Origin of the sequence: Niastella caeni, assembly GCF_004834005.1 — a bacterium.
GTDB lineage: Bacteria > Bacteroidota > Bacteroidia > Chitinophagales > Chitinophagaceae > Niastella > Niastella caeni.
Genome location: NZ_STFF01000011.1, coordinates 1 through 57,671 on the forward strand (window position 1 = coordinate 1; position 57,671 = coordinate 57,671).

48 protein-coding genes (1 of these 48 running past the window's edge) are annotated in these 57,671 nt (G+C 44.6%); 30 read left to right on the top strand and 18 right to left on the bottom strand.

The annotated features are described in order from the left end of the window. The 4 genes from FAM09_RS26745 to FAM09_RS26760 form a co-directional block, all read left to right on the top strand. On the top strand, positions 1 to 494 hold a 494-nt coding region (locus FAM09_RS26745; RefSeq protein WP_153825479.1), incomplete at its 5' end, for a tyrosine-type recombinase/integrase. After that, positions 487 to 1,365 carry a tyrosine-type recombinase/integrase gene (locus FAM09_RS26750; protein ID WP_136580239.1) on the top strand — a complete coding sequence of 293 codons (879 nt, stop codon included), beginning with the start codon at positions 487 to 489 and terminating at the stop codon, positions 1,363 to 1,365. The genes FAM09_RS26745 and FAM09_RS26750, both read left to right, overlap by 8 nt. 210 nt (positions 1,366 to 1,575) lie before the next feature. Beyond that, positions 1,576 to 2,619 carry a type II toxin-antitoxin system death-on-curing family toxin gene (locus FAM09_RS26755; RefSeq protein WP_262711686.1) on the top strand — a complete coding sequence of 348 codons (1,044 nt, stop codon included), beginning with the start codon at positions 1,576 to 1,578 and terminating at the stop codon, positions 2,617 to 2,619. A gap of 10 nt (positions 2,620 to 2,629) precedes the next feature. Beyond that, complete coding sequence (locus FAM09_RS26760) at positions 2,630 to 2,872, top strand: hypothetical protein (RefSeq protein ID WP_136580241.1); 243 nt, start codon at positions 2,630 to 2,632, stop codon at positions 2,870 to 2,872. A 128-nt stretch (positions 2,873 to 3,000) separates the two neighbouring features. Here the strand turns inward: FAM09_RS26760 and FAM09_RS26765 are convergent, their stop codons facing one another. Then, on the bottom strand, positions 3,001 to 3,225 hold the full coding sequence (locus FAM09_RS26765; RefSeq protein ID WP_136580242.1) for a hypothetical protein: 225 nt from the start codon (positions 3,223 to 3,225) through the stop codon (positions 3,001 to 3,003). Between the two features lie 102 nt (positions 3,226 to 3,327). Here FAM09_RS26765 and FAM09_RS26770 point away from each other — a divergent pair, with 102 nt between their 5' ends. Further along, positions 3,328 to 4,104, top strand: a complete 777-nt coding sequence (locus FAM09_RS26770) for a hypothetical protein (RefSeq protein ID WP_136580243.1) — start codon at positions 3,328 to 3,330, stop codon at positions 4,102 to 4,104. A 1,203-nt stretch (positions 4,105 to 5,307) separates the two neighbouring features. Here FAM09_RS26770 and FAM09_RS26775 read toward each other — a convergent pair. From FAM09_RS26775 to FAM09_RS26785, 3 genes are read right to left on the bottom strand one after another with little or no spacing between them, the layout of a single operon-like run. Further along, positions 5,308 to 5,730 (bottom strand): PH domain-containing protein, encoded by a 423-nt coding sequence (locus tag FAM09_RS26775; protein WP_136580244.1) that lies wholly within the window; start codon positions 5,728 to 5,730, stop codon positions 5,308 to 5,310. Between the two features lie 33 nt (positions 5,731 to 5,763). Next, complete coding sequence (locus tag FAM09_RS26780; protein WP_136580245.1) at positions 5,764 to 7,107, bottom strand: glycosyltransferase 87 family protein; 1,344 nt, start codon at positions 7,105 to 7,107, stop codon at positions 5,764 to 5,766. Between the two features lie 54 nt (positions 7,108 to 7,161). Further along, positions 7,162 to 8,607, bottom strand: coding sequence for an NAD(P)/FAD-dependent oxidoreductase (locus tag FAM09_RS26785; protein ID WP_136580246.1), 1,446 nt, complete (start codon positions 8,605 to 8,607; stop codon positions 7,162 to 7,164). Between the two features lie 206 nt (positions 8,608 to 8,813). On the opposite strand from FAM09_RS26785, the gene FAM09_RS26790 reads away from it, so the two are divergent. The 9 genes from FAM09_RS26790 to FAM09_RS26825 all read left to right on the top strand — a co-directional run bounded on the left by FAM09_RS26790 (position 8,814) and on the right by FAM09_RS26825 (position 22,846). Further along, entirely contained in the window at positions 8,814 to 10,097 is a 1,284-nt protein-coding gene (locus FAM09_RS26790; protein WP_136580247.1) for an OmpA family protein, read from the top strand. A gap of 246 nt (positions 10,098 to 10,343) precedes the next feature. Continuing rightward, complete coding sequence (locus FAM09_RS26795; RefSeq protein ID WP_136580248.1) at positions 10,344 to 14,444, top strand: hybrid sensor histidine kinase/response regulator transcription factor; 4,101 nt, start codon at positions 10,344 to 10,346, stop codon at positions 14,442 to 14,444. Positions 14,445 to 14,730: 286 nt separating this feature from the next. After that, complete coding sequence (locus FAM09_RS26800; RefSeq protein WP_136580249.1) at positions 14,731 to 15,627, top strand: glycoside hydrolase family 16 protein; 897 nt, start codon at positions 14,731 to 14,733, stop codon at positions 15,625 to 15,627. 286 nt (positions 15,628 to 15,913) lie between these two features. Beyond that, positions 15,914 to 16,198 (top strand): hypothetical protein, encoded by a 285-nt coding sequence (locus tag FAM09_RS26805; protein ID WP_136580250.1) that lies wholly within the window; start codon positions 15,914 to 15,916, stop codon positions 16,196 to 16,198. 268 nt (positions 16,199 to 16,466) lie between these two features. After that, a complete protein-coding gene (locus FAM09_RS30825; protein WP_153825480.1) occupies positions 16,467 to 16,604 on the top strand; it encodes a hypothetical protein in 138 nt (45 codons plus the stop codon). Between the two features lie 861 nt (positions 16,605 to 17,465). Continuing rightward, positions 17,466 to 20,069, top strand: a complete 2,604-nt coding sequence (locus FAM09_RS31160) for a S8 family serine peptidase (protein WP_208025663.1) — start codon at positions 17,466 to 17,468, stop codon at positions 20,067 to 20,069. A 181-nt stretch (positions 20,070 to 20,250) separates the two neighbouring features. Next, positions 20,251 to 21,144 carry an aldo/keto reductase gene (locus tag FAM09_RS26815; protein WP_136580251.1) on the top strand — a complete coding sequence of 298 codons (894 nt, stop codon included), beginning with the start codon at positions 20,251 to 20,253 and terminating at the stop codon, positions 21,142 to 21,144. 119 nt (positions 21,145 to 21,263) lie between these two features. Further along, positions 21,264 to 21,920, top strand: a complete 657-nt coding sequence (locus tag FAM09_RS26820; protein WP_136580252.1) for a protein-L-isoaspartate(D-aspartate) O-methyltransferase — start codon at positions 21,264 to 21,266, stop codon at positions 21,918 to 21,920. A 161-nt stretch (positions 21,921 to 22,081) separates the two neighbouring features. After that, complete coding sequence (locus tag FAM09_RS26825) at positions 22,082 to 22,846, top strand: Rossmann-like and DUF2520 domain-containing protein (protein WP_136580253.1); 765 nt, start codon at positions 22,082 to 22,084, stop codon at positions 22,844 to 22,846. Between the two features lie 179 nt (positions 22,847 to 23,025). Here the strand turns inward: FAM09_RS26825 and FAM09_RS26830 are convergent, their stop codons facing one another. From FAM09_RS26830 to FAM09_RS26855, 6 genes are all read right to left on the bottom strand, one after another. Next, positions 23,026 to 23,595, bottom strand: coding sequence for a DinB family protein (locus FAM09_RS26830; RefSeq protein ID WP_136580254.1), 570 nt, complete (start codon positions 23,593 to 23,595; stop codon positions 23,026 to 23,028). A 243-nt stretch (positions 23,596 to 23,838) separates the two neighbouring features. After that, positions 23,839 to 25,548, bottom strand: a complete 1,710-nt coding sequence (locus FAM09_RS26835) for a S8 family peptidase (RefSeq protein WP_136580255.1) — start codon at positions 25,546 to 25,548, stop codon at positions 23,839 to 23,841. Positions 25,549 to 25,906: 358 nt separating this feature from the next. Continuing rightward, a complete protein-coding gene (locus FAM09_RS26840; RefSeq protein WP_136580256.1) occupies positions 25,907 to 27,415 on the bottom strand; it encodes an OmpA family protein in 1,509 nt (502 codons plus the stop codon). A gap of 216 nt (positions 27,416 to 27,631) precedes the next feature. After that, positions 27,632 to 29,155, bottom strand: a complete 1,524-nt coding sequence (gene amaB / locus FAM09_RS26845; RefSeq protein ID WP_136580257.1) for an L-piperidine-6-carboxylate dehydrogenase — start codon at positions 29,153 to 29,155, stop codon at positions 27,632 to 27,634. A gap of 168 nt (positions 29,156 to 29,323) precedes the next feature. After that, positions 29,324 to 29,878: a hypothetical protein gene (locus tag FAM09_RS26850; protein WP_136580258.1), complete on the bottom strand. Its 555-nt coding sequence runs from the start codon at positions 29,876 to 29,878 to the stop codon at positions 29,324 to 29,326. 6 nt (positions 29,879 to 29,884) lie between these two features. Continuing rightward, positions 29,885 to 30,931: an agmatinase family protein gene (locus FAM09_RS26855; RefSeq protein ID WP_136580259.1), complete on the bottom strand. Its 1,047-nt coding sequence runs from the start codon at positions 30,929 to 30,931 to the stop codon at positions 29,885 to 29,887. Between the two features lie 444 nt (positions 30,932 to 31,375). Here FAM09_RS26855 and FAM09_RS26860 point away from each other — a divergent pair, with 444 nt between their 5' ends. The 3 genes from FAM09_RS26860 to FAM09_RS26870 all read left to right on the top strand — a co-directional run bounded on the left by FAM09_RS26860 (position 31,376) and on the right by FAM09_RS26870 (position 35,293). Then, on the top strand, positions 31,376 to 31,795 hold the full coding sequence (locus FAM09_RS26860; protein WP_136580260.1) for a cytochrome c maturation protein CcmE domain-containing protein: 420 nt from the start codon (positions 31,376 to 31,378) through the stop codon (positions 31,793 to 31,795). 9 nt (positions 31,796 to 31,804) lie between these two features. Beyond that, complete coding sequence (gene ccsA / locus FAM09_RS26865; RefSeq protein ID WP_136580261.1) at positions 31,805 to 34,225, top strand: cytochrome c biogenesis protein CcsA; 2,421 nt, start codon at positions 31,805 to 31,807, stop codon at positions 34,223 to 34,225. 468 nt (positions 34,226 to 34,693) lie between these two features. After that, entirely contained in the window at positions 34,694 to 35,293 is a 600-nt protein-coding gene (locus FAM09_RS26870) for a DUF4294 domain-containing protein (protein WP_243751791.1), read from the top strand. 90 nt (positions 35,294 to 35,383) lie between these two features. Here FAM09_RS26870 and rfaE2 read toward each other — a convergent pair whose 3' ends face one another. From rfaE2 to panC, 4 genes are all read right to left on the bottom strand, one after another. Further along, positions 35,384 to 35,872, bottom strand: coding sequence for a D-glycero-beta-D-manno-heptose 1-phosphate adenylyltransferase (gene rfaE2 / locus FAM09_RS26875; protein ID WP_136580263.1), 489 nt, complete (start codon positions 35,870 to 35,872; stop codon positions 35,384 to 35,386). Next, positions 35,859 to 36,881, bottom strand: a complete 1,023-nt coding sequence (locus tag FAM09_RS26880) for a lysylphosphatidylglycerol synthase transmembrane domain-containing protein (protein ID WP_136580264.1) — start codon at positions 36,879 to 36,881, stop codon at positions 35,859 to 35,861. The genes rfaE2 and FAM09_RS26880 overlap by 14 nt, the downstream gene beginning before the upstream one ends. 128 nt (positions 36,882 to 37,009) lie before the next feature. Next, entirely contained in the window at positions 37,010 to 37,354 is a 345-nt protein-coding gene (gene panD, locus FAM09_RS26885; protein WP_136580265.1) for an aspartate 1-decarboxylase, read from the bottom strand. Between the two features lie 166 nt (positions 37,355 to 37,520). Further along, on the bottom strand, positions 37,521 to 38,375 hold the full coding sequence (panC, locus tag FAM09_RS26890; RefSeq protein ID WP_136580266.1) for a pantoate--beta-alanine ligase: 855 nt from the start codon (positions 38,373 to 38,375) through the stop codon (positions 37,521 to 37,523). A 193-nt stretch (positions 38,376 to 38,568) separates the two neighbouring features. Here panC and FAM09_RS26895 point away from each other — a divergent pair, with 193 nt between their 5' ends. The 7 genes from FAM09_RS26895 to FAM09_RS26925 all read left to right on the top strand — a co-directional run bounded on the left by FAM09_RS26895 (position 38,569) and on the right by FAM09_RS26925 (position 44,726). Then, a complete protein-coding gene (locus tag FAM09_RS26895) occupies positions 38,569 to 39,381 on the top strand; it encodes a glycogen/starch synthase (RefSeq protein ID WP_136580267.1) in 813 nt (270 codons plus the stop codon). 170 nt (positions 39,382 to 39,551) lie between these two features. Continuing rightward, positions 39,552 to 40,805 (top strand): methionine adenosyltransferase, encoded by a 1,254-nt coding sequence (gene metK / locus FAM09_RS26900; RefSeq protein ID WP_136580268.1) that lies wholly within the window; start codon positions 39,552 to 39,554, stop codon positions 40,803 to 40,805. Between the two features lie 99 nt (positions 40,806 to 40,904). Then, positions 40,905 to 41,204, top strand: a complete 300-nt coding sequence (locus FAM09_RS26905) for a hypothetical protein (RefSeq protein ID WP_136580269.1) — start codon at positions 40,905 to 40,907, stop codon at positions 41,202 to 41,204. An 81-nt stretch (positions 41,205 to 41,285) separates the two neighbouring features. After that, positions 41,286 to 41,846 carry an NUDIX domain-containing protein gene (locus FAM09_RS26910; RefSeq protein WP_136580270.1) on the top strand — a complete coding sequence of 187 codons (561 nt, stop codon included), beginning with the start codon at positions 41,286 to 41,288 and terminating at the stop codon, positions 41,844 to 41,846. Further along, positions 41,830 to 42,600, top strand: a complete 771-nt coding sequence (gene rlmB / locus FAM09_RS26915; RefSeq protein ID WP_136580271.1) for a 23S rRNA (guanosine(2251)-2'-O)-methyltransferase RlmB — start codon at positions 41,830 to 41,832, stop codon at positions 42,598 to 42,600. The genes FAM09_RS26910 and rlmB overlap by 17 nt, the downstream gene beginning before the upstream one ends. Positions 42,601 to 42,729: 129 nt before the next feature. Next, entirely contained in the window at positions 42,730 to 43,608 is an 879-nt protein-coding gene (locus FAM09_RS26920) for a hydroxymethylglutaryl-CoA lyase (RefSeq protein WP_136580272.1), read from the top strand. Positions 43,609 to 43,721: 113 nt separating this feature from the next. After that, on the top strand, positions 43,722 to 44,726 hold the full coding sequence (locus FAM09_RS26925) for a GSCFA domain-containing protein (protein WP_136580273.1): 1,005 nt from the start codon (positions 43,722 to 43,724) through the stop codon (positions 44,724 to 44,726). A 77-nt stretch (positions 44,727 to 44,803) separates the two neighbouring features. Here the strand turns inward: FAM09_RS26925 and FAM09_RS26930 are convergent, their stop codons facing one another. Next, the gene (locus tag FAM09_RS26930) at positions 44,804 to 46,156 is read right to left on the bottom strand and encodes a Gfo/Idh/MocA family protein (protein ID WP_136580274.1); all 1,353 of its coding nucleotides are present in this window, start codon (positions 46,154 to 46,156) and stop codon (positions 44,804 to 44,806) included. Positions 46,157 to 46,209: 53 nt separating this feature from the next. On the opposite strand from FAM09_RS26930, the gene FAM09_RS26935 reads away from it, so the two are divergent. Then, on the top strand, positions 46,210 to 46,908 hold the full coding sequence (locus FAM09_RS26935; protein ID WP_136580275.1) for a uracil-DNA glycosylase family protein: 699 nt from the start codon (positions 46,210 to 46,212) through the stop codon (positions 46,906 to 46,908). A 98-nt stretch (positions 46,909 to 47,006) separates the two neighbouring features. On the opposite strand, the gene miaE is transcribed toward FAM09_RS26935, so the two are convergent. Continuing rightward, positions 47,007 to 47,615: a tRNA-(ms[2]io[6]A)-hydroxylase gene (gene miaE, locus FAM09_RS26940; protein ID WP_136580276.1), complete on the bottom strand. Its 609-nt coding sequence runs from the start codon at positions 47,613 to 47,615 to the stop codon at positions 47,007 to 47,009. Positions 47,616 to 47,763: 148 nt separating this feature from the next. Here miaE and FAM09_RS26945 point away from each other — a divergent pair, with 148 nt between their 5' ends. Beyond that, complete coding sequence (locus FAM09_RS26945; RefSeq protein WP_136580277.1) at positions 47,764 to 48,861, top strand: aminotransferase class I/II-fold pyridoxal phosphate-dependent enzyme; 1,098 nt, start codon at positions 47,764 to 47,766, stop codon at positions 48,859 to 48,861. Positions 48,862 to 48,963: 102 nt separating this feature from the next. Here the strand turns inward: FAM09_RS26945 and FAM09_RS26950 are convergent, their stop codons facing one another. Further along, positions 48,964 to 49,446: a cupin domain-containing protein gene (locus tag FAM09_RS26950; protein ID WP_136580278.1), complete on the bottom strand. Its 483-nt coding sequence runs from the start codon at positions 49,444 to 49,446 to the stop codon at positions 48,964 to 48,966. Positions 49,447 to 50,174: 728 nt separating this feature from the next. Here FAM09_RS26950 and FAM09_RS26955 point away from each other — a divergent pair. From FAM09_RS26955 to trhO, 4 genes are all read left to right on the top strand, one after another. Next, complete coding sequence (locus tag FAM09_RS26955; RefSeq protein WP_136580279.1) at positions 50,175 to 52,616, top strand: penicillin acylase family protein; 2,442 nt, start codon at positions 50,175 to 50,177, stop codon at positions 52,614 to 52,616. Positions 52,617 to 52,780: 164 nt separating this feature from the next. Next, positions 52,781 to 53,152, top strand: a complete 372-nt coding sequence (locus tag FAM09_RS26960; protein ID WP_136580280.1) for a hypothetical protein — start codon at positions 52,781 to 52,783, stop codon at positions 53,150 to 53,152. Between the two features lie 83 nt (positions 53,153 to 53,235). Further along, positions 53,236 to 55,701 (top strand): DUF5686 and carboxypeptidase regulatory-like domain-containing protein, encoded by a 2,466-nt coding sequence (locus tag FAM09_RS26965; protein ID WP_136580281.1) that lies wholly within the window; start codon positions 53,236 to 53,238, stop codon positions 55,699 to 55,701. A 111-nt stretch (positions 55,702 to 55,812) separates the two neighbouring features. After that, the gene (gene trhO / locus FAM09_RS26970) at positions 55,813 to 56,847 is read left to right on the top strand and encodes an oxygen-dependent tRNA uridine(34) hydroxylase TrhO (protein ID WP_136580282.1); all 1,035 of its coding nucleotides are present in this window, start codon (positions 55,813 to 55,815) and stop codon (positions 56,845 to 56,847) included. A gap of 40 nt (positions 56,848 to 56,887) precedes the next feature. Here trhO and FAM09_RS26975 read toward each other — a convergent pair whose 3' ends face one another. Then, positions 56,888 to 57,671, bottom strand: partial view of a lactonase family protein gene (locus tag FAM09_RS26975; RefSeq protein ID WP_136580283.1) — the 3' portion only. It continues 326 nt past the right edge of the window; 784 of the gene's 1,110 nt are visible here — the last part of the coding sequence; its start codon lies beyond the right edge, outside the window — the gene reads right to left on this strand; the stop codon is at positions 56,888 to 56,890.

A 57,671-nucleotide genomic window follows, 5' to 3' on the forward strand; every position in this document is an offset into this window, starting at 1 on the left:
ATGGCTGTGGGTTAAGAAAGATGGAAGGAACACAATTAAACCTGAATGATATTGACCTGAACAAAAAGCTACTATTTGTCAGGAAAGGTAAAGGAGGGAAACAACGGTATGTACCTATTGCCAGTAAACACGCAGAAGATATACGAAGTTATATAACAGAAGGGCGGGAGTGGTTCTTACATGAACATTATGCCAGGGATTACACCCGCAAACATGCAAAAAGAAAGCAGGCTTCAGGTGATGGAGCCTTTTTTATTTCACAAACAGGAAACAGGTTAACTGAATTCTATCCCCGGCTTACTTACCTGAAAGAAAAAGCAGGTATTGAAAAACAGTTCGGTTTGCACAGTCTCAGGCACAGCATTGCTACCCATCTTTTACAAAGCGGAATGCCTATTGAAGAAATAGCCAAATTCCTGGGCCACAGTTCTCTTGATAGCACACAAATTTATACTCATTTAACTATCACCATAAACCATACCCCTGATGGATAACTTTGAACAGTATTTGCTGGCATCAAAACTAAGTGCCAGCACTATTGAAAGCCATTATTACAATGTAAAGCTGTTTATGCAGTGGCTTAAGAAGGAAAAACACCTTGATGCAGCCAGTGTAGGCTACAATGACCTGCTGGCATACATTCAGCACCAGAAACAGAATAATGTAAGCCCTGCCACAATCAATTTACGCCTGAACAGCATTACCCACTATTTCGATTACCTGAAAAAGATTGATGAAGTAAGGAAGAACCCAGCCCGAACACTACGGGTAAAGGGAGTTATTAAACGGGTAGTTGAAACCCCTTTAAGCCCTGAAGAACTACAGTCCATGTACAACGATTACAGCCAGTTAAGGAAGATTTCACAGCAACAGGCTAATACAAACCTTGCCCATCAGAGAAACACGGTTCTACTGGGTTTAATGGTGTTTCAGGGTGTTCACAGTGGTGAACTGCAAAAGATGGAAGTGAGCCATATATCCCTGGGGGCAGGAACAGTTTACATACCATCCACCAGCAGGGGCAATAGTAGAACCCTGCAATTACTACCGGTACAGATTTTACCCATCCATGAGTACCTGGAGCAAACCAGGCCACAGTTAAAACCGAAAGCTGAAGAGCTTTTTCCTGGTAACCTACATAATACAATTTATTTACTGGTCCAGGAGCTACAGGGCATCAACCCTTCAATAACTAATGCCCTGCATATTCGGGGTTCAGTGATCATTAACTGGCTAAAGCTCCATAACAAGCGACAGGTACAATATATGGCCGGTCATAAGTATATCAGCAGCACAGAAGCTTATGCCATACAGGATATGGACACCTTACAGGATGAATTGTCAAAACATCATCCATTTGGATAACAGGACAGGATCAACAGTATGTTTTAGCACGTATCCAGGATGGTGATTTTTATTTTTAGCTCTTTTCATCTGTCCCTTCCCCAAGGGATCAGTGAAAAAAATGATGAATAGGCAAACCATTTAGGCAACGTACTGGCCACTATCAGCGATCGAAAATTTGGCGTACCTTCCGGCAGCAGTTCTTTGATAGATCACTACGAGCCACATATAGTGACTGCGCAGGATTATTATCCGTTTGGAATGCTTTCGAGAATAGCGCTTCCTAATAGTAATGTACCTTATAAGTTTGGGTTTAACGGCAAGATGAATGATGATGAGGTGAAGGGATTGGGTAATCAGCAGGATTATGGGATGAGGATATATGATGCGAGGATTGGGAAGTTTTTGTCGGTTGACCCTTTAACTCAGGATTATCCTTGGTATACGCCGTATCAGTTTGCGGGGAACACTCCGATACAAGCAGTTGATTTGGATGGTTTAGAACCCGCCGCAGCAGGAAAACAAGCTGGAGATATAGTTCATGAGAAGACGGGGCAATCATGGAAATGGGATGGGAAAACTTGGGTTGATAATAGCAAGTTGCAGGAAGTTGTTGTGACTGCAAAAAGACCTTTGTCAAGAAACTTTACTGAATGGTACTCCCATAATAGTAAGAAATATGATACTCAAATTGCGGCATATGAGGCATGGCAGTCTTATCCAGGATATCATAATGGAGAAGGGAAATGGGATAGGATGTTTAGGCTAATGGGGCATGGAAGTAAGGAAGCTCGTAAAGAGTATGCGTCGGGAGGTTATGATATGTTTGGAGGCTCTGGAGTACGGGCTGTTGCAAAAACCACTACTGCTATTGTAGAAAATACAACTGCAGTAGAAAAAAGTACAATAGCAGTTGAAGAGGCCGCTACAGAATTAGCATTTGACGCTGAAGCATTTTCAGATAAGATAGTTGCAATAAATAAAACTACAGAAGGTGGAGGAAGGATACTAAGCACAAGCCCTTCGTCAGTAATAAATTCAGCTATGTATTACCCGACTATAGCGGAGCAAGGAAGTGCAATCTTTAGGTCAATCATTAAAAACCATATGTTTATTGATGGCAATAAAAGAACTGCAGTGATGGCTTTTGAAGCTTATGCTAAGTTACATGGACTAAAAACTGTAAGTCGGCAAGAAATTTTGAATGTTGCAACTAAAGTAGCAACAAATCAAGTAACAGAGGTTTCTGAGATTTCAAAATTGTTAATAAAGTAAATTGTAAAAAATGAGAATAAAGGATTTTTCAATTAAAGATACTTTGACTGCGACCGATATTTTAGATATAATTAAATTAGTGGGTAAGAATAAAGATCTGATAATCGTTAAGAACGATGGCATTAGAGAAAATGATCAGTACTCTGTTATAATTATTAGTTCTAACAATCCCGAAAAAAGTTTTAGATGTGATAATGATTCCTTGCAAGAGGCAATGAAAAACGTTTTGAAGGAATATGTCATGAATATTTAAGGGGTAATGTATCAAAGTAGTTGGTGACTTGCAACCTCCACGATCTTTACACAATAAAGCGTTCGGATAACCGATAGATAATTAACAGAAAACATAACACAAAGCCAGGCTTAACCGCTTGGCTTTTTTTATTTTCTTTTTCTTGGTGTTGATCTTTTTCTACCTATTGATCTGTCATAAGGATTGTATTTTCTTTTTTCAGCCCGTTCAAATGCTTTTAGCTTTTTCTCAGTCCAAGCCTCTAGTTTGGCCTTTAGTTCGGGGTTATTATCCAGATTGCTCCAATCGACCTTTGAGAGATCAATAGCCGCATTTCCTATAACCAACGTGGGCTTAATTTTTACATAACTCATAATACAGTTTTAATTAGGCTTAATCTCTGCTAAAGCGAATATACAAAGTATCAAGGCAGGAACACCCTGGCTTTTATATTTCACCCCATTTAACACAATTACATGACTACAGCACTCAATACAGAAAACAGGGAATACATCGCCTGGCAATATGAACAACTCAATTTTTGGCTTCTGGGTGGCCTTAAAATAGAAGGACTGGAAAGAATGCGTGTAACCCTGAAAGTGGAATACAAACAGGTAGCAGTACGCCATAATATTGACCTGTACAACAATGACAGCCTGGATAAACTGGTACGCCGGTGTGCTGAAAGGTTTACCCTGGGTACTGCTTACATGGCTACTGCTTTTTCCATTCTGATAAACTTGTTGGAAGAATACCGGTTGGAACAACTAAAGCTCCTGGCAAAAGAAAAAGAACCGGTAAAGCAGCTAACTGAATCTGAAAGGAAGGAAGCTGAACAGTTTCTATGCCAGCCTGATTTATTACATCGAACCAATGAACTGATTGGGCAAAGTGGGGTAATAGGTGAAGAGAATAACAGGCTACTGATGTACCTGGTGTTTACCAGCAGGAAAAGGGAAGAACCATTGCATGTGATCAGCCTGGGTAGCAGTGGTACAGGTAAAACACATTTACAGTCAGGAGTAGGTGAACTTATGCCACCTGAAGATGTAATTCAGATCACCAGCCTGTCGGAAAATGCTTTTTATTATTTCGGTAAACAGGAACTGAAACACAAACTGATCCTGATTGGCAGAGCTATTCATAAAGAACAATTGGCGAAGTGGGCTGAAGAAGGTTTTGATTCGGAAGTTACCTTAAATTTGGCCGGCAAGCGGGTGTGGTGTGGAACAATTAAGGCGGTAAGGCGGTAGATCCTGAGCAGGTAATTCTGTTTGGCAGCCATGCTACTAAGTTTCAAATAAGCAGAAAATAGGGAAGTTGTAAAAAGCGGAGTGTTTTGCTGGTTTTGAACACCTCAATGACACCTTGATGATACCTCATTAGGTCCTCTTTGGGTCCTCTTTGCCTCCTCGGATTCCGAGGAGGCAAAGAGGTGGAACAGAGAAGGAGCCGAGGAGGCAAAGAGGAGGCTGTGTTTTTCATCACACGTTTTGAACTGTTCGTCACACCATTTATCGAACACCGTCCCAAAAAAAAGATGTTTTCGAGGAGAAAATGCTATTCATCACACCATTTTCCGAAGACCGTCACATCTAAAATAAAACACCATCACATTTTTGAAAAAACGGCGTGGTGGCTGGTATACATTTGTGTTATCAGTCACTGCCAGTGGTCTTTTCGCTCAGAGCTATCGGGAAGATTAAAAAATAGATCAAAGCTCTTTGACATATTAAGTTGATTAGAATTACCGAACGTACAAGAGTGCGACGCAACAGTAGCAAAATAGTAGTGCAAAAGTTGAGGACTAAATAATTTTTCCCCTTTAACGGCTGGGGTATTACCAATACGGTGTATGACCTGCCATATACCGGCTTTGTAGGTTTAGCGGATCAACGGTTGGTGATAAGCCAAAAAACCTGCGCAACCGGGTGAGCTATATCAGGATTAGATTCTGAATGTATGTTTCAAACTTGCCTATGTATAGCTTCTTCAGGACTATCTGCCGCTTGTGTATAGTTGCTTCAGGATTTATTCTTCACCTGTATAGTTATGTTAGGACGAGACAATATGCCGCATTTATGACTAACTATGCCGCATCTATAACTAACATTGGAGCAATCTGACTAAACACCGGAGCAATCTTTAAACATTGGAGTAACCTGACTAAACATTGGAGCAACCTTATAAAACTTTGGAGCAACCCTATACAACATTGGCCAATAAGTGCATAACTTTCGTGTAAAGTTCAGTACTTACATGCCCAAGTTACATACTTATGTTGAATAGTTATGAACTGATGCTCCATAGTTAGTTATAGATGATCTAATTAGAATAATCGATACAAAATAATACGTAATTGATCTATGTTAATGAACGAGGACTATTTCATAGTTAGTAAGGATGATTGTATAAAAACGTATTGGAAGTAAGCATTCGGTGACAAATTAAATCAATCAAAGACTTTTCTTAAGATTTATTTCAATACCTGGGTTTAGCGACTTGAGCTCATTAATAAATTCCATTTTTTGCTTCGGGGAAATTAAAACCGTACGGTATTTTCCATAGGAAATTTCAAGTCTGTCTATTGAAGTGGCGGGGGAGCTTATGGTACTATTTGTCTCCTTTATTTTCCTGATATGCTGAATATCAATTGTGGTCTTGTATAAGAAGCCGCATTTGATGATGAGCAGATTGTTATCGATCGTGTAGTAGGTTGTAATAAATGTATGGGTTATAAAAATAATGATTGGTAGCAAAATAGCCGGTCCCACCCAATGCGGTTCATTCATCGTTGTCAGGAACAATACTACCCCCAGTATCAGGGATATGGGAATAATCAATTCAAGCCCAGGTTTCGATCTGTATATTTTTTTCATCTTCTTGCAGAATAAATTGCCATTTACAATTTATCATTTTTTAGTTGTCTGGCCAAAAGCCTGCCCTGCAACCTCCAATCTTCTCGTCATACTCAACCCCAGTAACACCACTAAGATCAGGTATTCTCCCAGGGTATGCTCCATTTTTATATAATCGGTATTTACTACGTTTAACAACAGGCCGGTCAGCAGCCCGGCATAAAACCATTTGTTTGCCGGCTTATAAACAGTTGCGGCAATCAGTAACGGAAATAACCATTGGGTGCCATAATACTGGTGCCGCCAGATAGGGGAGAACAGGTCGGTGACCATATACAGGCAATAGCCAAACAGCGCTATGTTGGGTAACGTTATTATGTCGAATTTTTTGCGCGCCAACAGGTATAGGGCCAACAAGATAACGACCGATAACCCGGAGAGCAACCCCATCATGTTTATCGATAACCGTTTTTTAAAAACGTAATCGAACAGTACAAATACATTCCCGTTTTCTGAATACATCACAAGATTCGTTTCTTTCTCATGTTTCATGATCTCATCTACATCCCAGCCTTCCACTTTTTTTAATCTGGCGGTATCACCATTAACCGGCAACGCCCATCCTCCTAATGGCGCGATTTGATGCACTTTCGCCGACGCCTGAATGGCTGATAGGTAATCCTTCCAATAGGTCCTGTTATTGTCAAATGAAAAATAAATGGCTGGTAGTAATATAACCGGAATGAATAAAGTAGCCAGGTATTGGCGGGAGTAATTTTTTACCAAAAAAAGAAACGGGAAAAAGAATACAACCATGTTAGGCCGTATCAGCATTAATACAATAGCCGCAAGCCCTGCAATGAAGGCGGCCATTAGCTTGTTGGTCCTGGTAAGGCAATAATATACTGTTATAGCCAGCAATGAATATACGATATATACCTGGCCGGTGAGTACATGTGTCTTCCAGGCTTCTGTTAATAAGAACAGGGTGAAAAATGTAATAACAATTATTTTCTGCGTATTATTTTTTGTTAACCGGTAGGCTATGAAACCTGTGATGAGAATAAATAAATATTCCAGTGCCAGCCAGATGCGGGCAATATTGCGCTGCTGAAATTCAAGCAATGGATACAGTAAGGTATGAAAGAAAGGGGAGGCGGTAATATTTGAAACACCGCTATGGCCAATATTCGCACCATCATAATAACGAACAGGATCGCCTGGTTTCCATCTGTAGAAATAAGGCGATACATCATCTTTTTGCAATCGGCCGCCTACGATCCGGTTGCGCAGGTCGGGGGCGCCGGATCTTTCCCACGATAAACTCTTGTAGCAAACTAAGCATAAGGCTATTAAAAAGCAACAGACGGTGATCAGTAACGCTTTATTGGAAGTCATAAGTCAGTTTAGCAGGAGAAACCAAAATGTGCATCTCCGTGAAGATAAATGAATTTAAAGACTGGCAGGCGATAATCTTCCCCCGTCTTGCTGCTGCTCTTCTTCAATATATTCTGCATCCTGGTTCACTTTCCAGGGATCATATTTTATTTCTCCTGCCAGAATATTTTTTACCGCATACATAGCCGTCATAATACTATGGTCCTGGTTGTTGTATTTATGCATTCCGTTCCGCCCCACCAGGTGAAGGTTTTCATATTTTTTTAATTCCTCCCTGATCACATGGATCTTTTCTTTATAAGCATGGTCATAAACCGGGTAGGCTTTTGCCTGGCGAACTACATACCCGTCTTCCACCTGTTCTTTTTTAACCAACTTAAGCGATAGTAACTCTTTGGTAGCAAGCGCAATCAGTTTGTCGTCTTCCATATTCCACATACCATCCCCCTCAAAACAAAAATATTCCAGGCCATAACAGTCCATCGTTTGGTCGGGCACCATTTGCTTACTCCAGGTCTTGAAGTTTTGTATACGTCCTACCTTTACCGAAGGTTCGTGTATATAGATCCAGTTTTCAGTAAATGTAGTGGCGTTCTTCAATATTAGTACAACGGTAATGAAATCGCGGTAATGCAAGCTCTTTGCGGCCTCCAATGCTGTTGGTTGAACGCGCGGGTAAATGCCGGGAATAAGGTCGTAAATGGGGGCGGAAGAAATAATATGATGGAACCCATTTTGTGTAGTATCGTCGGCAAAGGAAACAGACCATGAGCTGTTTGCTTCGTGATAGTGCAAACTTCGTACGGTTGTATTCATGCAAACCCGGGCGCCCATGGCAATGGATCTCTGCGCGCATACTTCCCACATCATGCCCGGCCCAAAGCGCGGATAATGAAAAGAATCAATGAGGGTCTTAATGATCTTGTCATTATCTTTTTTAACCGCATTGCGTATAATGGTCCTGATGGAAAGCCCTTTTATTCGTTGTGCGGCCCAGTCGGCGGAGATCTTGCTGGTAGGTATGCCCCACACTTTTTCTGTATAGGACTTGAAGAATATTTCAAAAAGCAATCGCCCGAAATTATTCACTACCCAATCTTCAAAGCTTACCGGGTTTTTCACCGGGAATAATTTTGCTTTTATATAACTCACAAAGCAACGAAGGGACGTAATTACGCCCAGCTTCCTGATCACTTCCGACAATACAAGGGGGTAACTAAAGAACGTTCGATTGTAATAGATGCTGGAGCTTCGTTTGCATTCCAGCAGATCGGGGCCCAACAGCTCTTGCCAGAATGCGTTTACTTCGGTCGATTTGGAGAAAAACCGGTGCCCGCCAATATCAAATAAGAAACCTTTATATTTTTCAGTTCTTGAAATACCGCCCACATACCGGGGATCGGCTTCAAATACAACTACCTCATTTCCGTTCTTCGCCAAAAGATAAGCCGCCGTTAAACCCGCCGGACCAGCCCCGATAATACCAATTCTTTTTTTCATATTAGAACGAAACTCCTGATTATCAGGAGTTGATCGATGCAGTTTTAATCATAAGCGTTATACAGCCGGCTCAAATATAGCGTTTTGTTTAATAGGTTTTTACGCTTGTTTTTCACCTCATGTGGATCATGTATACGCGATAGTTTTATAATCAAAAATAATTATCTGTACTTTTGTTCAGTCATTTCTAATAACCCTTAATCTCATTGCTTTTAGTATTGGTGGCTATCAAAAATCTTCCCGCGCAAAGGTTGTTTATTATCAGGCGAATTATAACCAGCAGCTTTATTCTATTGGGGGTAACCGTTGCTGCAGTAAGCCAGCCGGTACGTTTTACCAAAACACCGGCCATGGGCGTACACCTGGCTTATTTTGATTTTAAGGGCGCCGGTAAGCTGTCGTCCTTTGGCCGCTCTATGAAACCCGGTATTGCCATCCATTTCCAGAATAGCTTCTCCAAACAATTTGATTATAGCATAACCCTGGCCGGTTCTTTCCTGGAATTCCCCGACGGCAAAGGCGGCAGCCTGGGCAATGGTAAACAATTGCTGCTCGAAAACGACTTTTCCGTCAGGGCGCGCCTGGTAAGATCGCCTGCTTTGTTTAATCCTTATGTGCAGGCGGGTTTGGGCTGGTCGCAATACAACAGCCATTATGGAATGTATTCGCCCGTTGGCCTCGGTCTCCAGGTGAATGTTACGCCCGATATCTTTTTATTGGTCAATACGCAATACCGTATTAAGCTAACAGCGGAGCAACACCCCCATTTTTTTCACAGCATAGGAATTGCCGGCGCCATTACCCGCAAAAAGATCGTACAGGCCAAACCGGTTTCATTACCGCCGCCCGTTGTTAAACAGGCAGCTCATATAGATTCCGATGGAGATGGGATTATCGACAGCCTCGATGCCTGTGCGCAAGTACCAGGTGTAGTTCGTTATCAGGGCTGCCCGGCTCCCGACAGGGATGGGGATGGTATTTTGGATTCAGCAGACCAATGTGCCGATGTAAAAGGAGTGGCTGCGTACAAAGGTTGCCCCATGCCCGATCAAGATCTGGATGGCATTGCCGATGCAGAAGATAAATGTCCCGGAATGGCGGGGAGCGCGGTTAATGGCGGTTGCCCCGAAATTGAAACACTTAAAACAATGATCAATTGGGCTGCGCAACATATTTTCTTTGAAACGGGTAGTTACCGTTTATTGCCGCGCTCATTTCCTTCGCTGGATTCTGTAGCAACTGTTTTAAAGAAGATCCCGGTGTTGCTGCTAACCATCGAAGGGCATACAGATAACGTTGGCGGTGTACCCTATAATCGAACCTTGAGTGAGAAACGCGCCGGCGCCGTGATGCAGTATTTAATAAATGCCGGTATTGCCGCTAACCGCCTGCAGGCTGCAGGTTACGGTCAGCAAAACCCGGTTGCCGATAATACTACGTCCAGCGGGCGTTCTGTCAATAGAAGAGTAGTGCTTCGATTACGGTACTAACAATCGGCCCAAATCTCAAAATCCCGAAATCTCAAAATCCCAAAATAGCTTACTTCCTACTTCTACATCTGCCTTATTTATTAGATATAAGTTGGTTTATATGTGTAAGGTAGTGAACAACCTGCCCCTCAAATATTTTTTATTGTCATGTCCCAAAAGTGTTAGATTTACACTTCATGTATTTTGTACACTCCTGGTGACCGTATTCAGGAATGTCAGTAATGACTGCTACGCCAACTAACGCTTATGAATATATCTTGCAGATATAGCTTTGTTGCTATACTTCAGTTATTCTTTTCCTGTGCGGCCTGGGCCTATACAGGACCTGCCATCTCTCATTTAGGAATTCAGCAAGGTTTATCCAATAATTCAGTACAATGCATTTACCAGGACCATAACGGACTGATGTGGTTTGGTACGTACGATGGGCTCAATAGTTACGATGGTTATGGCTTCAGGGTATTCCGTAACAAGATCAACGATACCGGTTCCATTCCCCATAATTATATCTATACCATTCATGAAGATAAATTCAATAACCTGTGGGTAGGCACCGGGCAGGGCGTAGCGGTATATGATCGCATCTTCGATCGCTTTTTACCGGTATACTTTCATCCTACCTATGCCAAAACGCAAAAAGATAAGGTCAACTGCAGCATCAATACTATTAGATCGGATGCTACAGGGAATGTTTTTATTGGCGCCAATGGCTGGGGATTGTTCCTGAAAAAGCCAGGTTCGGAGGTGGCTGTACAAATACCGGTCAAAATGTCGAACAACAAGGAATCGCATTATTATAACGTACAGGCTATATTCGTTGACAAGCAGGAAAAAGTATGGCTTTTTATTGAAACGGTAGGCTTGTGCCTGTTTGATCAAAACACCCTGAAGATCCGCCTGGTAAATAACACGTTCAAGTCAGTTATCTCCATGGAGGTAGATGGCGGACACATCTGGATGGGCACAGATAACGGATTGTATCAATACGCCATCGCATCGAACCAGTTCATCAACCACTTTACCGAAAAGAAAGACCAGCTTAGTGCGAACATGGTAGTGAGCCTGTGCAGTGATGCGAATAATAATTTATGGGTAGGTACGGTAGGCGGTGGCGTTAATATGTTGAATAAAATAACCGGCGCCTTCCAATACCTGCTGCCGGGTGAAAGCAAGGATCAACTGTCGAGTGAGTCGGTGTATTCTATTTTTGTTGATAAAGAATCACGGGTATGGATGGGAACGCTGAAAGGCGGCATAGATATCCTGGATGTACATAAAAGCAGGTTCCAGACAATTACGCATAATCCGTTCGACGCTAACAGCCTCGTCAATAATTTCGTGTCGTCTTTTTATGAAGATAAGAACGGCGACCTGTTTATTGGCACCGATGGCGGCGGATTCAGCATCTGGGACCGGCAGCGGAATACGTTCACCAATTTTTATCACGAGGTAGCTAATAACCGTTCCTTAAGTAACAATGCCATCAGTTGTATAAAAAAAGACCACCAGGGTTCTGTCTGGATTGCCACATTTGGCGGCGGCATCAATAAGTTCAATCGCGCCACCGGAACGTTTGAACATTACAAATGTATAAATGAAAACACCGGGGAAGAAAATAAGTATGTATGGCAATTGTATGAAGACCGCGAGCAGAACTTTTGGGCTACCACATTTGGCAATGGAAAGCTGTACAAATTAAACCGCTCGCAAAACAGGTTCGAGCTGTTCGATTCAAAACTCAATGACCTTCTTTCCATTGCAGAAGATCATACCGGCGCTTTATGGGTAGGGAATGCGCGGCAGTTGATTTGCCTAGATAAACAAAAAAAAGAACATGTTTATTATTCAACCGGCAAACCGGTACGCGCCATTTTCGAAGATAGCCATCATAACCTGTGGGTGGGCACCGAGGGTGGCGGACTGATCCTGTTCAACAGAAAGAAAGGCAACGTGGCTAAGCGTTATTCCACAGCAGATGGATTATCGAATAATGCGGTACTAAATATTCTCGAAGATACCAATGGGAATTTATGGATCAGCACCTTTAACGGGTTGTCGAAGTTTGACCCTGTCAAAAAAACATTCCAGAACTTTTATCAAAGCGATGGCTTGCAAAGCAACCAGTTCTCCTACAATGCAGCGCTCCGGCTGCAGTCGGGCGCGTTGGCTTTTGGTGGTATCAATGGCATGAACCTGTTTTATCCGCAACAGGTAAATACGCGCACGTTTATGCCTGCCTTGCTGTTTTCTGAAATATGGGTGAATAATAAACCGTTGGCCGAAGTGCCCCGCTGTATTGTGCGTGCCGGTAATGGCCACATCAGGGAATTACGGATCCCGTATAATGAAGCGATCCTTTCTTTTCATTTTACCGCACTGGAATACTCATCGCCCGAAAAAGTGAACTATGCTTATTTTTTGCAGGGGTGGGATAAAGACTGGAACTATACCGGCAACGTTCGTACTATTAATTATAATAACATCAGCGAAGGAAGTTATTTTTTGCGCATAAAATCAACCAATGCAGAAGGCATCTGGAATACCCGGGAAGCTACCATTAAAATAATTATCCTGCCGCCCTGGTACCGCACCTGGTGGGCGTACCTGTTATATATTGCTGTTGCGTCGGCCATCATCTATATATATTATAAATACAAGGCCCGGCAGCGGAAGCTGGAATATGAGATCAGGCTGGCCCATATTAATGCGGAAAAAGAAAAAGAGATCAACGATAAAAGACATTCTTTCTTTACCAATATTTCGCATGAGTTCCGTACCCCGTTAACATTAATCATCAATCCTATAAAAGATATGCTGCGCAGGGCAGGTGACCCCGCCATTGAAAAAGACCTTACCATTGTACATCGCAATGCCAAACGCCTGTTGAGTTTGGTTGATCAGTTACTGATCTTTAGAAAAGCAGATGTGGAAGCCGATAAAATGACCTTCGCAAAACATAACTTTTACAACCTGTGTAATGAAGTGTATTTATGTTTTGTGCACCAGGCCAGGACCAATCACCTTACGTATACTTTTGACTGTAATAATCCCAACCTGGAATTGTATGTAGATAGGGAAAAAATGGAGATCATTCTGTACAACCTTATTTCGAACGCCATAAAGTTTACGCCACCCGGCGGCGCCATTGCTTTTAAAGTGCAGGAGACAGACAATACGGTAGAACTATCGGTTCAGGATACGGGTTGTGGCATTCCTGCAGCAGCAACAGGCCGGTTATTTGAAAAATTTTACCAGGCGCCTTCCGGCAAAACGCCGCTTAAACCCGGTTTTGGCATCGGGCTGTACCTGGTGCGGCATTTTATTGAGGAGCATAAGGGCGCCGTATTTTTTCAAACAACGGAAGGGGTGGGCTCCACTTTCTTTATCACTTTGCAAAAAGGGAAAGCGCACCTGGCCAATGAGATCATATTGAATGAAGCGCAGAAAGAACCGGTTATCCTGGAAGAATTGCTGGAAGAACCGGTAGAAGAACAACCGGTAATTGACCATCAGGAAAGCAAACCCGGGATCGTGGTAACCGACCGTCCCTGTGTGTTGATCGCTGACGACGACAACGCCATCAGGCAATATTTAGTGCAAATACTGCAGGATAAGTATGAGGTGATGGAAGCGGAAAACGGCCAGGAAGCATTGGCGATGGTGCAAAAGAAATTTCCCGACCTGGTGATCAGCGACATAAGGATGGATGTAATGGACGGAATTGAATTATGTAAAAAGATAAAAAAGGATGCGGCGTTGAACCATATCCCGGTGGTGCTGCTGACCGGGTCGCAGGGCACCGACACCGAATTGCAAAGCATCGAGGAAGGCGCCGACCTGTATATTACCAAACCGTTCGATAAAGACCTGTTGCTGGCGAAGGTGGAGAACATCTTTAAAACGCGGAACGAGTTGCGGAATTATTTCTTTAACGAGATCACGTTAAAGCAAAACAGTTTGAAAGTTTCTGTGGAATACAAGGAGTTCCTGGAAAATTGCATTGCGATCGTTGAGCGTCACCTCACCGATGATAATTTTACCATTAAAGTGCTCGTAAAGGAGATCGGAATGAGCCATTCGAATCTGTATAAAAAGATCCGGCTGTTGTCGGGGCAGTCCATTACCAATTTCATCCGGTACATCCGGCTGCGGAAAGCGGCGGAACTGATGCTTAAAAACGAATGTAATGTGAACCAGGCGGCATTTGAAGTAGGCATCAGTGATATCAAATACTTCAGGACCCAGTTTAATAAGTTGTTCGGCATGAACCCGTCGGATTACATCAAAAAGTACCGCAATTCGTTTAATAATTCCTATCATGTTAAAGGTAAGACTGGTGGTGAGTAGCTATGGCGGGGAAGAGAAATGAAAAATGAAGAATTAAAAATGAGGAATGAGAAAGGAGAATACAGAATGCTAATGGCATCAGTGGTTAATCGTGAAACCCAGGCCTTGAACGGTCTTTAACTTTTTCATTTTTCATTTAACATTTCTCATTTTTAATTCTATTCCCTTTCTCACCTCATTTCTCTTTTTTTACGAATTACACCCCTGTATAATGCAAATTCCCCCCTGTACCGCCCCGTGAAAGGTGGATATTTTAGTGGGTATTTACAGACGAAAATAAATAGCCATGTTTAAGAAAGACGAATACTGCGCGCTCGCGGTAAAGACCGGATTTAATTTATTCCTGTTTATTGTATCAGCGTTGCCAGGTTTTGCACAACAAAGTGTGCACGGGATCAAAAGCAATCCGTATGAGAGCGAAGGATACCAACTGGTATGGGCAGATGAATTTAACCACGAGGGCAGGCCCGATTCAACGCGGTGGAGGTATGAAGCAGGATTTGTTCGGAATGAAGAATACCAATGGTACCAACCGGAGAATGCCATTTGTAAGAACGGCCAGTTGACCATTGAAGCCCGTAAGGAGCAAAGAGCCAATCCAAATTATAAAGCCGGGGATAAAGACTGGCGAAAAAATCGCCCGGGGATCGATTATACATCTTCGTGCCTGCTAACGGAAGGCAAGGCAAGCTGGTTGTATGGCCGGTTTGAACTGCGGGCGCGTATTGATGTGCGTAATGGCATCTGGCCTGCCTGGTGGACGCTGGGCATTGATAAACCCTGGCCCGGCAACGGTGAAATTGATATCATGGAATTTTACCGCGGAAAGTTATTAGCCAATATTGCCTGCCTGGGCCCCAATCACAAGCCGGAATGGTTTAGCAATACCTTTTCCGTTGATTCATTAGGCGGTTCAGCCTGGGCCAGTAAATTTCATATCTGGCGCATGGACTGGACTGAAAATTATATTGCCTTGTTTGTTGATGATGTTCTGTTGAATAAAGTGTTGTTAGATGTATTAGCGAACAAAGACGGCAGTGGGTTCAACCCGTTTAAGCAACCGCACTACATGTTGTTGAATATGGCTATTGGCGGGCAGAATGGTGGCAGCCCTGCCAAAACAACTTTTCCGGCCCTGTTTGAAGTGGATTATGTACGGGTGTACCAGAAAAATGAGCATTAAAATTGGGCTGACTAAAAAGTGTAACCTCAAAATTCCCGGATGGCTTGATGGTTGAACCTGCCTGGCGGCGTAAGTACAGCCATCTGGCAATAAAACCATCCAGCCATAAAAAAAAGTGAGGGCGCCTTTGGGCTCAGCCCTATTTCCTATATGCATTTCAGCCTTAATAAATTATAGTGTCCTGAGAAAGGACGGAATCAATACAAAAAAATACGGTGTATAACTTTCTTGGTACGTATTGTCCCAATCTGCTTTAGATTGAAACAATATTATTTTCTTTGACGACATGATCAAAGATACTCGCTATAATATTGCCCGTATGTTTATAGAGAACGGAGAGATCAAAACGATTGCCCAGATCTTCGATTATATACCCAAGTCAGTAGTTAGTCATGAAATAAGGACCAACAATAACCGGTTTACCAGGCTTATCAATGAGCCGCTTGAATTCAAGTTAATTGAACTGTCGAAGATAGCGAAAGCCATAGGCATTGAAACAAAGGTGCTTGTTAATATGGCATTGCAGGATGAGAACCGCCGGCCCAGAGCGGGTAAAAGAGCGGGCAAATAGCATGTTATATCAGGGTTACCAATTCAATTGAAACAAAAAAAGTACAAAATGTATAAATGAGTGTTCTGATGGAACAAAAAAACTACGGACCGTTGTTTTTTGAGAATTAATCACTAATTCTTTTTTTCTTTATGTAATGAGTATGGATAAGCGATATGAAAGTATAAAGTTCATGATCGAAACAGGACATATAACCGAATTCCAACAGATTTTTGATTACATCCCGAAAAGCTTGCTAGGCAAACACCTTCATACCAATAATCCACGAATGACCCGCCTTGTGTCGAATGTAAATGATCTTACGGTGCATGAGATATTCAGTATCAGTTCACTCTTCAATGTTGACCATAACAAAGTAACGCACATTGTATATACGCAATACCTTAAAGACAAAAAGAACAAATGATTCTGCCATTTGAGCAACGCCTTGCGTTATAACGTTTCTGCTTCATCCCATGGGCTTCCCGTTTCAATGGGCAATAGACAATGAGCAATAAGCAATAGGCAATGCTTAAAATGTGGGAACTCCTGCCAATTGCCGGTTGCCAATTGATCTCCAATTGCCCAATACCCGGAGGGGAGTATGAGCCATCCTGTTCAATCAGCGATGGCTCTATTCTTTTACTGGTTGCCGGTTACCAGTTACCGGTTACCGGTTTCCGGTTCTCCAGTTACAAGTTACAAGTTACAAGTTTCAGGTTTAAGGGCCCTTGCTTTGAGTTTTGAAGTTTAATCCCTGGAACTTGTAACCTGGAACATGTAACATACGGCTTTTCACGTTGCCGTTTCACGATTCACTCACCATTCACCATGTTAATTCTAGGTTATGTAAGCCAGTAAGAAAATTTTCTATTGTTGATAAATAATTAATTACTTACATTCGTCAGGTTATTTAAAACAAGCCCGGGAAATTTATTAAGCCTCTTATTAGTACTCACATTTGAACTGGCCTGATTACTAGCAGCAGCTACTGGATAAATATAATCTTTAACATACTGTTTAACAGGTGATCGTAAAGCCTGTACGAAAAGGAATTGCACGTAGCCGTAATACTTCCTTATTCCCTGATAATTGCTGGCAATTATCAGGAAAGCGTATTCCTTCAGAAAGCCATCCCACCTATATAAACTAAGGCGATACCCCTTTGCTGCCCGCGCCGGCATGCAAAGACTGATCGTTGTTAATAAAACTGGCAACGGTAAAGGTTATGGAAATGATTTGCAGCACCAGCTCTTATTCCATTTCAGAATCTTTTAAATTCCTTTTTATGAGAAAAGAGAAACATCAAATGCCCGTAGGCAACATGTCGCAGGAAGATGCCGGCACAGGTAAAATGCCTGGCGAAGCCATTGAAAAACAAAGCACACAAAGCACTGGTGGTATGATCGCATCGAGTATGGACACAAATTCCCCGTCGGGTGGAGGCGAGGGCGCCGTAGCCAATTCCATGCCCATGATGGAAATGGCCGCAGCAGGAAGTAACGGCGAGTCGGAGATGCGAAATGTAATTGTAGAGATCAGGGTCCCTTCTGCAAAAACAGCTTCTTTCGGCCTGCAGATGGGCGCCGGGTTAACGGCCTACGGCTTTCAGTTAGATTATAATTACGAGCCGGTACCGGTGGGCAGTAGTCCTAACGCTCAAAGCGGATTAACGGAATCCGAAGAAGGCCAGGTTGTATTGGTTCGTGGTACCGTGCCTGCCGGGCGGATCACCGAGCTGGAACAACAGCCCAACGTAATAAAAGTATGGAACGATACCAGGATCGAGCACTTTGAATATGAGGCGGATATTCTGGTGGAAGAAGAGCAGAAAGTGAAGATAACGCCCATGGAAGGACTGGGAACCTGCCCCATAGGCACCTGCGACTGTGCGCCGGGAACGCCAAAAGGAACTATTGCCGATGTGGCCAATTACCTGGGTGTTAACCAGATCTGGGCATCCGGGTTCAAGGGCGATGGCATTGTGGTAGGCGTGGTGGATGGCGGTATAACCGCACAGGGCCGCAGTATCAGTACAGATGATACCAACAACCCAAGCTGGCCTAATAAGTTAATTCCGCGGGTTATTGGCGGTTATCCTACTGCCAACTGGGGTACAACAGGCGCTGGCTGGGGCTGGCATGGCAACATGTGTTCAACCGACGTGCTGGGCATGGCTCCCAACGCGCAGATCTATGATATCCGCATTGCGGCGCCTAATATTCCCGCAACCATTTCTAACGCTATTGCAGGTTTTCAATGGGCTATCGATCAACATAAAGCCAATGGAACCCCGCAGATCTTAACCAATAGCTGGGGGATCTTCCAGGATAACTGGGACCCTGTTTATGCAACCGATCCCAACCATCCTTTTACCCGTAAGGTAGTGGATGCGTTGAACGAAGGCATTATTGTATTATTTGCTGCCGGTAATTGTGGCGGTTCTTGTCCCGATGGCCGGTGCGGTACGGATAACGGTCCGGGTAAAAGCATCTGGGGCGCTAACGGCCATCCACGGGTGATGACGGTAGGCGCCGTGAATAAAAACGAGCAGTTTGTAGGGTACAGCAGCCAGGGACCGGCCGCGCTCGATCCGCAAAAACCCGATTTCTGTTCAATTACCCACTTTACCGGGTTCTTCACCAGCGATAGCGGTACTTCTGCCGCTACCCCTGTTGCAGCCGGTTGTATAGCCCTGTTGAAACAGGCAAAGCCCTCATTAACGCAAGACCAGGTAAAAACTGTTTTAAAGAATACCGCTAAAGATATTGGCCCCGCAGGTTTTGACCAACACTCAGGCGCAGGCATTATAAGACCTAAGCAAGCCCTGGAATCCATTGCTGCCGCTCCGTCAGCATCCGGTCCGGTGGTATCCTGGGGGCCAAACCGCCTGGATGTATTTGTAATAGGCACCGATTCGGCGCTGTATCATAAATGGTGGAACGGTTCGGCATGGGGACCTTCGCTCACCGGTTACGAAAACATGGGCGGTACTATCATCAGTGCGCCTGAAGTTGTATCATGGGGCCCGAACCGGCTCGATGTATTTGTGGTGGGCGCCAATTCGGCATTGTACCACAAATGGTGGAACGGCGCATCGTGGGGGCCATCGCTCACCGGGTATGAAAATATGGGTGGCATCATTCAGGGACAACCGAAAGTAGTATCGTGGGGCCCGAACCGCCTCGACGTGTTTGTGGTTGGCACCGATCGTTCGCTGTATCATAAATGGTGGAACGGCTCTGCCTGGGGACCATCGCTTACCGGCTACGAAAACCTGGGTGGAAAGATCATCGGCAATCCTGAAGTGGTTTGCTGGGGCCCGAACCGGATCGACATCTTTGTAGTTGGAACCGACAGTTCGTTGTATCATAAATGGTGGAACGGTTCTGCCTGGGGACCATCGCTTACCGGTTGGGAAAACCTCGGTGGAACTATTCTTGGCCAGCCGAAAGCAGTATCATGGGGCCCGAACCGGCTCGATGTATTTGTGGTAGGCACCAATTCAGCTTTATACCATAAGTGGTGGAACGGCTCAGCATGGGGCCCTTCCATTACCGGTTATGAAAATATGGGCGGAACCATCATCGGCTCACCCGAAGCAGTATCGTGGGGCCCGAACCGGTTAGACGTATTTGTGACAGGCACCAATTCAGCGCTTTACCATAAGTGGTGGAACGGGTCGGCCTGGGGACCATCATTGACCGGTTATGAAAATATGGGCGGAACCATCATTGGTCAGCCGCGGGTAGCCTCCTGGGGTTCGAACCGGTTAGATGTATTTGTGGTGGGCACCAACTCGGCGCTGTTCCATAAATGGTGGAATGGTGCTTCGTGGGGGCCATCGCTCACCGGATATGAGAACATGGGCGGTATCATTACCAGGTTTTAGTGAATAGTAAATAGAGGTTCAAATAAAGCGTGGCTCGGTTTAAAACCGGGTCACGTTTTTTTACAGGTTACCACTCACCATTCACCACTCACCATTGCCCCCGGCTTCAAACTCTCACTCTATAAATTTTGTATTGTATTATTTAATCCCGATAATTGTGTTCAAGAAAACAATTATCTGAATGCAAAAGATTTATCTCAGTGATTCCGGCCCCAAAGTATCACCAGCTATTTATGGATTTTACAGATGGAATGAAGTAACAGGCGATGCTGCCCAAACCATGGAAAAGGTCGTAAACCTTTGTCTGGAATTAGGCATCAATACGTTTGATCATGCAGATATTTATGGTGACTACCAGGTAGAAGAACTGTTTGGTAAACTGATCAGCCGCAAGTCGTTCAAGCGGGAAGATATTGTTTTATTTTCCAAGTGTGGGCTGATAGAGCCACATGCCAGTTTGCCCGATGTACGCGTAAAGCATTATAACACTTCCGCAGCCCATATTCAGAAAAGCGTTGAGAACTCACTGCGCAAACTGAAAACAGATTATATCGACATATTCCTGCTCAATCACCTCGATCCGTTGTCGAATGTGGAAGAAACGGCCCTGGCGTTGCAACGCCTGAAAGATTCGGGTAAAGTGAAAAATGTGGGCGTGGTGAATTTCACTGTGTTTCAACACCAACTGCTGGCCTCTTTATTAAAAACGCCCATTGTAACCAACCATATTGAACTGAATTTGCTGAACACGTCGGCGCTCGATAATGGCCAGGTAGATTATATCAAACAACGGTATATGCGGCCGCTGGCATCAGCGCCTTTGGCCGCCGGCCGTATTGCCAATGGAACCGATGCGCAGGCGGTAAAAGTAAGAGGCAAATTGGAGGCGATCGGCAAAAAATATAATGCTGATATAGAATCGCTTGCTGTTGCCTGGCTGGTAAAATTAGGCGCCCTGCCGCTTATTGGCACCATCAATGAGCAAAGGATCCGCAATATTGCCAATGCGTTCACCATTGACCTCGATCACCAGGATTGGTATGAGCTGTATGCTGCTTCCAGGGGAGAATTGTAGCGAAAGAAATAAATAAAATCAATTTCCAAATAATAATCAGTCGCCGGTTACCAGTTTCCGGTTACCGGGATCTGGTAACTGGCAACCGGTAACTAAATTGAACTATCTTTGTGCCGTTTATGAGAACGTTTGAAGATACTTACCGGCATAAAGGATTGCGTAAACAATTAGTTGATCAATTAAAACAGAAAGGCATTACCGATGAACGGGTGCTAACGGCCATTCTACATGTTCCCCGGCATTATTTCCTCGATTCAGCATTAGACAGGGTCGCATATGAAGACCGGGCTTTTCCTATTGCAGAAGGACAAACCATTTCACAACCGTATACGGTTGCTTATCAAACTCAATTGCTCGACGTAAAACCTTACGAAAAAGTACTGGAGATTGGTACAGGCAGCGGCTATCAGGCTATTATCCTGGGCGAAATGAATGCACAGGTGTATACCATTGAACGGCAGAAAAAGTTGTTTGAAGAACACCGCGGCTTCATACTTCGGGGTAAATATCCCAACATCAAATATTTTTATGGCGATGGTTATGAAGGTTTGCCCACGTACGCGCCATTCGATAAAGTGATCGTTACTGCAGCGGCGCCGTATATTCCCCCCAAACTGATCGATCAGTTAAAAGTGGGCGGTAAAATGGTGATACCGGTAGGGGAGGGACATGTTCAGCGGATGCTGCGTATTACCAAACAACGGGATGGAAGTATGGCCGAAGAGTTATTCGATAACTTTTCGTTTGTGCCAATGGTTGAAGGGAAGAATCAATAAGCAAAGTTACCAGTTACCTGATACCGGTTACCGGAACGCAAATCATTAGCTGTTCGATCATTGGCGGTCATCCTGCATTAAGGTGCGGGGAACTGGTAACCGGAGTCCGGTAACTGAAGATGTATAACAGAAATAAGAATCAAGCATTCAAACTATAATCATTGAGAGTAGTTATCATCGGTACAGGAAATGTTGCCACCATATTGGGAAAAAGGTTTTTAGCGGCCGACCACGAGATAATACAGGTTTGTGGAAGAAACGCATTGCATGCTGAGGAACTGGCCGATATACTTTCTGCCACCTCCACAACCGATCTGAAGCAACCCGATCTTTCTGCCGATATCTATGTTATGGCGGTAAGCGATGGCGCCATTGCTTCCGTTGCTGCTGAACTGCGGCTCGATAAAAAACTGGTTGTACATACCGCCGGCGCCGTTTCAAAAAACATTTTAAGTGCATGCAGCAGGAATTACGGAGTGTTGTACCCGTTGCAAAGCCTCCGCAGCGAATTAAATGAACTGCCCGACATTCCTTTCCTTGTTGATGGCAATACAGAAGATGACCTGGCCCTGATCACGGAGTTTGCCAATTCCATCTCGCACCAGGTTCAGCAGGCAGGCGATGAGCAACGCCTGAAACTGCATGTGGCCGCTGTTATGGTCAGCAATTTCACCAATCATTTATACGCACTGGCAAAAGCCTATTGTTTGCACGAGAAGGTTGATTTTTCGATGCTGCTGCCGCTGATAACGGCCGTGGCCGAACGGTTACACGAATACGAACCGGTAGCCATACAAACAGGTCCGGCCCTGCGTAACGACGAAGCCACCATTCAAAAACACCTGGAGCTTTTACAAGATCATCCTTCGCTGAAAATTATATATACTTTGTTTACTGAGAGTATCAGGAAGATGTATAAGGTGTAGGGTTAAGATCGCTTCAAGCTGCAAGCCGAAAACCAAAGGCAATGAGGCATAGAGGCAAGGCTTGTCATACTTCCGACGTTTGCCTTCTGTTTTCCCTTCAACATTCAATATTCAACATTCGATATTCAACATTTCCTCTGCCTTTCCTTTCTCATTCCTCATTTTTCATTCTTCATTTCTCATTTCTTTCCCTTCTTTTTCTTCTTCACTGTTTTGCCTTTCTCAGCAACTACCTGTTCACCCAGGTATCTTTCCCTTATTATACGCATATGATGCGCTACATGGCCCGCGCATACAAATGCCAGTCCGGCTACGCTGATGGTATTGTTATTGGCAGAACCGGTTTGCCGCAACTGGTCATCGTCGAGCGAATTAAGGAATAGCTCGTTAGCGCTACGCAAGGCTTTAAATTCATCTACCAGTTCATTCCATTTGCGTTTGGGCGCCTTGGCGGTTATCGCCCAGGTGTTTTCATCAAAGCCTGGTAAAGGAGCAGGGTCCTGCCGCGCAAAAGTGAGCGCCCGGTAAATGAATACCCGTTCGGCATCAATGATGTGTTGCAGCAATTCCTTGATCGTCCATTTGCCTTCCGCATAGGCATAGTTGATCTTCTTGTGTGGTATTTGTTTCAGTAGTTTTCTAAAACGGCGGGTGTTGTTGGCAAGGGCCTCCTGCAGATCATCTTCCTGCAGGGCATTGATATAGGTAGTGTAAAAATCAGGTACGGTAACTTCTTTTCTACTAACCATATTTTTAGCTAAAAGTAATTAAAAAGTTACAGGTTTCAGGTTACAGGGGGAATTTATAAGCATTAGGTTGCCGGTTGCCAGTTACCGGTTGCCGGGGCTTTAATTCAATCCTCGCGAATTTCAGTTTACGGGTTTTTCCCGGCAACTGGTACCCGGTAACTGGTAACAAAAGAAACAGGGTACAAATTACCGGTTTTACCCTGTAACCTGTACCCTGTCCCGATATATCGGGATAACCTGTATTTATCCTTTCTTATTCTTCAGCGTTGGTTTGGGCGACGTTTTTTTCGGCGCCGGTTTACCTGAAGGATCGAGGGTAGCGGCTACTTTAGCAGCTTCATACGCGTTGATGATGCCACCGCTTTCGCTCAGGTCAGATAAAGCTACCGTCTCGTCTGTACCTGGTTTTTTAACCTTGGTTTCAGGCGCCTGCGACGATTTCATCAGGCAATATTTTAATTGCTGTGGTGTGAGGTAGGGGAAGTACTCTAACAGGAAGGCTGCAGTGCCGGCCACTACCGGGCACGCCATACTGGTACCCTGCGCATTTCCATACGTGTTGCCTCCGGGAATGCTGGAATATATTTTAACACCAGGCGCAAATACGTCTACCTGTTTTTTACCATAGTTCGAGAAGGAAGCAGTAAATCCACCGGACCTGGGATCGCCACTGGCGCCTACGGTGATCCAGTTGGATGCTTTCGTATTGCTGCCTTTAATCATGGCATTCGGGAAATTATCTGCGGTGTCGATGTTTTTGGCATCGTTACCTGCCGCATGCACCAGTAAAACGCCTTTGCTTTCGGCATATTTAACGGCTTCGTCTACCCATTTTTTCTGGGGTGAGAAGTCTTTACCAAAGCTCATGTTCACGATTTTGGCGCCGTTATCAGTAGCATAGCGAATAGCCAGGGCAATATCTTTATCGTGCTCATCGCCATCGGGCACGGCACGGATCATCATAATGCGTACATTATCGGCAACACCGTCCATTCCTTTTCCATTGTTGCGTATGGCGCCGATGATGCCGGCCACGTGCGTACCATGGAATGGGGTAGAAGCCATTACATCAGGATTACCGTAGTTACGGTCGTTGATATCCTGTTCATTGTCTTTGGTAATATCGCCGCGGTAATTTTGTGGCGCTTTATCTTTTGCCTCGGCTTTTCTTTCTTCGCCGCTTACAAACTCTTCAAATCCGTCGAGGAACTCCTTGTTGGTAGTTTCCATCATCTGGTTGGTTTTGAACAGGTACAGCAGGCTGCCTTTGGCCGATTTTTCTGAGGTACTTACCGCATTGAATGTATCCACGTCTGTACCGGTGTAGTTTTCTTTATTCAACGCTTTGCGCATAATGCTGTCGCTTTTTTGCGCGCTGAGCAACGCTCTTTTCAGCATCACGAGGTCAACACCTTCTTCACTGCCTTCGCCTTCAATTTTCTTTTTACTCTTTAACCACATTTTATACTCGTCTTTTTCATCAGCCGAGAGTTTGGTGGTATCAATGGTCTTACCATCGAATTTACTTTTGTACATATGGTACACGCGGGCGCCTTCGTAAGAATCCTGTTTTACGTTTTTGCCGTCTTTGCCGCCGATGAAGTTCCAGCCATGTATATCATCAGCATAGCCATTACCGTCATCATCCAAACCGTTTCCGGGTATTTCTTTGGGGTTGGTCCACAAAACGTCTTTGAGGTCTTCATGCAGGGTATCGATGCCTGAATCGATGATCGCTACTACTACGGTTTTCCCTTTGAGGTTTTTAGTACGAATAAAATCATACGCTTTATCTATACTGATCCCATAGAACCCGTCTTTGGTTTTGTCGAGCAGATGCCATCCCTTCGGCACATCTCCTGTTTTTATGCTTTTCTCCTGCTGTGCAAAGGAGGTATGGTCAGCAATCACAAAGGCAGTAACTAAACCTGCTACTTTTACCAGTTTATTCATGTACGAGTGTTTTTTGCTTTACTTATTTGTAACGTAAATTATTAATTGTGGAAACTATCCAAATATCTGGTTTTTTACTAATTCTTAACAAAATTTAGTCGTGTCGCGGTTCTATTGCATCGAAATGTAACCGTGGTACGCATTTTCTTTAACAAACGTTCATTTTCCCACGCGCAAAATATAAAAATAAAAGCCACGCATGTATCATATTACATGAGTGGCTAATAATTTGTTCATAACCTTTTGCTAAGAAAATGGCTTTCAGGGTATTTAATGGATCTCCCTTCCCGGTAAATCAGAGAGACCATATTTCAAAATTGCTCTTTTTGCCCATTGCCCATTGTCTGTTGCCTATTGGCTATTGTTGTGATAATTTCAATTCAACACGTCGGTTGGCCGCCCTGCCGGCAGGAGTGCTGTTATCTGAAACCGCTCTTTCCTGGCCATACCCTTTGGCGTTTAACCGGTTGGCGTCAAGGCCTTTTTGCATCAGGTAACTCTTAACGGCATCGGCACGTTTTTGCGACAGGATCAAATTCGATTCCGGTTTACCTACGTTATCTGTGTATCCCTCAATGATCAGTTTCAGGGAGGCATCGGCTTTCAGGATCGATACCACATTATCCAGCGCGCTGTAGGAGGCCGGCATAATTTTATCGCTGCCTAATGCAAAGAATATTTTTTTAGCGGCATAGTTCACCCGTTCAACAATTTCCCGCTTAATGGCCGGACAACCATTGTTCTCGCGCACGCCGGCTATGGTGGGGCACTTGTCTTCTTTATCGTTCAGGCCATCGCCATCGCTGTCGGGGATCGGGCAACCATTGAAGTCTTTCGCCCCTGCTTTATCCGGACAAAGGTCTTCTTCATCGTTCAGGCCATCGCCATCTGTATCGGGCGGCGGGCATCCGTGGTATTTCAGAATGCCTGCTATATCAGGACATTGGTCTTCTTCATCCAGTACGGTGTCATTGTCCCGGTCAGGTAAGGGACAGCCCCTGTTCCTTGCCAATCCAAACACTTCCGGGCATTTATCCACTCCATCGGCAACGCCGTCGCCGTCTTTATCGGGACAGCCGCCTGCTTTGGCCGAACCAGGTACATCAGGGCAGGCATCCACTTTATCCAACACCCCGTCTTTATCCTTATCGTTGGTTAAGACTACTTTTCTGCTCAGCCAGAAACCAAGCGAAGCGCCAACAACCCGGTGCCTGAAGGTGCCTTTGTACGGCGCATCGTAAAAATTAAGCAAGCCCTGGCTGAAGAAACCGGTCAATAGAACATTGCCCAGTTCAAAACCAACGCGCGCATTTATACCTGCATCGAATGTGGTGACCTTATAATCGTTTTTGCCTACCTGGATCTCCGATTCGTCTTTTTTGTATTGAACAGATGAATCATTGAGCGCTACCCGCGATTCGGAAGTTTGTTTACCATTATAAAAGAACGACAGGTAGGGACCTGCGCTGATCATGAAACTGCTTTTCCTGCCCATTCGCAATTTCAGGGTAATGTTCAGCGGAACTTCAATATAATTTGTATAAAGTGTAGTGCTGTGAAATAAGGTATCTGTTTTAACGGCGGCGGTATCGAACAATCGCTGAAACTTTCTTCCTTTGGCCATGTAAAGAACACCCGTTTGAAAAAAGGCTTTATTCGTATACCCAAGTGGGATTTCACCAATAATACCCAGGTGAATGCCGCTTCTTTTGGTGTAATACGGCTCGGTTGATTGTTCCCAGCCGGGCAAATCGTTTTTTTCAATTACTGAGGAAGAATGAGGGCCACCCAGGATTCCCAGCCGCATTTGTGAATGGGCAGTATACATAGAGGTGGTTAAAAGCAGCAGAGCGTAAAATTTCTTCATACCGGTTTCAGCTTCGAATCAGTTAAAAACGTTTTGGTCCTCAATTATATTGTTTGAAGCGGGAACTCAACTGTTGGTGAAGAATTGCTAGTAGCTAGTAGTAAGTGGCTAGTATGGCTTTTATTCGAGGCTTATAACTAATCGCTTGTTTCACTTTATTCTCAAATCGTACATACTATTTTTCTTCCCACTAACTACTAGCTACTTACTACTCGCTTACACATGAAACTTGATCCCCTGCGCTAAGGGTAATTGTGTAGAATAATTGATCGTATTCGTCTGGCGTCGCATATACGCTTTCCAGGCGTCACTACCGCTTTCGCGGCCGCCGCCGGTTTCTTTTTCACCGCCAAAGGCGCCGCCGATTTCAGCGCCAGACGTACCAATGTTTACATTGGCTATACCGCAGTCGCTGCCCATGGCAGATAAAAATTGTTCTGCTTCCCGCAGGTTCAGCGTCATAATACTGGAAGATAATCCCTGCGGAACCCCGTTTTGAATGGCGATCGCTTCATCGAGGGTGGTATATTTCATTAAATATAAAATAGGCGCAAATGTTTCCTGTTCTACGATCTTGAAGTGCGGTTCCACTTCGGCAATACATGGTTTTACGTAGCAGCCGCTTTCGTAACCATTGCCATCCAGCACACCGCCTTCAACAATAAACCGGCCGCCTTCTTTTTTACAGGCCTCCAGGGCTTTTTGATATCCGCTAACCGCCCCTTTATCGATCAGCGGGCCTACGTGATTATTTTCATCGAGCGGGTTGCCGATACGCAATTGTTTGTAAGCGGCCAGCAGTTTATCTTTTATAGAATCATATACTTCCTCGTGAATGATCAAACGCCGCGTGGTTGTGCAACGCTGGCCTGCGGTGCCAACAGCGCCGAAAACCGCTCCGCGGATGGCAATATCCAGGTCGGCATATTTTGAAATAATGATGGCATTGTTGCCACCCAGTTCCAGCAGGGCCCTGCCCAAACGGGCGCCAACCGTAGCGCCAACGGCTTTGCCCATACGCGTTGAACCGGTGGCCGATACCAGGGGAATACGGGCGTCGGCCGACAACCATTCACCTACTTCGCGACCACCAATCACCATTCCGTTAATGCCATCCGGCACATTGTTGCGTTTCAATACTTCAGAAATAATATGATGACAGGCTACTGCACACAAGGGGGTTTTTTCAGAAGGCTTCCAAATGCAAACATTGCCGCAGATCCAGGCCAGCATGGAGTTCCAGCTCCATACGGCAACGGGAAAGTTAAAGGCGGAAATAATGCCCACAATACCTAACGGATGCCATTGTTCGTACATGCGGTGCGCCGGGCGTTCGCTGTGCATGGATAAGCCATACAACTGGCGCGAGAGGCCAACCGCAAAATCGCAGATATCGATCATTTCCTGTACTTCGCCATAACCTTCCTGCAGGCTTTTACCCATTTCATACGACACCAGTTTACCCAGCGGCTCTTTATAGGTGCGCAAGGCCTCGCCAATTTGCCGTACAATTTCACCGCGCCTGGGAGCGGGCCAGGTACGCCATTCGGTAAATGCAGCCTGGGCTTTGGCGATCACGGTTTCGTAGTCGCTTTTATCGCCGGACTTTACAGTGGCAATTAATTTACCATTAACGGGGGAATAGGATTCTATTATTTCGCCATGCGCCGGCAGGGAGGAGATACCGGTTGAAACGCCTGAATTCAGTGCTTCTATTTTTAAGGGAGCCAGAAAATCCATATGGTGCATTTTGAGGCAAAAGTAACTAACATTCGTGAGGGAACAAGGTGAAAGTTGAGAGGCGGCAATCGTGAATGGTGAGTTGTCAGTGGTGAGTTGGTTCCTGAAAGTTCGGGTATCCTGATTTTTCTCGAGCCTTACTCACCATTCACCATTCATATTTCATTTTCAAATTATAACATTAGCCAACTGTTTCCTGCAGTATTCATTAAACTCATCTTCATCCGCATCGTCTTCCTCATCGTCTTCAACCTCGCGTTGTAAAATGCGGTTATTGGTAAAGTCGAGGGTAAGCAAACCATCTCTCAGCACAATATTGCTGAACTGTTTCCAGTGGTATCTTTTTTTGAAGAGGGAATTAAAAACAATTTCATTATCGGAGAACCCGATCTCTATGGCGTATTTCGCCTGGTATTCAAGCAAAGCCAGAATAATAAAAACGAAAACCAGCCATTGAAAATAGGGCATTTTCATCCAAACCAATGCGGCTATCAACAGGGCGCGGCTATAATATACTTTACGTTTTTTGGAGGTTTGAAAAAGATTCCAGGCTATAATGCCCGGTACAGCAACACTGCCTATCAGGTAGGCCACGCTTACATTGCTGCTTCGCAGTAATTCCAACGTAAAACAAACAACAGAAAAAATACTGAGGATCAGTCCGAGTATATCAATATACCGGTTATTTTGATTTTTAAGGGTTACAACATATTGATATACCATAGGCGGTTATTGGTTACTGGCCACCAGCATATTGGCTAATCTCCATAAAATATGCGCACCCACGTTGGCATCCCACTCATTGTTATCGCCTACGCCTATTTCAACCAGATCGAAACCGATAAACTGACGACCGCTTTGCACTATTTTTTTAAGCAAATAGAAGATCTGTTCCGTTTCAAATCCGCCTTGTACCGGTGTGCCTGTATTGGGGCACAATTTAGGATCAAGCCCGTCAATATCAAAACTTACCAGTACTTTTTGAGGTAATTTATTTACAATTTCATCCGTGATCTGTTTCCAGGTTTCTCCTTCGTACTGGCGTTCTTTTATATCCTTATCAAAATAGGTAATAACCCTTTCTTTGTTGTTCTGAATGTATTCCCATTCTTCCTGGCAATAATCGCGGGCGCCGAGCTGTACCAGGTGAGTAAGCGAAGGAATTTCGGTAAGCGCATTATACATAACACTGGCATGGCTGTACGTAAAGAACTCGTACGATTGGCGCAGGTCGCAGTGAGCATCAATTTGCAATACGCCAAAATCGCCATGCTGTTCGGCCATTGCCTTGAAAAAGCCTAATACGATGCTGTGATCTCCACCCAGTACAGCTACCAGTTTATTCCGGTTAATTAACTGTTTGGTTTGTTCGTACACCCATTTGTTCAAATAAACGCCGCCTTCATTGATATCCCGCTGCGATTTACACATGAAGAGGTTTTTCTCCAGTATTTCGCCATGAGAAATATAATCGATGTACAATTCCGCTTCTTTGCGCAGGTAATCGCTTTTCAGCAGGATCTTTTTATCGGGTGGGCGCATATAAAAACCCTGTCTCCACGATTCTTTGTAGTCAGGGTCAAATAGATCAACATGCATGCTGGCCTTAAATATATGATCGGCTGCACGGGCAGTACCTGCATTATAGCTTACTGTAACTTCCCAGGGAACAGGTAGAATAACAAGGCGGGCGTCTTCCTCGTTGAAGGGCAATCCAAAAATATTGTTATTGGGGTTACTTGCCGCGTTGGGATCAAAATGAGATAGATCTGTCATATATCATACGCTAAAAAAACGGGGATGCAAGGTAGCACAGGAATGGAAAGCAGCAAAAAAATTATAGTAAACGAGCTTACGTTTGTTAGTAGTTGAGGCCTGAGCGGTGTCGAAGGCCAGGTTAGGCATCGAGCGAAGTCGAGATGCCGATTACAAGTTACAGGTTATATAGCCCTCGACTTCGCTCGGTCTCCAGGCAAGTCCTTCGATCCTTCGACTTCGCTCAGGACCCGGAACCCGGTAACTGTAACTTTCGAACCTTTTCCGGGGTTGCTTTGTTACTGGTTCTTATTGGTTACATGGAAACAATTAATTTAATTATATAGATAAATCAACTTACTACATAATTAAAATCTATCTGACCCTCAATCTATTTTTGACCTAACTTTGCGGGGCATCAATCAATTGTGCCTCGTCTGCAAGACGTTATAACAAATATTTCAGATGAAAAAGATCCATATTGTTATTCTGGTGGGAATTGCGGTCTGCATCATGATCCTGTTGAGCTTTATGGGCGACCTCTCAACCTATGAAACCCTGGCCTCTGCCCGTCAAAAAGAAGGTAAAACCGTAACCGTTATTGCCAAGCTCGATAAATCGGTGGCAGCGCCCATCGAGTACGACCCTGCTAAAAATCCCAACTTAACACAGTTTTATGTGATCGACTCATTGGGAAACAGAGCGCAGGTGCGTTATTATTTTGAAAAGCCTTTTGACATGGAGAAAAGCGATCGTATTGTGCTGAAGGGAAAAATGAAAGGCGAGATATTTGAAATTACCAGTAAAGACGGTATCCTGATAAAATGTCCTTCCAAGTATAAAGACGATCCCAAGGCAGCGCAGAACAATCTGACTCAAAATTAAAAACCTGTAATGAAGTATATCGGTGAACACCTGTTGCCCGGTCAGTTGGGACATTTCCTGGTTGTGCTTTCTTTGGTAGCTTCCCTGGTGGCGACTATTGCTTATTTCAAAGCTTCTAATGCCACCTCACCCCAAGACCACGATGGCTGGAAAAAACTGGCCCGAATGGCCTTTATGATCGATGCCGGGGCAGTACTGGCTACTTTCAGCATCATATTTATCATTATTGCCAATCATTTTCACGAATATTTTTATGCCTGGAACCACTCTGATCGGTCACTAAAACCTAAATACCTGCTCAGCAGCATTTGGGAAGGACAGGAGGGGGCTTTTCTGCTTTGGACGTTATGGCATGCGTTATTAGGCCTGGTATTAATGCGTACGGCCAAAAAATGGGAAGCGCCGGTTATGACGGTGCTCAGCTTTGCCCAGCTTTGCCTGGCTACCATGGTAATCGGGATTTATGTTTTCGATGTCAAAGTCGGAAGCAGTCCGTTCTTATTAACCCGGCACCAGTTTCAGGATGCGCCCATTTTTTCGGGGGCAGATTACCTGAGCCAGCCGAAAATACATAATGGGAACGGCCTCAACCAGTTGCTACAGAACTACTGGATGGTGATCCACCCACCGGTTTTATTCCTCGGTTATGCCAGTACCATTATTCCTTTTGCCTTCTCCATAGCCGGTTTATGGAAGAAAGATTTTGGCGGCTGGACGAAACAGGCCTTACCCTGGTCATTATTTTCCGGAGCCATTTTTGGGCTTGGTATAATGATGGGTGGGGCATGGGCATATGAATCCCTCACTTTTGGCGGTTACTGGGCCTGGGACCCTGTGGAGAACGCTTCGCTGGTGCCCTGGCTGATCATGATCGCAGGCATTCATACCCAGTTGATCTACAATTCAACCGGCCATTCTTTACGCGCTACGCACCTGTTCTTTATACTCAGTTTCCTGCTGGTAATGTATTCAACCTATCTTACCCGCAGCGGCGATCTGCAGGATACCTCCGTGCACGCTTTCGTTGATTCGGGCATGAACTGGCAATTGCGCGCCTGGTTATTCATTTTTATTGTTCCGTCGCTGGTATTGCTGGTAGCGCGGTATAAAAAGATCCCGCATATTGCGAAGGAAGAAGAGTTCAGCAGCCGGGAGTTCTGGATGTTCATCGGTTCGCTGGTGTTGTTCCTGTCGGCCATGGCCATTATCATTCCTACTTCTTTTCCCATTATTAATAAACTGTTTGGCACCAGCCTGGTAATAGGTGAGGACAAAGAATTTCCCTATAACCGCATACAAATATTCGTAGCTGTGGTAATAGGTATACTCACCGCCATTGGGCAGTACCTCAAATACAGGAATACGACAAAAGCGTATTTCACGAAAAAGCTGTTGTGGGCCACAGTGGTTTCCATCCTGGTGTCGGCTTCCATCAGTTACTTCGGAAATATCAATTACAATAAATACGGGCTTGGTTTCCTGGCCGCCATTCACCTGGCGCTGTTTGCTACCGTATACGCTGTTATTGCCAATGCAGCCTACATTTATACAGGCCTGGGCGGCAAGTTAAAGGCAGCGGGCGCATCTGTAGCCCACCTGGGTTTTGGATTGATGCTGGTAGGGATACTTATTTCTTCTTCCAAAAAAGAAGTGCTGTCGGTAAATACCTTTAACCCGCTCAATTTTGGTCCTGATAAACCCAGAGAAGGTTTTGAAAATCTGACCCTGTTCCGCGGCGTTAAAACCGATATGGGAAAATATTGGGCTACCTATGTGAAAGATTCGGTGAGTGAGAATGGAAAAATTACCTGGTTCCAGGTTGATATGGAAAGAAAAGACGGCAAGGACAAGTTCACATTGTACCCAGACCTCATCAGGAATACCAAAGGGCAGGAGGGGATGTCGAACAACCCCGATTCACGGCATTACCTGCACAAAGATATTTTCAGCTATGTGAACCATGCCAGTTCGGTACAGGAAGGTTCCGATACGTCGCAGTTCAAAAATCATGTGGTGCAAACCGGCGACACTGTTTTTTATTCAGAAGGGTACATGATCCTTGACAGTGTTACCATAAACCCGAATAACGACAAATACAAATTCACCAGTAAGGATACGGCTATTATGGCCAACCTCACCGTGATCACTAAGGAGCAACAGAAACTTACTGCCAGGCCGGTATTTTATGTGCGTAATAATGGTCCGCAATACATTTTAGATACCTTGTATTCGCAAGGGTTGGCTGTTGGCCTTACCCGTGTTGCCGATAACAAGCACCTGGAGATCAGTGTGAAGGAATCTTCGCGGCTAACGCCCTTTCTGGCCCTGAAAGTATTGCAGTTCCCCTTCATTAACCTGGTTTGGTTAGGCGTGGTACTAATGATAGCAGGATTTGTAATGAGTATCGTGCGCAGAGTGAAATTATTATAGGTTACCGGTTGCCGGGTTCCGGGCTTTTAGTTCGGGACTCGCTAAAATAGGTGACAGGCTCCGGTTTTCAAGTTCCATTGGTCATTATGGGACTGCTATACCTCACCTAATGGTTAACTTATAAGGCATAAAACTGTATTTCCTGGTAACAGGTAACTGGTACCTTTGCACCTGCAACCTGAAACTTGTAACCTGTAACCTGAAACCCGTTTCCCAATTCAAGTAACCATTTCCCTTCATATAAGTGCTAAACCTTATTTCACAAAACCTTCATCACCCAATTGTTTCCCCTGAAAAATTCGTATTGTAACTTTAATACGTTCTTAAAACTTTTTTAAGAATTGTTTTGCAACGAAACGGGTTACTTACTGTGTCTTTTTGGAATTATTATTAAAACCAAAATTGTATTATATTAGTAGCATAGGAATGACTGCAAAAAGAAAAATACTCAGGGGGATAATTACTGTTTTGGCGATTGTAGCTGTATCTATAAGTACGGCACAGGCCCAAACTACTCCTGATTCTATTCCCTTACCGCAGTTAGGTCCCAACGATACTATCCCGGTGCCAGCCATGATCCACGGAAATGAATATGTGCCGGCACAAACGCTCGAATGGACTTGGGTACAGGTTCCCTATCCCAAGCATTTATTGAAGAAAAGACAGGAGTGGACGCGTTTGCGCAATGCCGTTTATGTCACCTATCCGTACGCCCGCCGTGCCGGAGCTATTATGAACGACATTAACGCGCACATTGCCAAAATGAATGATAAGGATAAAAAGAAATATATTCATTCCCGCGAAAAGGAGCTGAAGAAACAGTTTGCCGAACCGTTGAGCGAATTGTCGATCTACCAGGGAAAGGTATTAATGAAGCTGATCAACCGGCAAACCGGTAATAACTGCTATACCATCATCAAGGAATATAAAGGTGGATTTACCGCCCGGGCATGGCAAACCGTGGCCTTTGTCTTCGGCAGCAACCTGAAACAGCCATATAATCCCAATGGCGACGAACGCGAAATTGAAATGATTGTGCAGGAGGTGGAAAGAATGCAGCGTTTGTAAGTTTTAAGTTTTTAGTTTTAAGTTTTAAGTTGTTTTACTCCGGAGCTTATATTATATATAAGCCTCGCTAACTTTTAAACTAACTAAAAACTAAGAACTCATTTTCTTAATAATCCCCGTAGTTGAAAATCCTTCCACAATTGGATTGATAATAACTTTCCCGCCCGCTGCCATTACTTCTTTGGCGCCAACAATTTGCTCAAGCGTATAATCACCGCCTTTAACCAGCACATCGGGTTGCAGGGTTGTAATGAGGTTCAACGGCGTGTCTTCTTCAAAAATAACCACCATATCAACCATGAGCAGGGATGCCAACACGAGGGCTCTTGATTGTTCATCATTTACCGGCCGGCTGTCGCCTTTCAATCGTTTTGTGCTGGCGTCGGAATTCAACCCCACTACCAAAAAATCTGCTTCAGCGGCGGTTTGAGACAATGAAAAGATATGACCACGGTGTAGTATATCAAATACCCCATTGGTGAATGCAACCGTTTTACCAGTTACGCGCCATTGTCCTATTTTATGCACTGCTTCATTCAACGTGCATATTCTGGTAGTAATGATATCAGCTTTTCTCATTAACTGGTGTTCTTTTATTTAAATAGGGTAATAAGCTCAATGCGATGAAACCGCTGATCAGGGAGAAAAAGAATTGTACCGACCACATGAGCTGACCAAAAGCGAACCCCATGGTATCGGCTAATCCATATACATGCAGGGTGTTCTTCACAAACAATGGGTACACGCCCAGTCCGCCGCCGGGCGCCGGTACGATCATCGCCAGGCTACCCATGGTTAATACCGATAAGGCATGCGGAATGCTATAGGCCGCTGTTTCCCGCATGGCCCAGAACCCGATCTGTACGCTCAACAGGTACATGGCCCAGATAAAAATGGTATGAAAAATAAACCAGCCTTTGTTTTTGAGGTAACGTACGCTGGTTATACCATGCCATACGCCTTCAAAAATGGTCTTTATCTTTTGAATGAACCGCAGGTGTTTAAACTTTTTGAATACAATTATAACAGCGGTAACAGCGATCAAAAGAATGGCCAACAGAATAATGATCCTGGTGCCGGAAAAGGCGCCGGTCTTGGATTTAAGAATGTCGTTCAATGCCTGGTTAATATAACCACCGATCAAATCGGCCTGGGTAAGCAGGGTTATAATTATAACAAGCGCCAGGCAAAGCACATCGAAAGCGCGTTCGGCTACGATGGTGCCAACGAGTTTATCGGCAGGAACCTTTTCATAACGGGCCAGTATAGTACATTTTAAAACTTCACCCAACCGGGGTACGGCCAGGTTGGCCATGTAACCGATGAGAACGGCCATATACGTATTAGAGATCCTGGGTTTATAACCCATGGGCTCCATTAAGATCTTCCAGCGCAAGGCCCTGCTGTAATGGCTCAGTAACAAAGTGATCATTACCGGAATGATCAACAGGTAGTTTGCATTGCGAAAAGCATTTTTGATGTCTACCCAGCCTTGATCAGAAATGTCTTTTACCGACCACCATATTAAAAAAACACTGAGCCCCAGAAAAAGGAGATACTGAAATATGCTCAGAATTTTTTTATTCATACGGGGTGTGGTTGTTTAGCAAAGTTACAGGTTTGGAAGCACAAGGTTTCAGGTTTCAAGTTACAAGGACTACCTGTAACCTGTAACTTGAAACCGGTAACATAATGTTTATATAATAAGAGAAATTATTATAATTTATTTCCAGTCTGCGGAAATACTACAGCAGGTTTGAATGATTTTGCTTTTTCAAAATCGATCGTAGCGTAGGAAATAACGATCACAATATCGCCTACGGCGCCCTGGCGGGCAGCAGGACCATTTAAACAGCATACGCCTGAACCGCGTTTTCCTTTTATAAGGTACGTTTCTATGCGGGTGCCATTATTTACATTCACGATCTGTACTTTTTCGTATTCGATCATGTTGGCGGCATCCATCAGGTCTTCATCGAGCGTTAAACTACCCACGTAATTCAGGTTGGCTTCCGTAATTGTTACGCGGTGTATTTTAGATTTCAGTATTTCTATCTCCATGTTATGTTCTTGTTGTTCGAATTTATAAAACGGGCGCAAGCTAAAGATAATTGTTGAATTGTTTGATGGTTTGATTGCCAGGCCTCCGAATGCCGGAATATTTTATTTAGTCGTAAATTCTGATGATCAGGAACCCCAGCCATCAGGCAATCGAACCATCAAGCCATCAAACCAACATATTATCAATTAAACGCACATCATGTAAGAAGGCGGCAATCAATGCCACACGCGGTCCCTGGTAAATGGTGGCCATGGTGGCCGTGGCAGGTTGAAGCGTGTTGGCATCGGCCAACTCCACATAATCGATCCTGAACCCGGCATCGGTCAATAATTTCTCTGCTTTTTCTTTAATAACAGGCCAGAATACGCCCTGGTTGCATTCCTGTTTAATAAGCGTCAGACATTTATAAATAGTAGTGGCTTTTTGCCGGTCTTCGGGCGAAAGGCGCAGGTTGCGGCTGCTCATGGCCAGGCCATCGGGTTCGCGCAGGGTAGGGCAGGTAATTAACCCGGTGGGCGATTGCATCAATTGCAGCAGCCGGCTTACCACCATACATTGCTGGTAATCTTTCTGGCCCATAAATAATTTATGCGCCTGAACCATCGTCAGTAGCCGGTTCATCACCTGGCAAACACCCTGAAAATGGCCGGGGCGGTATTTGCCTTCAAGCAAAGTTTCAAGATAACCCAGGTCGTATTTTTCCAGGTTGTTGGTGCCGTTGGGATACATTTCGGCTATGGAAGGCAGGAACAGCACATCGCAGCCGGCCGCTTCAAGGCGCACAATATCCTGCTCGATGGTATTTGGGTATAACTGGTAATCACTGGCATTATTAAACTGGGTGGGGTTTACAAAAATACTGCAAACCGTTATGGATGTTTCTTTTTTCGAACGTTCAATAAGGGCAATATGGCCGTTGTGCAGGGCGCCCATGGTGGGTACAAAGCCTACCTGTTTGTCTGCGGCTTTTTGCTGTTGAATATACCGTGCAAGCGGTTCGGCATATTTAAATATGATCATTTAACGAAATTTTAAGTTTTATTGGCGCGCTGTTGTTGTTTCTATGGGAACCGGTTCATTATTTATTCTATTTGCAGGGATTCCCGGCGAGGTTCTGGAATACAGAACTGAGAACCCAGAACTTAGAACTAATAAAAAAACCTTAACTTTGCACCCTGATTTTTAAAAGTTAGCCCATCAACTATTATCTATAATGCTGACAAAGAAAAGAATTTTATTTATTGCTAACGAAATGTCCCCCTACCTGGAATTAACGGAATTCTCCGAAACGGTAAACCGGTTGGCAATAAAGGCAAATGAAAATGGCTTTGAAGTACGTTGTATTATGCCCAGGTTTGGGGTTATCAACGAAAGACGTCATCGCCTCCATGAAGTGGTTCGGTTGTCGGGCATTAATGTTTCGGTAGGTAATGATGATTATCCCTTACAAATTAAAGTAGCCTCTTTACCCAATGCGCGGTTGCAGGTTTACTTCCTGGATAATGAAGACCTTTTCAAGCGTAAATTCATTTTCAACGACGAAAATGAAAAATGGTTCGACGATAACGACTTACGTACGGTGTTTTTCTGTAAAGGCGCCCTGGAAACGGTAAAGAAATTCGGCTGGCCGCCCGACATCATTCATTGCAGCGGCTGGATGACCGGCTTAATTCCCCTGTATCAAAAGACTGCCTATAAAAAAGAGCCGGTGTTTTCGCATAGCAAAGTCATTTACACTATAGGCAACAACACCCTGAAAGAAAAGCTGGGTGATGATTTTCTGAAAATTGCTTCTATCAGCTCTGTTGTAAAAGAAAAAGACCTGGAGCCTTTTAAAGAAGGCACTACCACGGCCATGATGCGGGGTGGAGCTACCTACGCCGACGCCATTACCTTTGGCGCCGATAAGGTAGATAAAAAGCTGGTTGAAGAGTTCGGAAAAGTAAAAGGCAAGAAGGTGCTAACCTATAATGCCGAGTCTGACTTAACAGATTACCTGCAACTCTATCACGATTTAACCAAATAACAAGGTAGAAAGAACAGAAAAGCAATTTCTGATTTTAGAATTTCGAGATTTTGAGATTTGTTTATTATGCTAAACTCAAAAGAAATCTCCAAATCACTAAATCTCAAAATCAGAAATCTTATATATTTACCCATTAATATTCAATTCAATTCCTCAAACAAAAAAGTAGTATGCCTTATTTATTTACTTCTGAGAGTGTTTCGGAAGGTCATCCTGATAAAATAGCTGACCAGATATCTGATGCCCTGATTGATAACTTCCTGGCATTTGACAGCCAATCGAAAGTAGCCTGCGAAACGCTGGTTACAACCGGTCAGGTGGTACTGGCAGGAGAAGTTAAATCAAAGGCATATCTCGATGTTCAGGAAATTGCCCGTGAGGTGATCCGCAAAATTGGTTACACCAAGGCCGAATATATGTTCGAAGCCAGCTCCTGCGGTGTGCTGTCAGCCATTCACGAACAGTCTGCAGATATCAACCAGGGTGTTGATAAAACAAAGAAAGAAGACCAGGGTGCCGGTGACCAGGGTATGATGTTTGGTTACGCTACCAACGAAACTGAAGATTACATGCCGCTGGCATTGGACATAGCCCATAAATTATTGATTGAGCTGGCTGCACTGCGCCGCGAAGGAAAAAAGATCGAGTACCTGCGCCCTGATGCAAAAAGCCAGGTTACCCTCGAATACGATGATAACAACAAGCCTGTTCGTATCGACGCTATCGTGGTAAGTACCCAGCACGATGATTTTGATACAGAAGCCAAAATGGCGAAGAAGATCAAAGAAGATGTGATCAACATCCTGATCCCCCGCGTTAAGGCCAAATATAAAAAATACGCTCACCTGTTCAATGATAAGATCAAGTATCACGTAAACCCCACTGGTAAATTCGTAATTGGTGGTCCGCACGGCGATACCGGCTTAACCGGTCGTAAGATCATCGTAGATACCTATGGTGGAAAAGGCGCCCATGGTGGTGGTGCATTCAGCGGTAAAGATCCTTCAAAGGTTGACCGTTCTGCTGCTTATGCAACCCGTCATATTGCGAAAAACCTGGTAGCTTCCGGCTTGTGCGAAGAAGTACTGGTACAGGTTTCTTATGCAATTGGTGTTGCCCAGCCAATGGGATTGTACATTAACACGTATGGCACTGCCAAAGTAGAGCTGACCGATGGCGAAATTGCCAAGCGCGTAGCCCAGATCTTCGACATGCGTCCTTACTTTATTGAGCAACGCCTGAAACTGCGCAATCCTATTTACAGCGAAACTGCTGCTTACGGGCACATGGGCCGTCAGCCTGAAGTTGTTGAAAAAACATTCACTGCCCCCGATGGTAAAACCGTTAAGAAAAAAGTAGAGCTGTTTACCTGGGAAAAGCTGGATTATGTGAGAAAGATCAAGCAGGCGTTTGGTATCAGATAATATTTGAACTCATATAAGTACATGAATGCCATTCCGTTCTGCGGGGTGGCATTTGTTTATATGGATTGTTTTTTTTATATTTGTTGAAACCTTGAGTGAATGGTAACAGCATCACAGGCAGTAAAAATGTACGAATTGTTGAACAAGCATTTCAAGAACAATGAAGATGCAAAAGCAATGGTAGCAAGCATTGAAGATATTGTTGATAATAAATTTAATTCTGAAAGGGACCGCCTTGCTACAAAGATGGATTTAGCCCTTGTAAAAGAAGATTTGAAAAATGATATAGCCAGGTTGGAAACCCGCCTGGAGCATGGTTTTAAAGATCAATTGAAATGGCTCATTGTACTAATGGTGGGTTTGTCTTCGTTAGCGATAGCCATACTTAAACTTACATAATCATTTCGCAGAGATATATTATTCAGCCCCCCGATACATCGGGGGGCTGTTTTTTTGTAGCATAAGTTATATTTTCGGGCCATGAACGAACAACAAAATCCCTGGAAGATTTTAAGTGAGAAGAAGGTTTACGAAAATCCCTGGATAAAGCTTACAGAGTTTGATGTAATCAACCCTTCAGGGGGAAAAGGCATTTATGGAAAAGTGCATTTTAGGGGTATTGCCACCGGCGCCCTGCCCCTCGATGAGGAATTGAATACCTACCTGGTAGGCCAATACCGTTTTACCGTTGACCAGTATAGCTGGGAAATTCCCGAAGGTGGCGGCGCTTTTGGCGTTGACCCGGTAGAATCGGCCAAACGCGAATTGCTGGAAGAAACCGGGCTGGTAGCCGAAGAATGGACAAAGATCGTTGAGATGCATTTGAGCAATTCTGTCACTGATGAATATGCGGTTATTTACCTGGCGCGGAAACTGAGCCAGCATATGGCCAGTCCGGAAGAAACAGAACAATTGCAGGTAAAAAAAGTGCCGTTTGAAGAAGCATACCAGATGGTAGAACGCGGCGAGATCCTCGATTCTATGTCGGTAGCAGCTATTTTAAAAGTAAAATTAATGTTGGCAGATGGAAGGATATCATAAGAAGAGACCCGGTATAAATAAATCGTCGCTCATCATCGGTCGCCAGCCTGTTATTGAAGCCATTCAATCGGGCCGGCCAATTGACAAAATATTATTTCAACGCAATGTAAGCGGCGACTCTATCGGAACCATCAGGCAACTGGCTAAGGAGCATAATATTCCAATTCAACAGGTGCCGCCCGAAAAATTACAATCCTTCACAAAAGCAAATCACCAGGGGTGTATAGCTATTGCCGGGCTGGTGCAGTACATGGACCTGCAACAGGTGATCGACCATGTGCTGGGCAATGGGGAAACGCCGTTGTTTGTCATACTCGATGGCATAACCGATGTACGCAACATAGGGGCTATCGCCCGCACGGCGGTGTGTTGTGGTGCGCAAGCCATCATCATACCTGATAAAGGCGTTGGGGCATTGAATGAAGAAGCCATGAAATCGTCGGCGGGTGCGCTGGAAAAGATCAATATTTGCCGGGTGAACAGTTTAATGAAAGCGGTAGATACCCTGCACCTGAATGGCATAAAAGTGTATGCAACAGAAATGACGGCCGATAAATTCGTGCATGAAATTGATTATACCGAGCCCGGTTGCATTATTATGGGCAGCGAAGATCATGGGGTTTTTCCAGGCTTGTTGAAAATATGCGATGAAAAGATAAAGATCCCGATGGCAGGAAATTTTGAGTCGTTCAATGTTTCGGTTGCTACGGGGATCGTATTGTATGAAGCTATGAAGAAGAGAATGTCGATGTGATAATGTAATAATTCGATAATGCGATAATGGAATACAATTGGGAAGACGATTAAAATTCAGGAATCTCGAATGAAAGAACCACAAACCACAAACCACAAACCATAAACCATAAACCATAAACTGGTAGTTATGAATGCTGGTGAATACGGTAAAAAAAAGGCCATTCAATTGATCGAATGCCCCCGCGACGCCATGCAGGGCTGGCCGGTTTTTATACCTACCGAAAAAAAGATCGAATACCTGAATGCCTTGTTGCAGGTGGGATTCCACACACTTGATTTCGGCAGTTTTGTTTCGCCCAAAGCCATTCCGCAACTGGCCGATACTGCGGCCGTATTGAAAGGGTTACAGGTTAATACGAATACAAAATTGTTGGCCATTGTTGCCAATGAGCGTGGTGCCTCAGCAGCTGCCGCCTTTGACCAGATCTCATACCTGGGTTTTCCCTTTTCGGTGAGCGAAACTTTTCAGTTGCGCAATACCAATAGTACGATAGCACAATCGCTGCAACGCGTAGCAGAAATACAACGTATTTGTGAGCAAAGCCAAAAGCAACTGGTCATTTATATTTCCATGGGCTTTGGCAACCCTTATGGCGACCCGTATTCACCGGAGATCGTATTTGATTGGGTGAATAAGATCGCTTCCCTGGGCGTGCCCATCATTTCGCTGGCCGATACGGTTGGACTGGCAACACCCGAACAGGTACTTGAAATGACCCGTTACGTGATCAGCAAGCTGCCACATAATGAGATAGGGGTGCATCTGCATAGCAGTGCGCACAACCGGCTGGCGAAAATAGAAGCGGCCTGGCAGGCTGGCTGCCGCCGGTTCGATGGCGCCTTAAAAGGCATCGGCGGTTGTCCCATGGCCAATGACGACCTGGTTGGCAACATTGATACAGAATGGCTCATATCATATTTAGAACAATGTGAAGAATTGTCTGGTTTGAATAAAACAGCGCTGGCTAAAAGTGTTAACTTAGCTAACGAGATATTTACCTTATGAAAATCACCCTGGGTATACGATCATACCGCGGACGGCGCGGTGTTTTCTCCTGCACACAGGTTGATGGTACCATAACCAGAATCTTCTAATGCTTAAATCTGATAAAAGTGATTATGGACCTCCAGATACCGATTCATATTTCTACCTTGTCGACTCCGATCAATTACCAGGACAATATCATGTTAATGGGGTCGTGCTTTACAGAACACATTGGCGAAAAACTGGATGAGCTTAAATTCAGTATTCTGCAAAATCCCAATGGTATTTTGTTTGACCCAGCCAGTGTGGTGAGCAGCCTGGTTTCCTATATTCAGAATAAGCAGTACCAGAGCGAAGAGCTTTTTTACTACAATGAAGTATGGCAAAGCTGGCAACACCACAGCCGTTTTTCCAAAACCGATCTGCAGGATTGTTTGCGTGGCATTAATGCATCGCAACAGGAAGCGCATACGTATTTGAAAACCGCCAACTGGTTAATAATAACACTAGGTACCTCATTCTCGTACCGCCTTACAGAGCAGGTGCCGCAATCATTTCGCCGTGGCGCCGTGCGGGGGGCTGTTGCCAACAACCACCGTACACCGGCAGGTTGGTTCAACAAACACCTGCTCACCATTGAAGAAACAACTACCATGCTCGACAATTGTCTGCACCAGTTGTTTCAGTTCAATCCTAATTTGAAAGTGATTTTTACAGTTAGCCCGGTTCGTCATATCCGCGATGGCGTTATTGATAATAACCGCAGTAAAGCGCGATTGATAGAAGTGGTGCACCACCTCGTTAATAAGTTCGATAAGCTGTATTACTTCCCGGCGTATGAACTGGTGATAGATGTACTGCGTGATTACCGGTTTTACGATATTGATATGGTGCATCCCAATTACCAGGCTACGCATTTTGTGCTCGACAAATTCATGCGGCATTTTGTAGATGAGAAAGCGCAGCAACTGGCGGAAGAAATAAAAAAGATCGTGATCGCGCGTAAGCACAAACCTTTTCAACCATCTACCGAAGCTCATAAACGTTTTTTGAAAACACACCTTGAAAAGGCCCAGGAGTTACAGCGAAAGTATCCGTTTTTGAATCTTGATGAAGATATTAGATACTTTTTACAATAAATATCGAATAATGAATATCCAATGCTGAATGTAGAAGTTGTTTTCACTTCGACATTCATTATTCGACATTCGATATTTTAATATTCATCATTCAAAGCAAAACTATTTTTCCGATACATCCACTTCCCCCCGGTAAAATCAGGAAATTCAACAGTTTCATTGCCCAGTTCAATGCTTTGTTCGCTAAGTGGTGTAATAGCGCTCCAGGCCGCTGCATCATACACATCCATCGGCGTTGTCGTTTTGCGTTTTATTGATTCAACAAAGGCATGCAGCACAAAGAAGTCCATACCCCCGTGCCCGGCGCCTTCTGAAGAAGTGCTCCAGCGTTTCCATAATGGATGATCGTATTTGTCGAGGTAGGCCTTGGCATCTTCCCAGCTATCGTTGGTTTTGCTTACACCTTCAATATATAAGGAGTGATTAACGTCCATCCAGATGCCTTTGGTTCCCTGTACCCGGAAGCCGAGCGAGTAGGGACGGGGCAAGTTGGTATCGTGCTGCAATAAAATGGTTTCGCCATTGGCGCAACGGATCATGGTGGTAACAACGTCGCCCAACTTAAACTCCACCTTTGCATTCGGGTGTTGTTCGCCGCCATTCTTTACAACATATTCATGCAGGCCGCGCGATTTGGAGGCAAAGGAAGAAAGCGATACAAAACGGTTACCGTAATTAATATTGATCATTTCCGCTACCGGTCCAATACCGTGAGTAGGATACAAGTCACCGTTACGATGTACGGAATGCGCTGTTCGCCAACGCGCTTCTGAAAAGCCTTTCTCGCCAAACTCTGCACCGCCATCACGGTTATTTTGTCCGTTATTGAATTTAACATTACGCAGATCGTGCTGATAACCGCCTTGCAGATGGATCAGCTCGCCAAACATACCCTGGCGTACCATATTCAATACCGCCATAACATCGCGGCGATAGCACACATTCTCCAGCATCATCACGTTGGCATTGTAGCGCTCTGTGGCTTTTACCACATCCCAGTGGTCTTGCAACGTAATGCCCAGCATTACTTCGGTACCAACATATTTAATACCTGCTTCCAGGCAGCCTATGATCATGGGTGCATGCCATTCCCAGGGTGTTGAAATGATCACGGCATCCAGCTCTTTCAGTTCCAGCATTTTTTTCCAGGCATACGCATCGCCTTTATAGATCTTTGAAACAGGTTTGCCTGCTTTTTTAAAAATATTGCCGGCCATGTCAAGCATGCTGTCGTCAATATCACAAATGGCTACCACATTTACATCTTTACGCCGAAGCGCATTGTCGAGGTGCCTTTGTCCGCGCAGGCCTACGCCGATAAATCCCAGTTTAACCACGGGGTCGGCGGCTGCGAAAATTTGGGCAGTTGGTAATACGGCAAAGCCGGCTGTTGCCAGCCCGGTGTTTTTGACAAATGTTCTTCGGTTCATAGACCTTAATTTTGCATGAAATTTGGAGCAGCCAAAATACCAAATTAGCCGTAATGAATACTGCCGCTGAAAAAATCACGCAATCGAATGCGATCTTAAATTTTTATAAAAGTCTTTCGCCAAACCTACAATTACCGCCAGGAGTGCAGATCATGAACCCATTTGCCGATGCGGCTTCCTGGCAATTGACAGAAACATTCTATAACAAATTTTACAATGACCATCATCCGCGCACTTTTATTTTCGGCATCAATCCCGGGCGTTTTGGTGGCGGCGTTACCGGTATTCCATTCACCGATCCGGTTCGACTGAAAGAAGAGTGCGGTATTCACAACGAGCTGCCCATGAAAGCGGAGCTGTCTTCACATTTTATTTATGCGGTGATTGCAGCTTACGGTGGCCCTGAAGCGTTCTATCATGATTTTTTTATTACGGCTTTATCGCCGTTGGGATTTACAAAGAATGGGACCAACCTGAATTATTATGATGACGCCGCTTTATTAAAAGACAGTGAGCCGTTTATTGTGCAATGCATCAAAGAACAACTAAAAACCATTGTTACCACCCGCGATGTATGTTATTGTTTGGGAGAAGGGACCAACTTCAAAATATTTCAGCGGTTAAATGCAAAACATTCCTTTTTTAAAGAGATCATTCCATTGCCGCATCCGAGGTGGGTGATGCAGTATAGAAGGAAGAAAATACCTGAGTTTGTTGATTTATATGTGAAAAAACTAAGAAGGAGTATGTAGTTGTGGTTTATGGTTTGTTGTTCTTTACAGCGCGAGCTCAAATTTGATTTCGAGCCTCAACACGCGGCAGCAACTACAAACAACAAACGACAAACCAGTTAGTGCATTCTATCACCTCTAACTTCCAATTTCTGCATCAACTCTGCTTCGTAGGTCAACCATTCCTGCCAGCGCTTACGTACGGTGGGTTTATCTACATAGGTTTCAGCCAGCTCAATGAATAAATGATAATGGCCAGCTTCGCTCTCCATAAAGCGACGGTAAAAATTACGCAGGTATTCATCATCCAGTCCTTCGCTCAGGCGTTTAAAGCGTTCGCAACTGCGGGCTTCGATCAGCGCGAAGATCAGTAATTTATCAAGGAAGCGTTGTTCGGGGCTGCCGCCTTTTGTTTCAAATAGCAATAACTGGTTTACGTATTCATCTTTGCGTTGTTTGCCCAGCTTCAGGTTACGCTTTTGCAGTTCGGCCAGCACCAGCCTGAAGTGTCCCCATTCTTCCGTAACAATAGGCGCCAGTTCATTCACCAGCTTTTCTTTATCGCTGTATCGCTGGATCAGGGTAATGCAACTGGTTGCTGCCTTTTGTTCGCAGTACGCATGATCGGTGAGAATATATTCCAATGATAACCCGGCCAGGTTCACCCAGCGCGGATCGGTGGGCAGGTGCAGGCCCAGGATATTCTTTGTTTCGTTGGCAGTGCTCATAAAGTGCACAAAGTTAACACGTAAGTACGATATATTTGCTAGTAGTGAGTAGCTAGTAGCTAGTGGGAAAAAGCAGGGAAAAATCGCGAGTCTGGGATAATAGCCCTACTAGCCATTTACTACTAACCACCAGCCTCTAGTATTAATTATGAATGACGATTTTTTATTAAAGAAACTCAGTGAGCGGCAGCAACAAAATGCGTTCCGCCGGCTGATATTGCCCGATGGCAAAACAGACTTCTGTTCGAACGATTACCTGGGCATTGTTCGCAACCAGTTGATCGAAAAAAAGCTGGGGGAAAGCGCCAATACTATTTATAAACACGGGTCAACCGGTTCGCGGTTGCTGGCCGGTAATTATGCGTTGGTAGAAGAAACGGAAAAGTTACTTGCGTCTTTTCACGATGCGGAAGCGGGATTGATCTTCAATTCAGGATATGATGCCAACCTGGGATTATTGAGTTGCGTACCCCAGCGCGGCGATACCATAATTTACGATTATCTCAGTCATGCCTCCCTGCGCGATGGCATAAGGATAAGCTTTGCCCAATCTTTTTCATTCCGCCATAATGACCTGGCCGACCTGGAGAAAAGACTACAGGCCGCTACAGGTACTATTTTCGTGGTGACCGAATCGGTATTTTCAATGGATGGCGATATGGCGCCTTTAATTGCCATCAGCGCTTTGTGCGAACAGTATGGCGCGCACCTGATCGTAGATGAAGCGCATGCAACGGGCGTTGTGGGAGCAAGGGGCGAAGGGTTGGTGCAACACCTGAACCTGCAAAGCAAATGTTTTGCCCGTGTTCATACATTTGGTAAAGCAGTGGGTTGCCATGGCGCCATTATCCTGGGCAGTGACCGCTTGCGGCATTACCTGGTGAATTTTTCCCGCTCTTTTATTTACAGCACCGCTTTACCCGAGGCCAGCGTGGCCGCCATCCGTTGTGCATATGAGTTATTTCCCGCCATGCATGCGGAAAGGGCGCATCTGCAACAATTGATCAGCACGTTTCAACAGGCAAAAGTCAACCGGGAGAAACTGGTCTCCGATACGCCGATACAAATAGCCATCATACCCGGTAACGACCCCGTAAAACAGGTAGCCGGTGCATTGCAGGCAGCCGGGCTTGATGTACGCGCCATTTTATATCCTACGGTTCCTGCGGGGAAAGAAAGGTTGCGGATCGTGTTACATGCTTTTAATAGTATGCAGGAACTGGAACAGGTAATTAACTGTTTGTAGTTTGTGGTTTTTGGTTTGTTGTTGATCGCCTTTTTCGAGGCTCGCGAACATCATTGCCTTCTCGAATAAAAGAACCACAAACAATAAACCACAAACCGTAAACTATTTTTTTGTTTCTGAGTCTGGTAAATAATAAGTTTCATTGGGACCAATGCCTGTAACCTGCATGGTACATTCTTCGGTGAACCATTCATAGTGGGGTTGGTCGGCTTTGATCAATACAAAACTGCCGGGGCCATAAGCCATAGATTTAATGGTGGTATCAAATACTTTATCCAAAACAATATTGGCGGAACCACTGAGTATGGTCACATACAGGTCGGAATTATGTACATGCGGCATGCCTTTGTAACCTGGCGGGAAGATGTAACGTTCGATAAAGAAACCGGGTTGATTGCGGTGCCCGGCGAGGTAAATGTTCTTTCTGCCACTTTGCAGGGTAGTGTCTTTCACAGGCGGGAGTATCATTCTTGCTTTTTCACCTTTCTCCATTGGAGGATTTGCAAGGTTCTGCACCGGGTTGTTGGTACAGGACAGCCATGGAACCAGCAGCATTGCCATGGCATAATGGGCTGTCTTTTTCATAGCAAACAATATTTAGGTGACGAATAAATAAAAGAACTGATAGGTAAGGTACTAAAATTTCAACAATTATGTATTAAATATGGTATGCGGCCCCGGGCAATGACCATCGTAAACATTAGATAGTCAGGCGGATGTATCATGATATACTTTACATGATGAAACGGTGGGAATGAAACGGGATGTCTATAAAAAAAGAAACCATCCCGATAATCGGGACGGTTCGGTACCACGGACTGTAACCTCTAAGGTTGATGAACTAAACGATTGCTGATGACTACTGAACTGCGAACAACTTGGATGTATAATTGCTATACAAAAAATGCTATTATTAATAACCCGGCAAACAACAGGGCCAGCATCCTCTTTTTTCTTTGGTATATCCGGGCTTCCATCTCACTTTATATTTTTAAAGCACTATGCTGCTTTCTTTCCATTACAAAAGTCAGCATTCGTAGCTATCCTCACAATACAACTTTGTGGTAGTTTTCGGGGAACAAATTTGAAAAATTATGAATAGGTTGATTGCTAATAGCTTCTAGCATTAATTAGCTCTAAGCCCAAAGCAATACAAATTTTCTAAAGGCATTCCGCTTTTAGCTGTATTTCTGCTTTTAGCTTGCAGCTTGCGGCTTGCAGCTTATTACAGCTTGTAGCTTGTGGCTGTCTTCCGTATTAAAAAATACACTACTTTTAAAAAATCCTTCTAACCCCGATGTGAACCAAGCTATATGCGCATTATTCCATTAATTATTACCGTAGTCATTACTATAGGTTTGATCATCACATTAAGCAAGCCTATAGGAAGCATTCCGCCACTGGGAAGTTTTCTCAGTCCGCAAACTGGTTTCTGGCAAAATGCAGAGCCTGTGAATGCCCATCCCAATCTTGATCTTAATTTTCCGCAACTAAAAGATAAGGTACAGGTATACTTCGATGACAGGATGGTGCCGCATGTGTTTGCGCAGAATGATGATGACCTGTATTTCGTTCAGGGGTACCTGCATGCCAGATACCGGTTGTGGCAAATGGAGTTTCAAACATACGCTGCTGCCGGCCGCTTGTCTGAAATACTGGGTGCGGGGCCAAACAATGCATATTTGAATTATGACCGCAATATGCGCAGGGTAGGCATGCGGTATGGCGCGCGGCGTTCCCTCGATAGCATGGAAAAAGAACCGGTTACAAAAAGTATGCTCGACGCCTATACCACCGGTGTTAATGCTTATATCGATCATTTGTCGGCCAATGATTTGCCGATAGAATACCGGTTGCTGAATTATGTGCCTGAACACTGGAACAATTTCAAAACGGCGCTCTTTCTGAAATACATGAGCTACGACCTGACCGGAGCGGAAAATGATTTTGAATTCACCAATGTGCGCAATATATTAAGCCGCGAAGATTTTGAAGAACTGTTCCCGATCATGAATGATTCGCTGGATCCCATAGTACCCAAAGGAACGGTTTTTAATCCGCCGCCTGCACGGCCGCAAATGCCCTTTAACACCGACTCGCTGTATTTTAAATGGAATACGTTTGCCAGCATAACCCCGGTTGAAAAACCTGATAAAGACAATGGCAGTAATAACTGGGCGGTAAATGGCACTAAAACAAAAAGCGGCCGTCCTATTTTATGTAACGACCCGCACCTGGGACTGAACCTGCCATCTTTGTGGTACGAAATGCAGTTGCATACACCGCATTACAATGTGTATGGCGTTACCTTTCCCGGATCGCCGGCCGTGATCATCGGGTTTAACGATAGCTGCTCCTGGGGCGTTACCAACGCCGGCCGCGATGTGAAGGATTATTTCATCGTACATTTCAAAGACGAAACCAAACAACAATACGAGTTCAATGGCGCCTGGAAATCGAGTGAGCTGCATATAGATACATTCAGGATAAAAGGAAAGCAGCCATTTTATGATACCGTAGCCTATACCATTTTTGGCCCGGTGCAATATGATAATTCTTTTACCGGTAACAGCCGTTCATCAGAATACAACAATTATGCGGTACGATGGAAAGCACATGACCCATCCAATGAATTAATGACATTTTACCTGCTCAACCGCATGAAGAATAAAGCCGGGTATGAGCAGGCCATTAAATACTTTTCCTGTCCCGGCCAGAACTTTGTATTTGCCGCAAAAAGCGGTGATATCGCCATCTGGCAACAGGGAAAATTTCCAGCCAAATGGCGGCGGCAGGGCGATTTCATTATGCCCGGCACCGATACATCCTATTTATGGCAGGGTGCCATTAAACAGGAAGAGAACCCACATATAGAAAACCCTGCACGCGGCTTTGTAAGCAGCGCTAACCAGGCGGCTACCGATACAAGCTATCCCTATTACTTGGGCGGCAATAACCCAATATACCGGGGAATTATCATTAACCGCTACCTGCGGCAAATGAATAATATCAGCATTGATACTATGAAAAAAATGCAGACCGATAATTTCAATGTGTTTGCAGAAATGGCATTGCCGGTAATGATGGCCAATGTAGATGAAAGCACGTTAAGTAACGAAGAGAAAAAGTACCTCGATATTTTACGTGGCTGGAACTGGCGTTGCGATGCAACAGAAAAAGCGCCGGCTATTTTTCAACTATGGTTCGAGAACCTGGAGAAAGAAGTATGGGATGATGATTTTGATGTAGCGCACAAACCGGTTACCCTGCCCGACGATGCTACGATGTTAAAATGTATTACCATGGCGGGTTTTAAATTTGCCGATAATATCACTACAACACAAGTAGAAACAGTGCGCGATGTTGTGACGGCTGCGTTTAGAAAAGCAGTACCGGTAGTTTCAATGGCCGATACGGAAGGCTCCCTGAACTGGGGGAAATACAAAGACGTTGGCATTCGCCATCTGCTTCGTCTGGCGCCGTTAAGTCGTTTTCATGTTATCACGGGTGGGGGAACAAACATTATCAATGCTACCAAACAATACCATGGGCCCAGTTGGCGCATGATCGTTGAGTTGACCGATAAAACGGAAGCCTGGGGTATTTATCCGGGCGGACAAAGCGGAAACCCCGGAAGTAAATACTACGATAATTTTATTGACGACTGGGCAGTGGGGAAGTACAACAAATTGTGGGTTATGACGGAGGCAGAGGTTAAAGACAAACGTATACTTTTTAAAATGAACTTTAATTAGATCAGCGAGTAGTAAGTAGCGAGTGGCGAGAGGGGAAATGCAAGTATTCGAGTTGAGAATGGCGTGAGGCTTGACATAAGTACGTACCGAATGACGTATAAAGCCCTACTAGCCACTTGCCACTAGCATTTTGAATTTACAACAAAGACATTCATATTATTCTTATGAAATTTGGAATCTCTATACTATTGACAATCGTTGTAAGCTTTGCTGCGGGAATGTACCTGCCTTTCTGGAGTGCTGCACTGGTGGCGTTTTTAGTAGCCTTGTTTATCTATCAAAAACCGGGTATGGCTTACCTGGCAGGCTTCGTAAGTATTTTATTATTATGGGCATTGCTTGCCTGGTGGATCGATACACAAAACGATAGCATTTTATCAACCCGCATGGCCACTTTGTTTCCGTTGGGTGGTTCATCAGCTTTATTGATCCTGATAACAGGGCTTGTAGGCGGCATCATTGGCGGGTTATCGGCCTTATCGGGAAATTTTTTGCGGAAGTACCTGCAGCCAAATTGGCCCTGGAAATCTTTTTGATGCTTTATCCATTATTAAGTCCTTTTAACTAATTTAATGAATACCCAATCAACAATTGGCCTTATTTTCGCGTTCGTCGCCTTATGAGAATATTGACCTTAATTACTCTTTTTATTGTTTGCAATACATCACTTCGGGCTGCCCGTATCAGCGGCAAGATCACCGATGAAAATGGACAAGTGCTGGTGTATGCTTCCATCCTGGTAAAAGGGACCACACAGGGTACTACTGCCAATAAAGAGGGTGATTATTTTTTACACCTTCAGCCTGGCACCTACACCCTGGTAGCGCAATACGTAGGGTACAACCGGCAGGAAAAAACAATAACCGTTACTACTGATAATATCACACTCGATTTTCAACTTTCCTTACACCAACTGAATTTAAAAGAAGTGATCGTACGACCAGGAGCTGAAGACCCGGCGTATGAGATCATTCGCAATGCCATTAAGAAAAGGCCGTATTACCTGAACCAGCTCAATAACTTTCAATGCGAAGTGTATATAAAAGGGCAATTGCAGTTGCGTGCGTATCCGAAGAAATTCCTCGGCGAGAAAGTTGATTTCGAAGATGGCGACACCAGTCAAAGGAAAATGCTTTTTCTGTCAGAAACGATTGCCCGGTATTCGGTAGAAAAACCACGCAGGAACAAGATTGAAGTACTCTCAACCAAAGTAAGCGGCAAAAGCGATGAATTTGGTTTAAGCACGCCGCAGATCATTTCATTTTATGAGAACAACATACAGGTAGGCCGCAACCTGAACCCACGCGGATTTATTTCACCTATAGCCAGCGGTGCGCTGTATTATTACCGCTATCAGTACGAAGGAAGTTTTACAGAAGATGGCCGGGAGATCAGTCGCATTCGGGTAATACCAAAACGGCGGTATGAACCATTATTCAGCGGGTACATCAACATTACCGAAGGAGATTGGCGCATTCACAGTTTACAGTTGCGGTTGACGAAGGCCTCACAAATGGAGTTGATTGACTCGTTGAATATTGAACAACTATATGTGCCCTATAACAACGACGTATGGGTGATCAAAACGCAGGTATTATACCCGGCGGTAAAAGTACTGGGCTTCGATGCCTTCGGCAGTTTTGTAAATGTGTATTCTCAATTCAATATAGAACCTTCATTCACCCCAAAGTTCTTCAACAATACCTACCTGAAGATCTATGAAGGGAGCAACAAAAAGCCGGCTGATTTCTGGGACTCTATTCGACCCGTACCCTTGCAGGCAGAAGAAATAGCCGATTATCATAGGAAAGACAGCCTGGAAAAAGCACATAAAGATCCCCACTATCTAGATTCAATAGACCGCCGGCGGAACCAGCCGCACCTGTTTGCGGTTCTTGCAACCGGACAAAACTTTTACCGCGAAAAGAAGCGTGAGATCTATACCATCAACCCGTTGCTGCAAACTGTTGCCTATAACACCGTGGAAGGCTGGCTGGTTAGTTTTGGCGGCCGGTACCTGAAACGGCTCGATACCATTCCTGCTTCCCGGCGCGCCATCAGTATAGAGCCTGCCGTCCGGTACGGATTTAGCAATCATCATCTCAATGCGGCTGGTACATTTACCTACAGGCATGGCCGAAAGTATTTCTCTTCAATTTCAATAAGCGGTGGTAAATGGGTTTACCAGGTAAATAATGCCAATCCCATCAGCCAGTTTAGCAATACCATCCGGAGCTGGTTGTTCGAACGCAATTATGCCAAATTCTATGAAGCATGGTATGCGCGGTTCCATTTTTCAAAAGATGTGGGCAACGGAATTAGCCTGTTTGGCGGATTAAAATACGAAGACCGGATACCACTGGAGAATACTACCACTTACTCGCTGGGCGACAGGAAAAGCATTGAGTTCACCCCGAATTATCCTATCGAGATCATGTCGGAGAACTTTAAGCGCCACCAGGCATTCATCGGGAATTTTGGGGTGAGCTGGTTACCCGGTACAAAATACATCGAGTACCCTGAAAGGATCATGAACATCGGTTCAAAGTATCCGACTTTTACGCTTTCGTTTACGCAGGGAGTTCACAATTTGCTGGGCAGCGATGTGGATTATGCCAAATGGCGTTTTGATGTAAGTGAGAGCCTGAATTTAAAATTGGGCGGAAACTTCAGGTATAATATGTCTATAGGCGGATTTTTGAGACGCGATAGCGTTGCCGTGATCGATTACACCCATTTTAACGGAAACCAGATCCTGGCATCTGTGGAATACCTGCATGGTTTTCAATTGTTACCATACTACAAATACAGCAATAAGAACCGCCTGTATGCAGAAGGCCATTTTGAACATCATTTCAATGGCCTGCTTACCAATAAGATCCCTTTATTCCGCAACATCAACTGGTACCTGGTGATGGGCGCCAACGCCATTTACGCCGATAGCGACAAAGAATATGTGGAAGTATTCGCCGGTTTCGAAAACCTGCTGAAGATAGCCCGGGTTGACTTGGTGTGGGGCTTCGACAAAGGCCGCGTGTCTACCTTCGGGGTAAGGTTGGGCATTCGCGGCTTTGGAAAGCTTTAAAAGTTTGTGGTTTATGGTTTGTTGTTTGTGGTTCTTTACCACAAACTATTTTGTATTTTTGCCGCGTTTACAATTTTTGACTGCCCTGCAAGCGGTCGCAAAAATGAATATATGGCAATTTTACACAATCGCGTCTCCCAGAAGGAGTTGAAAGAACGTTTGTACCAGGAAACCGAACCGCGTACCACCATTTCGTTCTACCAGTATTTTCCCATCGCTGAGCCCGAACAATTCCGCAACGAACTGTACAAGAACCTGGAAGTAATAAAAGTATTTGGCCGCATTTATGTGGCGCACGAAGGCATCAATGCGCAGATCAGTGTGCCGCAAAGTAATTTCGAGGCCTTTAAGAATTACCTGTATTCCATAGAACCGTTGAACGGCCTGCGCCTGAACATTGCGGTAGATGATGACGGCAAATCGTTTTGGGTGCTGAAAATAAAAGTGCGCGAAAAGATCGTTGCCGATGGCATTTCCGACGAAACCTTCAATATGAACAACAAGGGAAAGTATGTAAATGCCGAGCAGATGAACATGTTGCTGAACGACCCTGAGACCATTGTGGTTGACATGCGCAATCATTACGAGTACGAAGTGGGCCATTTTGTAAAAGCCCTGGAAGTGCCCAGCGATACCTTCCGCGAGCAATTGCCCATGGCGGTTGACATGCTGAAAGAGCAGAAAGATAAAAATATCATCATGTACTGTACCGGCGGCATTCGTTGTGAGAAAGCCAGCGCGTACATGCTGCATCACGGGTTTCAAAATGTGTTTCACCTCGAAGGTGGCATTATCAACTATGCCCAGCAGATAAAAGAGAAGGGACTCGATAGTAAATTCATTGGAAAGAACTTTGTGTTCGACAACAGGCTGGGGGAGCGCATCACACCTGAGATCATAGCTAAATGCCACCAGTGCGGCAACCCGGCCGATACGCATGTGAACTGCGCCAATGATGGTTGCCACCTGTTGTTTATTCAATGCGACAACTGCCGTCAGCAATACGAAGGTTGCTGCAGCAAGGAATGCCAGGATTTCATTCACTTACCCGAAGAAGAGCGAAAGGAATTACGCAAAGGCATCGATAAAGGACGAAACATCTTCAATAAATCCCGGGCCCGCTTACGGCCGAAGCTGGGGAAGTAGTCCTGCTTTTTTGTATTTGCTTGCGGCGTGAAGCGTGCAGCTATTGTATTTCTGCCCACTTCAAACACACGGGATGCCCTACCTCAATTCGTTTGCCGGTATCAGTAAGCATACCGGTTTTTTTATCGCGTTTGAAGATCACAATATTGTGGGTTTCCTGGTTGGCCACCAGCAAAAAGTTACCAGTTGGGTCAATGGTGAAATTGCGAGGCACCTCACCTTTGGTTGATTCATATCCGAGAGCTTTGAGCTTTCCGCTTTTATCAATGGAAAATATAGCGATGGTATTGGAAGGAGTGCGATTGGTAGCGTACAGGAACCTGCCATCGGGCGAAACATGGATGTCTGCCGACCATTTCTTGCCCGTAAAATCAGCCGGATAGGTAGAGATGTGTTGAATCGGCGTCAGCTTTCCATCTTTATACTTATAGGCTGAAACGGCGCCGCCCATTTCTTCAACCAGGTAAGCGAATTTTCCATTCGGGTGAAAGGTAAAATGGCGTGGTCCGCTACCTGCCGGTGGGGCCGCAAAAGGCACAGGCGCTGGTTCGGGTTTACCGCTGCCCGGGTTGAAAGAATAGATCATCACTTTATCAATGCCCAGGTCGGGCACAAAAATGTATTTATCATCGGGCGAAAAAACAGTGGAGTGCACATGCGGTTTATCCTGCCGCTCTTTATTAACACTACTTCCGGTATGTTGAATGGTAGTGGCAGTACCCAAAGTACCATTAGCCATAATGGGCAGGGTAGAAAAGCTGCCGCCTGAATAATTAGCTGCTGCCACCCATTTGCCGGTTTTATTAACGGCTACATAACAGGGA

Bases quoted from the DNA above. Each gene is read 5' to 3' on its own strand.
- FAM09_RS26750 (WP_136580239.1), top strand. From the start codon at position 487: ATGGATAACTTTGAACAGTATTTGCTGGCATCAAAACTAAGTGCCAGC.
- FAM09_RS26760 (WP_136580241.1), top strand. From the start codon at position 2,630: ATGAGAATAAAGGATTTTTCAATTAAAGATACTTTGACTGCGACCGAT.
- FAM09_RS26765 (WP_136580242.1), bottom strand. From the start codon at position 3,225: ATGAGTTATGTAAAAATTAAGCCCACGTTGGTTATAGGAAATGCGGCT.
- FAM09_RS26770 (WP_136580243.1), top strand. From the start codon at position 3,328: ATGACTACAGCACTCAATACAGAAAACAGGGAATACATCGCCTGGCAA.
- FAM09_RS26775 (WP_136580244.1), bottom strand. From the start codon at position 5,730: ATGAAAAAAATATACAGATCGAAACCTGGGCTTGAATTGATTATTCCC.
- FAM09_RS26780 (WP_136580245.1), bottom strand. From the start codon at position 7,107: ATGACTTCCAATAAAGCGTTACTGATCACCGTCTGTTGCTTTTTAATA.
- FAM09_RS26785 (WP_136580246.1), bottom strand. From the start codon at position 8,607: ATGAAAAAAAGAATTGGTATTATCGGGGCTGGTCCGGCGGGTTTAACG.
- FAM09_RS26795 (WP_136580248.1), top strand. From the start codon at position 10,344: ATGAATATATCTTGCAGATATAGCTTTGTTGCTATACTTCAGTTATTC.
- FAM09_RS26800 (WP_136580249.1), top strand. From the start codon at position 14,731: ATGTTTAAGAAAGACGAATACTGCGCGCTCGCGGTAAAGACCGGATTT.
- FAM09_RS26805 (WP_136580250.1), top strand. From the start codon at position 15,914: ATGATCAAAGATACTCGCTATAATATTGCCCGTATGTTTATAGAGAAC.
- FAM09_RS30825 (WP_153825480.1), top strand. From the start codon at position 16,467: ATGACCCGCCTTGTGTCGAATGTAAATGATCTTACGGTGCATGAGATA.
- FAM09_RS31160 (WP_208025663.1), top strand. From the start codon at position 17,466: ATGAGAAAAGAGAAACATCAAATGCCCGTAGGCAACATGTCGCAGGAA.
- FAM09_RS26815 (WP_136580251.1), top strand. From the start codon at position 20,251: ATGCAAAAGATTTATCTCAGTGATTCCGGCCCCAAAGTATCACCAGCT.
- FAM09_RS26820 (WP_136580252.1), top strand. From the start codon at position 21,264: ATGAGAACGTTTGAAGATACTTACCGGCATAAAGGATTGCGTAAACAA.
- FAM09_RS26830 (WP_136580254.1), bottom strand. From the start codon at position 23,595: ATGGTTAGTAGAAAAGAAGTTACCGTACCTGATTTTTACACTACCTAT.
- FAM09_RS26835 (WP_136580255.1), bottom strand. From the start codon at position 25,548: ATGAATAAACTGGTAAAAGTAGCAGGTTTAGTTACTGCCTTTGTGATT.
- FAM09_RS26840 (WP_136580256.1), bottom strand. From the start codon at position 27,415: ATGAAGAAATTTTACGCTCTGCTGCTTTTAACCACCTCTATGTATACT.
- amaB (WP_136580257.1), bottom strand. From the start codon at position 29,155: ATGGATTTTCTGGCTCCCTTAAAAATAGAAGCACTGAATTCAGGCGTT.
- FAM09_RS26850 (WP_136580258.1), bottom strand. From the start codon at position 29,878: ATGGTATATCAATATGTTGTAACCCTTAAAAATCAAAATAACCGGTAT.
- FAM09_RS26855 (WP_136580259.1), bottom strand. From the start codon at position 30,931: ATGACAGATCTATCTCATTTTGATCCCAACGCGGCAAGTAACCCCAAT.
- FAM09_RS26860 (WP_136580260.1), top strand. From the start codon at position 31,376: ATGAAAAAGATCCATATTGTTATTCTGGTGGGAATTGCGGTCTGCATC.
- ccsA (WP_136580261.1), top strand. From the start codon at position 31,805: ATGAAGTATATCGGTGAACACCTGTTGCCCGGTCAGTTGGGACATTTC.
- rfaE2 (WP_136580263.1), bottom strand. From the start codon at position 35,872: ATGAGAAAAGCTGATATCATTACTACCAGAATATGCACGTTGAATGAA.
- FAM09_RS26880 (WP_136580264.1), bottom strand. From the start codon at position 36,881: ATGAATAAAAAAATTCTGAGCATATTTCAGTATCTCCTTTTTCTGGGG.
- panD (WP_136580265.1), bottom strand. From the start codon at position 37,354: ATGGAGATAGAAATACTGAAATCTAAAATACACCGCGTAACAATTACG.
- panC (WP_136580266.1), bottom strand. From the start codon at position 38,375: ATGATCATATTTAAATATGCCGAACCGCTTGCACGGTATATTCAACAG.
- FAM09_RS26895 (WP_136580267.1), top strand. From the start codon at position 38,569: ATGCTGACAAAGAAAAGAATTTTATTTATTGCTAACGAAATGTCCCCC.
- metK (WP_136580268.1), top strand. From the start codon at position 39,552: ATGCCTTATTTATTTACTTCTGAGAGTGTTTCGGAAGGTCATCCTGAT.
- FAM09_RS26905 (WP_136580269.1), top strand. From the start codon at position 40,905: ATGGTAACAGCATCACAGGCAGTAAAAATGTACGAATTGTTGAACAAG.
- FAM09_RS26910 (WP_136580270.1), top strand. From the start codon at position 41,286: ATGAACGAACAACAAAATCCCTGGAAGATTTTAAGTGAGAAGAAGGTT.
- rlmB (WP_136580271.1), top strand. From the start codon at position 41,830: ATGGAAGGATATCATAAGAAGAGACCCGGTATAAATAAATCGTCGCTC.
- FAM09_RS26920 (WP_136580272.1), top strand. From the start codon at position 42,730: ATGAATGCTGGTGAATACGGTAAAAAAAAGGCCATTCAATTGATCGAA.
- FAM09_RS26925 (WP_136580273.1), top strand. From the start codon at position 43,722: ATGGACCTCCAGATACCGATTCATATTTCTACCTTGTCGACTCCGATC.
- FAM09_RS26930 (WP_136580274.1), bottom strand. From the start codon at position 46,156: ATGAACCGAAGAACATTTGTCAAAAACACCGGGCTGGCAACAGCCGGC.
- FAM09_RS26935 (WP_136580275.1), top strand. From the start codon at position 46,210: ATGAATACTGCCGCTGAAAAAATCACGCAATCGAATGCGATCTTAAAT.
- miaE (WP_136580276.1), bottom strand. From the start codon at position 47,615: ATGAGCACTGCCAACGAAACAAAGAATATCCTGGGCCTGCACCTGCCC.
- FAM09_RS26945 (WP_136580277.1), top strand. From the start codon at position 47,764: ATGAATGACGATTTTTTATTAAAGAAACTCAGTGAGCGGCAGCAACAA.
- FAM09_RS26950 (WP_136580278.1), bottom strand. From the start codon at position 49,446: ATGAAAAAGACAGCCCATTATGCCATGGCAATGCTGCTGGTTCCATGG.
- FAM09_RS26955 (WP_136580279.1), top strand. From the start codon at position 50,175: ATGCGCATTATTCCATTAATTATTACCGTAGTCATTACTATAGGTTTG.
- FAM09_RS26960 (WP_136580280.1), top strand. From the start codon at position 52,781: ATGAAATTTGGAATCTCTATACTATTGACAATCGTTGTAAGCTTTGCT.
- FAM09_RS26965 (WP_136580281.1), top strand. From the start codon at position 53,236: ATGAGAATATTGACCTTAATTACTCTTTTTATTGTTTGCAATACATCA.
- trhO (WP_136580282.1), top strand. From the start codon at position 55,813: ATGGCAATTTTACACAATCGCGTCTCCCAGAAGGAGTTGAAAGAACGT.